This is a genomic window from Nostoc sp. (genome assembly GCF_036919895.1).
Classification (GTDB): domain Bacteria; phylum Cyanobacteriota; class Cyanobacteriia; order Cyanobacteriales; family Nostocaceae; genus Nostoc.
This window is the reverse complement of sequence record NZ_JBALBW010000041.1, coordinates 1-42570: the sequence shown is the minus strand read 5'-3', so window position 1 is coordinate 42570 and position 42570 is coordinate 1. Positions and strand designations below refer to the sequence as shown.

At 40.2% G+C, this 42570-nt stretch carries 44 protein-coding genes and 1 pseudogene; 25 read left to right on the top strand and 20 right to left on the bottom strand.

Features of this window, described 5'->3' with window-relative positions:
- Positions 1 to 77: 77 nt before the first annotated feature.
- Positions 78 to 779 carry a HindVP family restriction endonuclease gene (locus V7K55_RS07820; protein ID WP_334829866.1) on the bottom strand — a complete coding sequence of 234 codons (702 nt, stop codon included), beginning with the start codon at positions 777 to 779 and terminating at the stop codon, positions 78 to 80.
- 194 nt (positions 780 to 973) lie between these two features.
- Between V7K55_RS07820 and bchI the strand changes: the two genes are divergently transcribed.
- Complete coding sequence (gene bchI / locus V7K55_RS07815; RefSeq protein WP_334829864.1) at positions 974 to 2098, top strand: magnesium chelatase ATPase subunit I; 1125 nt, start codon at positions 974 to 976, stop codon at positions 2096 to 2098.
- A gap of 141 nt (positions 2099 to 2239) precedes the next feature.
- A complete protein-coding gene (locus tag V7K55_RS07810; RefSeq protein ID WP_334829862.1) occupies positions 2240 to 2536 on the top strand; it encodes a hypothetical protein in 297 nt (98 codons plus the stop codon).
- Here V7K55_RS07810 and V7K55_RS07805 read toward each other — a convergent pair.
- Positions 2533 to 2688, bottom strand: a pseudogene (locus V7K55_RS07805) (cysteine desulfurase); the annotation flags it as partial. The gene V7K55_RS07810 and the pseudogene V7K55_RS07805 sit on opposite strands and share 4 nt — an antisense overlap.
- A gap of 409 nt (positions 2689 to 3097) precedes the next feature.
- Between V7K55_RS07805 and V7K55_RS07800 the strand changes: the two are divergent.
- Together V7K55_RS07800 and V7K55_RS07795 are read left to right on the top strand one after the other, a co-directional pair.
- A complete protein-coding gene (locus tag V7K55_RS07800; protein ID WP_334829860.1) occupies positions 3098 to 3361 on the top strand; it encodes a helix-turn-helix domain-containing protein in 264 nt (87 codons plus the stop codon).
- Positions 3358 to 4272: a hypothetical protein gene (locus tag V7K55_RS07795; RefSeq protein ID WP_334829858.1), complete on the top strand. Its 915-nt coding sequence runs from the start codon at positions 3358 to 3360 to the stop codon at positions 4270 to 4272. The genes V7K55_RS07800 and V7K55_RS07795 overlap by 4 nt, the downstream gene beginning before the upstream one ends.
- Here the strand turns inward: V7K55_RS07795 and V7K55_RS07790 are convergent.
- Complete coding sequence (locus V7K55_RS07790) at positions 4262 to 5326, bottom strand: DNA methyltransferase (RefSeq protein WP_334829856.1); 1065 nt, start codon at positions 5324 to 5326, stop codon at positions 4262 to 4264. The two genes, V7K55_RS07795 and V7K55_RS07790, sit on opposite strands and share 11 nt — an antisense overlap.
- A gap of 156 nt (positions 5327 to 5482) precedes the next feature.
- On the opposite strand from V7K55_RS07790, the gene V7K55_RS07785 reads away from it, so the two are divergent.
- Positions 5483 to 7213, top strand: a complete 1731-nt coding sequence (locus V7K55_RS07785) for a DUF262 domain-containing protein (RefSeq protein ID WP_334829855.1) — start codon at positions 5483 to 5485, stop codon at positions 7211 to 7213.
- 208 nt (positions 7214 to 7421) lie between these two features.
- Here V7K55_RS07785 and V7K55_RS07780 read toward each other — a convergent pair whose 3' ends face one another.
- Entirely contained in the window at positions 7422 to 8591 is a 1170-nt protein-coding gene (locus V7K55_RS07780; RefSeq protein ID WP_334829853.1) for a cysteine desulfurase family protein, read from the bottom strand.
- A 217-nt stretch (positions 8592 to 8808) separates the two neighbouring features.
- On the opposite strand from V7K55_RS07780, the gene V7K55_RS07775 reads away from it, so the two are divergent.
- Positions 8809 to 10440 (top strand): DUF655 domain-containing protein, encoded by a 1632-nt coding sequence (locus V7K55_RS07775; protein WP_334829851.1) that lies wholly within the window; start codon positions 8809 to 8811, stop codon positions 10438 to 10440.
- Positions 10441 to 10506: 66 nt separating this feature from the next.
- Here the strand turns inward: V7K55_RS07775 and V7K55_RS07770 are convergent, their stop codons facing one another.
- A complete protein-coding gene (locus V7K55_RS07770; protein WP_334829849.1) occupies positions 10507 to 11592 on the bottom strand; it encodes a glycosyltransferase family 4 protein in 1086 nt (361 codons plus the stop codon).
- 811 nt (positions 11593 to 12403) lie between these two features.
- On the opposite strand from V7K55_RS07770, the gene V7K55_RS07765 reads away from it, so the two are divergent.
- The 4 genes from V7K55_RS07765 (at position 12404) to V7K55_RS07750 (ending at position 17248) form a co-directional block, all read left to right on the top strand.
- On the top strand, positions 12404 to 13207 hold the full coding sequence (locus tag V7K55_RS07765) for an ABC transporter permease (protein WP_334829848.1): 804 nt from the start codon (positions 12404 to 12406) through the stop codon (positions 13205 to 13207).
- A gap of 417 nt (positions 13208 to 13624) precedes the next feature.
- Positions 13625 to 15463 carry a bifunctional serine/threonine-protein kinase/formylglycine-generating enzyme family protein gene (locus V7K55_RS07760; RefSeq protein WP_334829847.1) on the top strand — a complete coding sequence of 613 codons (1839 nt, stop codon included), beginning with the start codon at positions 13625 to 13627 and terminating at the stop codon, positions 15461 to 15463.
- A 27-nt stretch (positions 15464 to 15490) separates the two neighbouring features.
- Positions 15491 to 15952 carry a hypothetical protein gene (locus tag V7K55_RS07755; protein ID WP_334829846.1) on the top strand — a complete coding sequence of 154 codons (462 nt, stop codon included), beginning with the start codon at positions 15491 to 15493 and terminating at the stop codon, positions 15950 to 15952.
- Between the two features lie 621 nt (positions 15953 to 16573).
- Positions 16574 to 17248: a hypothetical protein gene (locus V7K55_RS07750; RefSeq protein WP_334829844.1), complete on the top strand. Its 675-nt coding sequence runs from the start codon at positions 16574 to 16576 to the stop codon at positions 17246 to 17248.
- On the opposite strand, the gene V7K55_RS07745 is transcribed toward V7K55_RS07750, so the two are convergent.
- Entirely contained in the window at positions 17235 to 18776 is a 1542-nt protein-coding gene (locus V7K55_RS07745; protein ID WP_334829842.1) for a phytoene desaturase family protein, read from the bottom strand. The genes V7K55_RS07750 and V7K55_RS07745 overlap by 14 nt on opposite strands.
- Before the next feature lie 107 nt (positions 18777 to 18883).
- Here V7K55_RS07745 and V7K55_RS07740 point away from each other — a divergent pair, with 107 nt between their 5' ends.
- The 5 genes from V7K55_RS07740 (at position 18884) to V7K55_RS07720 (ending at position 24451) form a co-directional block, all read left to right on the top strand.
- Positions 18884 to 19036, top strand: a complete 153-nt coding sequence (locus V7K55_RS07740) for a hypothetical protein (protein WP_334829840.1) — start codon at positions 18884 to 18886, stop codon at positions 19034 to 19036.
- A 57-nt stretch (positions 19037 to 19093) separates the two neighbouring features.
- The gene (locus V7K55_RS07735) at positions 19094 to 19942 is read left to right on the top strand and encodes a prohibitin family protein (protein WP_334829838.1); all 849 of its coding nucleotides are present in this window, start codon (positions 19094 to 19096) and stop codon (positions 19940 to 19942) included.
- 170 nt (positions 19943 to 20112) lie between these two features.
- Positions 20113 to 20529 carry a DUF1824 family protein gene (locus V7K55_RS07730; RefSeq protein ID WP_334829836.1) on the top strand — a complete coding sequence of 139 codons (417 nt, stop codon included), beginning with the start codon at positions 20113 to 20115 and terminating at the stop codon, positions 20527 to 20529.
- Between the two features lie 71 nt (positions 20530 to 20600).
- Complete coding sequence (locus V7K55_RS07725) at positions 20601 to 22529, top strand: ABC-F family ATP-binding cassette domain-containing protein (protein WP_334829834.1); 1929 nt, start codon at positions 20601 to 20603, stop codon at positions 22527 to 22529.
- A 275-nt stretch (positions 22530 to 22804) separates the two neighbouring features.
- Positions 22805 to 24451 (top strand): caspase, EACC1-associated type, encoded by a 1647-nt coding sequence (locus V7K55_RS07720; protein ID WP_334829832.1) that lies wholly within the window; start codon positions 22805 to 22807, stop codon positions 24449 to 24451.
- 291 nt (positions 24452 to 24742) lie between these two features.
- Here the strand turns inward: V7K55_RS07720 and V7K55_RS07715 are convergent, their stop codons facing one another.
- The 3 genes from V7K55_RS07715 to V7K55_RS07705 form a co-directional block, all read right to left on the bottom strand.
- Positions 24743 to 25111, bottom strand: coding sequence for a DUF5615 family PIN-like protein (locus V7K55_RS07715; RefSeq protein WP_334829830.1), 369 nt, complete (start codon positions 25109 to 25111; stop codon positions 24743 to 24745).
- Complete coding sequence (locus tag V7K55_RS07710) at positions 25108 to 25401, bottom strand: DUF433 domain-containing protein (protein WP_334829828.1); 294 nt, start codon at positions 25399 to 25401, stop codon at positions 25108 to 25110. Before V7K55_RS07710 ends, V7K55_RS07715 begins: the two co-directional genes overlap by 4 nt.
- A 126-nt stretch (positions 25402 to 25527) precedes the next feature.
- Complete coding sequence (locus tag V7K55_RS07705; protein ID WP_334829826.1) at positions 25528 to 25773, bottom strand: hypothetical protein; 246 nt, start codon at positions 25771 to 25773, stop codon at positions 25528 to 25530.
- A gap of 90 nt (positions 25774 to 25863) precedes the next feature.
- Between V7K55_RS07705 and V7K55_RS07700 the strand changes: the two genes are divergently transcribed.
- The 5 genes from V7K55_RS07700 to V7K55_RS07680 all read left to right on the top strand — a co-directional run bounded on the left by V7K55_RS07700 (position 25864) and on the right by V7K55_RS07680 (position 29092).
- A complete protein-coding gene (locus V7K55_RS07700; protein ID WP_334829824.1) occupies positions 25864 to 26181 on the top strand; it encodes a hypothetical protein in 318 nt (105 codons plus the stop codon).
- A gap of 108 nt (positions 26182 to 26289) precedes the next feature.
- Positions 26290 to 26685, top strand: coding sequence for a hypothetical protein (locus V7K55_RS07695; RefSeq protein ID WP_334829822.1), 396 nt, complete (start codon positions 26290 to 26292; stop codon positions 26683 to 26685).
- 105 nt (positions 26686 to 26790) lie between these two features.
- Entirely contained in the window at positions 26791 to 27549 is a 759-nt protein-coding gene (locus tag V7K55_RS07690; RefSeq protein WP_334829820.1) for an ATP-binding cassette domain-containing protein, read from the top strand.
- A complete protein-coding gene (locus tag V7K55_RS07685; RefSeq protein ID WP_334829818.1) occupies positions 27546 to 28178 on the top strand; it encodes an ABC transporter permease in 633 nt (210 codons plus the stop codon). Before V7K55_RS07690 ends, V7K55_RS07685 begins: the two co-directional genes overlap by 4 nt.
- A complete protein-coding gene (locus V7K55_RS07680; RefSeq protein ID WP_334829816.1) occupies positions 28178 to 29092 on the top strand; it encodes a glycine betaine ABC transporter substrate-binding protein in 915 nt (304 codons plus the stop codon). Before V7K55_RS07685 ends, V7K55_RS07680 begins: the two co-directional genes overlap by 1 nt.
- Before the next feature lie 76 nt (positions 29093 to 29168).
- Here V7K55_RS07680 and V7K55_RS07675 read toward each other — a convergent pair whose 3' ends face one another.
- The 3 genes from V7K55_RS07675 to V7K55_RS07665 form a co-directional block, all read right to left on the bottom strand.
- The gene (locus tag V7K55_RS07675; RefSeq protein WP_334829814.1) at positions 29169 to 29666 is read right to left on the bottom strand and encodes a GNAT family N-acetyltransferase; all 498 of its coding nucleotides are present in this window, start codon (positions 29664 to 29666) and stop codon (positions 29169 to 29171) included.
- Positions 29667 to 29933: 267 nt separating this feature from the next.
- Complete coding sequence (locus tag V7K55_RS07670; RefSeq protein ID WP_334829811.1) at positions 29934 to 30629, bottom strand: pentapeptide repeat-containing protein; 696 nt, start codon at positions 30627 to 30629, stop codon at positions 29934 to 29936.
- A 610-nt stretch (positions 30630 to 31239) separates the two neighbouring features.
- Positions 31240 to 32523 (bottom strand): FGGY-family carbohydrate kinase, encoded by a 1284-nt coding sequence (locus V7K55_RS07665; RefSeq protein ID WP_334829809.1) that lies wholly within the window; start codon positions 32521 to 32523, stop codon positions 31240 to 31242.
- A gap of 200 nt (positions 32524 to 32723) precedes the next feature.
- Here V7K55_RS07665 and psaM point away from each other — a divergent pair, with 200 nt between their 5' ends.
- Positions 32724 to 32813 carry a photosystem I reaction center subunit XII gene (gene psaM, locus V7K55_RS07660; protein WP_040630342.1) on the top strand — a complete coding sequence of 30 codons (90 nt, stop codon included), beginning with the start codon at positions 32724 to 32726 and terminating at the stop codon, positions 32811 to 32813.
- Between the two features lie 252 nt (positions 32814 to 33065).
- Positions 33066 to 33476 (top strand): hypothetical protein, encoded by a 411-nt coding sequence (locus V7K55_RS07655; RefSeq protein ID WP_334829807.1) that lies wholly within the window; start codon positions 33066 to 33068, stop codon positions 33474 to 33476.
- A gap of 198 nt (positions 33477 to 33674) precedes the next feature.
- On the opposite strand, the gene V7K55_RS07650 is transcribed toward V7K55_RS07655, so the two are convergent.
- Entirely contained in the window at positions 33675 to 34400 is a 726-nt protein-coding gene (locus tag V7K55_RS07650; protein WP_334829805.1) for a tetratricopeptide repeat protein, read from the bottom strand.
- 410 nt (positions 34401 to 34810) lie between these two features.
- On the opposite strand from V7K55_RS07650, the gene V7K55_RS07645 reads away from it, so the two are divergent.
- Both V7K55_RS07645 and V7K55_RS07640 read left to right on the top strand, forming a co-directional pair.
- A complete protein-coding gene (locus V7K55_RS07645; protein ID WP_334829803.1) occupies positions 34811 to 35275 on the top strand; it encodes a hypothetical protein in 465 nt (154 codons plus the stop codon).
- A 6-nt stretch (positions 35276 to 35281) separates the two neighbouring features.
- Positions 35282 to 35839, top strand: coding sequence for a glutathione S-transferase family protein (locus V7K55_RS07640; RefSeq protein WP_334829801.1), 558 nt, complete (start codon positions 35282 to 35284; stop codon positions 35837 to 35839).
- A gap of 63 nt (positions 35840 to 35902) precedes the next feature.
- On the opposite strand, the gene V7K55_RS07635 is transcribed toward V7K55_RS07640, so the two are convergent.
- From V7K55_RS07635 to V7K55_RS07615, 5 genes are all read right to left on the bottom strand, one after another.
- The gene (locus V7K55_RS07635; RefSeq protein ID WP_265273611.1) at positions 35903 to 36394 is read right to left on the bottom strand and encodes a YajQ family cyclic di-GMP-binding protein; all 492 of its coding nucleotides are present in this window, start codon (positions 36392 to 36394) and stop codon (positions 35903 to 35905) included.
- Between the two features lie 82 nt (positions 36395 to 36476).
- Positions 36477 to 36875 (bottom strand): MAPEG family protein, encoded by a 399-nt coding sequence (locus V7K55_RS07630; RefSeq protein WP_334829798.1) that lies wholly within the window; start codon positions 36873 to 36875, stop codon positions 36477 to 36479.
- 86 nt (positions 36876 to 36961) lie between these two features.
- A complete protein-coding gene (locus V7K55_RS07625; protein WP_334829796.1) occupies positions 36962 to 37465 on the bottom strand; it encodes a DNA recombination-mediator protein A in 504 nt (167 codons plus the stop codon).
- Positions 37440 to 37682: a hypothetical protein gene (locus V7K55_RS07620; RefSeq protein ID WP_334829794.1), complete on the bottom strand. Its 243-nt coding sequence runs from the start codon at positions 37680 to 37682 to the stop codon at positions 37440 to 37442. The genes V7K55_RS07625 and V7K55_RS07620 overlap by 26 nt, the downstream gene beginning before the upstream one ends.
- A 30-nt stretch (positions 37683 to 37712) precedes the next feature.
- Entirely contained in the window at positions 37713 to 38807 is a 1095-nt protein-coding gene (locus V7K55_RS07615; protein WP_334829792.1) for a phosphotransacetylase family protein, read from the bottom strand.
- Positions 38808 to 39526: 719 nt separating this feature from the next.
- On the opposite strand from V7K55_RS07615, the gene V7K55_RS07610 reads away from it, so the two are divergent.
- Positions 39527 to 40507 carry an aldo/keto reductase gene (locus V7K55_RS07610; RefSeq protein WP_334829790.1) on the top strand — a complete coding sequence of 327 codons (981 nt, stop codon included), beginning with the start codon at positions 39527 to 39529 and terminating at the stop codon, positions 40505 to 40507.
- A gap of 275 nt (positions 40508 to 40782) precedes the next feature.
- Here the strand turns inward: V7K55_RS07610 and V7K55_RS07605 are convergent, their stop codons facing one another.
- Positions 40783 to 41559, bottom strand: a complete 777-nt coding sequence (locus V7K55_RS07605) for a PEP-CTERM sorting domain-containing protein (protein WP_334829788.1) — start codon at positions 41557 to 41559, stop codon at positions 40783 to 40785.
- 505 nt (positions 41560 to 42064) lie between these two features.
- Positions 42065 to 42442: a response regulator transcription factor gene (locus V7K55_RS07600; protein ID WP_334829786.1), complete on the bottom strand. Its 378-nt coding sequence runs from the start codon at positions 42440 to 42442 to the stop codon at positions 42065 to 42067.
- Positions 42443 to 42570: the final 128 nt, after the last annotated feature.

Sequence of the window (42570 nt, the reverse complement as noted above, 5' to 3'; positions counted from 1 at the left end):
TGTCACTAGGAGTCCTCTTATGCTCAAGCAAGCAACTCCAAAACTATTTTTCTCACTGCTGCTACTGTACTAGTTAGTCACGCAAAGTGCTGTAACTTTGATGTTTTACCTACAGTTTTCCATACTGGCTGCATTACTAATGGAGATTGCATTTCTATATGATCGTAAAGTAAATTATCTAGACTCTCTGTCAATCTTGAAATATAAGGAAGCATATTACGAATACTAATCCAATCACTAATTTCACTACAAACAGGATCGAGATATTTAAGTATTTGTTCTCTAGAATCTTTAAATTTATCAGCAATACTTAATGTTAGATAGACTATGGTATCTGGACGAGTAACAATTTCACAACCATATTTATGATCGGGTAAGCGACAAGTTGAATTATCTGGTAAGGCTGTTAATTTAATTTCTAGGTTACGCAAGCAAGCATCACCATTAGAAGTATTCAATGTAACTAAATCTACCCTTGGCAATCTTCCTATGACTAGTTTTCTATAAGGAAGATAGTCGCTTTCAAATGCGAAAAATAAGTTGGGAGATAGTGGTGTAATACCAAATATATCAGTAACATCAATTTTCCCATGTTTAATTTTTAGGCTTTTATCAAGAGTTAAATAGACTAGCTGTAGCCCTTGATTGTGCATATAACAAGCCAGAGAAGCAGGAAAAGAATTATTAAATTGATTTTTCCCCCAACTATTAGCTTGAGAGAAATCCCTATTAGATTTAGCTAATCCAAAAAGACCAGGTTGTAATGTATTTTGATTCATTAGTTTTTCGGTTACATACTCCTTTAGATAGTATCTTCTGCAACAACTTATCTGACAGCGATACTATTATCATTTTAGTGTATATACTTAACGTAATGTATTGAATAATGCTTTCAAAATTACTAACCTATTCCACACCCCAACTGTGTCACAATAGAAAACTGTAATAAGAAAAATATTGTTAAGGTAATTTAGTGAGTCCAACTGCTCAATCCACGGCAAGTACGCGTCGCATAGTATTTCCTTTTACGGCAATTGTGGGCCAGGAAGAAATGAAACTGGCGCTCCTATTGAACGTGATTGACCCCAAGATTGGTGGTGTAATGATCATGGGCGATCGCGGTACCGGTAAATCCACAACTATCCGGGCGCTGGCGGATCTGCTGCCAGAAATTTCTGTGGTTGCCAATGACCCCTTCAGTAGCGATCCTAGCGACCCCGACTTGATGAGCGATGAAGTCCGCCAACTCTTAGAACAAGGGGCAGAAATTCCTGTAGCTCACAAAAAAGTCCAAATGGTAGACCTACCTCTAGGAGCCACAGAAGACCGAGTTTGTGGCACAATCGACATCGAGAAAGCTTTATCTGAAGGTGTCAAAGCTTTTGAACCAGGACTGCTGGCAAAGGCTAACCGGGGTATTCTCTATGTGGATGAAGTCAACTTACTAGATGACCACCTCGTAGACGTGCTGCTCGATTCCGCCGCCAGTGGATGGAACACTGTAGAACGGGAAGGTATTTCAATCCGTCACCCAGCACGTTTTGTTCTTGTAGGTTCTGGAAACCCTGAAGAAGGCGAACTACGCCCCCAACTTCTCGATCGCTTTGGGATGCACGCAGAAATTCGCACAGTCAAAGAACCAGTCTTGCGGGTGCAAATCGTCGAACAACGGGCGGATTTTGACCAAAATCCTCCAGTGTTTCTCGAAAGCTGCAAAGCCCAGCAAGAAGCATTGCAAGAGCAAATTGTCAATGCTCAAAAGCTTTTGCCAGAAGTGAAAATTGACTACGATCTACGGGTAAAAATTTCTGAAGTCTGTTCTGAACTGGATGTAGATGGTTTGCGGGGTGACATTGTTAGTAACCGCGCCGCTAAAGCCTTAACAGCTTATGAAGGACGCACTGAAGTTACCGTTGATGATATCTGCCGTGTGATTACCCTATGTTTGCGTCACAGGCTGCGGAAAGACCCCTTAGAATCGATTGATTCTGGCTACAAAGTCGCCAAAGTTTTTAGCCGCGTCTTTGGCGTAGAACTACCAGAAAGTGATACTGCACAAAAAAACGGCACAGGTCAAAAGTTAGGGGCTAAGGGTTAAAAGTTAGGAGTTAGGAGTCAAGAGTTTTGAATGGAAAACAGCTTCATAAATCGCGACAATTTCTAACTCAGAACTCCTAACTCAGCACTCACCTCTGAACTATATAAATCCTAACTTCTCACTCTTAACTCAGCACTGAATATGAGATTTTGGTCTTTTTGGTTCAACAGCTTTATTCTATCTAGCCAATATAACCCACCCAGGTTTGTAGAATTATTGATGCTCTTATTAGCGATCGCTATGCTGGCAATAGCGACTATTTTACCTGATAGACCCTATTTAATTTTAGGCTTGAGCCTAGTAGTTGGGGCATCTATTTCTATCTTAGTGCGGGAAGCGATCGCGCCTTCACATCAGGCGCGAATTACCCAACTCACAGCATCACTATTACTTATCATTAGCCTCTATGGTTTTGCTGACTTAATGTACAGTCTTTAACACCTAACTAAAGATAAATCCGGTGTCAGCCTCTGCAAAACTTGCTTCAACACCATCACCGTCCAATATACATGCGCTTGCGTCGGATCGCGCCCCAATGTGATACGAATTCCGCCCAAGGCAGCTTTTTCGGAATAGCACGTTGGTAAAAGCCTCGTTTAAGGCTTTCAGCGACAATCGCATAGAGCGCCGATTCAGATAAAACCTAGATACTTTGATACACGATACGCAAGCAAAATCCCTGCAATACCACCTATGACGCTAAAGAAAATCGAGGTGAACGATAGCAAACTTCCACCCCACAAGACTGGGATGTAGCTGCCAATCGTAGAACCCATAAACATCCCAATTCCAATGATGAATTTATTCATTCAAAAAAAACCTCAAAAGTAATAAAAACAAGTCATGTTTTAACTCCTTTATGACTCAAAATATTACCTTTTGGGAAAAGATTTATTTAACAATACCGAAGGTAGGACAACCTTAAATATCCTATTTTGGGATAATCCGAAAACAGGTTTATTGTGTTCGACGTAAACATAGTGCTAAAGCCAAGGCACAATGAAATTCGTTTTCAGCCAGAACTATGAAATATTCCGTCGCTGTATGATTGCGGCTCGTAAAGAAGCAAAACTAACTCAACAGACGCTTGCCAAATCCTTGAAAAAGCCACAATCTTTTGTAGCCAAATATGAAAACGGTGAACGGCGATTAGATGTAGTTGAGTTTCTGTTAGTTACTCGCTTAATCGGCGTAGATCCTTGCGATATTCTCAGAAGAGTTGAACAAGGAATATCTGAAGCATCTTGTGAGGATGAGGTATGAATACACAGGATGTAATCGGGCTGGCATCTCAGTATCTAGATAACTTATCCGGTCATACTTTTGACGTTTTAGATATATCTAAGCCTGTAACTGTAGACGCAGCAGTAAACTTGGCTAAAGTTATCTCAAAGCTTTCACCCTTACTCGGAAATTTAATCGAATTTAACACCGTTGAGTTTTTGAATAAACAAAATGAATTTTCTGAGTTTGGAAAGTGGCAGAGGCAAGATCCGGGCTTTCCAGATACTATTTTTGTGGGAATTCAACCAACACCAGGATTAGAGATTAAAGCATGGTTTCCATTAGCAACGGAAATAACCGCACGCTTTAAAGACAGCCAGAATCACTTTCAGTACGATCAGACTTATGTTGCTATGCTGGCATGGTTGCCTGATAAAATTATCTATGGCAAGCCTTGTATTCTTGATGTATGTGTTGTCTCTGGTTTGTCGGTAGCTTTAGCTAGAGATACTCATTATCATAATCCGCCAGATTATCTTGTTTTGGAGCCAGAAGATACAACTCAAAGGACAGCTAATTTACATCAGACAAACACTAGCGGTTATAAATTTCAAGGATCTGTCGAAGAATTATTAAAAGCTAAAAAAATAGTTGAATTATGGGGCGTTGAAGGAAAAGTCTATAAACCAACTAGAGAATATCAGCATCTTCTGCGTGAACTATTGATCCGGTACAGATATAGACTGGATACTAATTTTGCAAAGATGGATAGAATTGTGCATCCAGGTATTGAAAAATTTAAACAGCGTGTCTATAACATTGAAGTTTCTGGTATTACAGTTGGTCAATGGAATAAGCTTCTATCAAGCCGTCGAGAAGACAGTATAAAAAAATATCTACAAGATTATCTAGAGATTAGAGAAGAGAGTATTGATGAACTTATTGATTAAATCTCTGCACTCCATAATAAAAATAATCTGGATCAATTTCGCAAGAGTAAGCTTTTCGTACCAGTTTATGCGCTGCTAGAGATGCACTGAATAGTCCTCCGAAAGGTTCCCATATAACATCATTTTGATCGCTTGACGCTTCAATTATAATGCTCATTAAATCAAGAGGCTTTTGATTAAGATGTAATGCTTTTCCAGAAGGAGCCTTAACTCTCTCATCGCCCCGTAGAGCTTGGCGATCCCAAACATTTGTAAAACCATGAGGACATCTGAATTTGGAGCGCATCTTACTCCATTCTTGCCCTGTTAAAGATTGCTTTCCATCCAAAGAAAAATAAGGTATTCCTTCTAAAATACCATGCTCATTTGCATAGTTCACCAACCTCTCAAACATCTCTGGAGGTGGGAAATACCATAAGTGTCCTTGATCGAAATACTTCCTAGTCGCAGCATCAGCCACACCACAAGCATCGTTTGCTAGTCTTAGTCGTAATCCCGAACGTTTCCACTCTTTTAGTAACCATGATTTTAACGTAAGTTCGTTGATTTTCACTTCTCTTACATATTGAACACAGACTTCTGTAACTACAGGGAATCTCCGAATTTTTTGTGTATTAACATTCCCTGCTATATGACCTTTTCCTTTGTTCCAAATATTACAATTTACATAGCGCCAACCGTGCTTTTCTAAAACTGGATGCACGACAGCCCAGCCAATTTCTGAATTCCAAAACCAGAGTGTTGTGGATGGTATAGCTGCTTTTGACCATGCTTCAATATGAGGTTCATACCAATTAGGTAAATCAATATGATCTGAAGTGTCTCCTTCAAAACCAAGAACACCGTAAGCTCCATCTGAAACAATGACTGTAGGCTTCTCCCAATTGTTGTAATGTTCGAGACTATCACCCAGATATAGAGCAACGCTTTCATCATTCCATGCAGAAAAATTGAAGTTGGTGTTGAGGCTGACTACTTTTCCACGACCAACTGTGCTGGTAGCCTTGCGTTTTAAGGTGTTGGGTGAATTCGGTTCTGGGTTAGATAGACTCATTTATTGGTTTATGTGGCTCTGAAACTTGAGTATGTGTTATTTTATCCTAAATGTCTGATTGACGGAGTTGCTTAACAAATGTGCATTTGTAAAATAGTTGCTAAAATTGTTTAGACATATTTACAACTTTTAAGCTGCACTACTGTACTATAAATCATGGAACTTCACGCATACACTAAGACAATTTCTGATCTGTTTTCCGTCAAGAAAAAATATATTGTCCCAAGATTTCAAAGAGAATATTCATGGACAAAAGAGGAAGTTTCTGAATTATGGGATGATATTATTTCAAATGTTTCTACTAATGATGGTCAGAATTTTACCCATGAGGAGTATTTTATTGGCTCACTTGTTCTTGTAGGAGATGATCAATCTCTATCACTTCAAATTGTTGATGGTCAACAACGCCTCACAACACTTACCATATTGTTATCTGCTCTTTGTCAAAGATTTAAAGATATTGGAAGAGACCTTTTAGCTAAAGGAATATATGATAATTATATTTCTGGTAAGAATGATGAAGGTGAAGAATATTTCAAATTGGAAAATGAATCACCTAAGCCATTTTTTCAAACAACAATTCAATACATCGATAAAGGAAAAGATATGCCATCTTCAGAAGAAGAAAAAACTCTTTTATCTGCATATAATGATATATATATGTATACATCTAGAGAAAGTTTAAAAGAGAAATTTAAGTTCAATGAATTGGATGATGAATTATACGAAAAAATTCTTAAAGTTGTTAGAGAACAAGTCGTTAATTATTTAAAGGTAATATATATTACTGTAGCAGAAGAAAATGAAGCCTATACAATATTTGAAATTTTAAATGCGCGAGGAAAGAATTTAAGCTTTGTTGATTTGATAAAAAATAAAGTCTTTAAGGAACTTGATAAAAAACATCCAGATGATTTTGCAAAAACAAAGTGGAAAGAGTTGAAAAAAATAATAGCCTCCAGAGATGGTGTAGGGAATTTAGAGACATTTATTAGGCACTGGTGGATAGCTCGATACGCTTATGTAAGTAAAGAAAAAGTTTATAAATCTTTTGAAAAAAACTGGAGTAGTAATGAAATACAAGCTAAAAATTTTTTAGATGATCTTGTAAATGATGCAAGATTATATGTTAAGCTAGCATCCCCCTTAGTTGAAGATTTCAAACAGATGGAAGAAAAAGATTTATATCGGTCTTTACTTGCTTTAAAAATATTCAATGTTAGCCAACAGAGACCTTTTGTTTTAAGTCTTTTTAAGGTTCGAGAAAAGAAGTTTATAAGCTTAAATGAAATGAAAGATATTGTTTCTTTTCTTGAAAAGTTTCACTTCTTTTTCAATGCAGTTTCCTCTATGAGACCATCGGGTATTGAGGGAAGTTATTCTAAAGCATCCAGAGAATTATTTGCTGCACAAGACAAAAATTCAGCGAAAAAAGTTATAGACAATTTAAAGGCTAATTTAGTAACCAGATTACCAGATCAGCATACTTTTATAGAAAAATTTTCTAAGCTAAGATATATCAAAGATTATACTAAAGACAAAAAACTTATTCAATATATTTTTAGTCATATTGAATCTATCAAGCAGACAACTAGCGAATTCAAACCTGATAGTATCACTCTAGAGCATATACTTTCTCAATCATCTGGCTCAGAAAATTATATAGGTAGTATGGGAAATTTATTACCGTTGGGTGAGGAATTAAATGGAAAATGTGCTAATAAGACACTAGTTAATAAAATGAAAATATATAAGGATTCAAATTTTGAACTTACACAAGAATTTGCGAAAAAAGATATTAAAGATTGGGGTGAAAAAGAAATTAAAGATAGAACAAATTCTTTAGCTCAATATTGCTATGATTCTGCCTGGAAAATAGATAAATAATCTTTTGTAGATATTCTCGTTAAAACTAAGCCATAACCCTGACTATAACCTGAGCTAAAGATATGTAACCCGACATCAAAAAAGCTACTCCTTAATAACCTATATATATGTCAGTAGGGGCTTACAGATGTACGTCCCTAAAGCTGATTAAGTTGTTGTAAAAATTGCGGCTAGCCTTACCACAGATATACGATTTGTCACATTTAATTTAACGCTTAACTAAAGATAAATCCGGTGTTAGCCTTTGCAAAACTTGCTTCAACACCATCACCGTCCAATCTACATCTGCTTGTGTCGTATCACGCCCCAGCGTAATGCGAATTCCGCCCAAGGCAGCTTTTTCGGAATAACCCATCGCTAACAATATCGGACTAGGGCTAAGTTTACCACTATGACAGGCAGCACCAGCACTGATGCCAATGCCAGCAAGGTTTAGCTGTCGTACCAAGGTTTTACCGCTCAATTTTTTACCATCGGCGTTTTCTAGGCACATACTGACATGGTGAGGTAAACGATCGCAAGTATCCCCTGTAGGAATTAAACCAGGAATCTCAGCTAATTGGGCAAAGGCGCGATCGCGTAATTCAATTAATCGTGGTGTTTCTGTAGCTAATTCTTGCGCTGCTAATTCTGCTGCTACACCAAATCCGGCAATTACGGGTACTGCTTGCGTACCAGAACGCAGTCCCATTTCTTGCCCACCACCACCCATTAAGGGCATCAATTCCACACCAGGACGCATGTACAACGCCCCTGCACCTTGCGGCCCATATATTTTATGACTGGAAAGGCTAAGTAAGTCTACTGGGAGTTGTTGCACATCTATGGGTAAGCGTCCCGCAGCTTGCACTGCATCGGTGTGGAACAAAGCCCCATGCGATCGCACAATTTTACCCAGTTCTGCGATCGGTTGCACAGTCCCAACTTCACTTTGACCGTAAATTATCGAAACTAAAACTGTGTTATGTCGCAACGCCGCCTTTAAATCTAGGGGATTGACTCTACCTTTCATATCTACAGACAAGCGCGTAACTTTCCAACCCCACATTTCTAGCAACCTTACTGTTTCAGAAATTGCAGAATGTTCGACGCTGGAAATAATTAGATGTTGAGGAACAGCATACAATCGAGCCACACCCATTATTGCCAAATTATCTGCCTCAGTGCCACCAGAGGTAAAAATAATAGATTCAGGGGTAGCGGCGTTAATTAAACCAGCTACTTGGATTCTGGCTTCTTCTACAACCGTTGCCGCTCGTTGTCCCCACTCATGTAAGCTGGAAGGATTGCCCCACTGTTGAGTGAGGATTGTTTGCATAACTGCGATCGCTTCTTTTCGAGTCGGAGTAGTGGCGCTGTAATCTAGATAAATTTGCATATAACCGATAATGGTGAAAACATACGTTGGTAATAGGCTGGCGATCTTTTCAGAAGATGCCGTTTTCGTGGATAAATCCTGAAAAAATCTCTGTAATTCTGCCTCTAGCAGTGGATTTTTCCCTTTGCTTGGAAAGTTATTTTTCTACTTAATTCAGAACATAAAATTTTGGGAATGATAAATCTATCCACTCCCAATCCACTTTTAACAGATTACAGTGCAACTTATCTCTAGACAAAGATATTTTTTATATATCTTTTTACTGATATTCTCCCTCGCTGGTTGTCAACGAGTCCAGTCTGATAATCAGCGTCCAGCACCTTTACCACAAGATCCGTTAGTTCAAGTTTACTTTAATCATTCTGAGTCTTCAGAATACAAGGAACCTTACCGTTTGCAAACTCGCCTTGGGGATGATTTAGAAAAACAAATTGTCAATGCTATTACTCAAGCTAAATCTACAGTAGATGTGGCAGTGCAAGAATTACGTTTACCCAAAGTTGCCCAAGCACTGGTTGATAGACAAAAAGCTGGGGTAAAAGTCAGGATAATTTTAGAAAATAAATATAGCCGACCTTGGAGTAATTTAACATCTGCTGAAATAGGTAAGTTAGATAAAAGGGAACAGGAACGCTATAACGAGTTTCGTAAATTTATCGATATCAATCAAGACAATCAACTTAGTCCAGCAGAAATTAATCAAAGAGATGCTTTAATAATTTTGCAGAATGCTAAAATTCCCTGGATAGACGATCGAGCAGATGGTTCAGCAGGTAGCAGTTTGATGCACCATAAATTTGTGATTGTAGATAATCGCATTGTAATTATCACTTCGGCCAATTTTACTTTAAGTGATACTTATGGTGATTTTACAAATCCCAATACTTTAGGCAATGCTAATAACTTATTGCAGATTGACAGCCCCGAATTAGCATCTTTATTTACAGAGGAGTTTAACATCTTATGGGGAGATGGGCCAGGAGGTAAGCCTGATAGTAGATTTGGTTTAGAAAAACCGATGCGATCGCCTAAACAAATCACTTTAGGTAACACCCAAATTACTGTGCAATTTTCACCTACTTCTCCAACTCAATCTTGGAGTAACAGTAGTAATGGTTTAATTGGTAAAACTTTAGATTCAGCAACCAAATCTGTTGATATGGCATTATTTGTCCTTTCCGATCAGCGTCTTGCCAATATTTTAGAAAAACGCCATCAACAAAGTGTGCAAATTCGCGCTTTAATTGAACCACAATTTGCCTATCGTCCCTACAGTGAAGCCTTAGATATGATGGGCGTTGCTCTTAGTAATAAATGTAAATATGAAGTTGATAACCATCCTTGGCAAAATCCAATTACCACCGTAGGCGTACCTCTGTTACCAAAAGGCGATTTATTACATCACAAATTTGGTGTGATTGATAGTCAAACAGTAATTACAGGTTCTCATAATTGGTCAGATGCTGCCAATAATGGTAACGATGAGACACTTGTAGTAATTCAAAATCCTATAGTTGCTGCCCATTACGTGCGAGAATTTGCTCGTCTTTATACCAAAGTAAAACCCGGTTTACCACCAGCAATTCAAGAAAAAATTAAATCAGAACAAACACGCTGTCCTCAGATAAAAAGTTCTTCATCAATTGAACTACAAGCAATTAAACAAATAAATATTAACACTGCAAGTTCGGCAGAATTAGAAACTCTCCCTGGCGTGGGTAAGAAGTTAGCACAACGGATAATTCTTAGCCGTCAACAGCAAAAATTTACATCTTTACAAGACTTAGAAAGAGTTCCAGGGGTTAAGGCGAAGACGTTGGAAAAATGGCGCGATCGCCTGATTTGGTAGCAGCCTTTGCTAAAAAACAAGATCCCCGACTTCTCAAAGAAGTCGAGGATCTGAGAGGCGCACAAATTAAATGCGATCGCTAGCTACACCAATCAAACTGCGTGAATGCCCATTCTGAGAAAATCGTTCTGCAATTATTTTTTGATAAACTGCCTCATAGCCATCAGTCATTTGCTTAACGCTGAAACTGTTTTCGACATATTGGCGGCAACTATAGCGGTCTAACTCTACTACCCGATCGATCGCACTAATGCACTCTTGAATATTATTGCAGAGGAAACCCGTCTTACCGTGGGAAATTATCTCCTGAGTAGATCCCAAGTTCATCGCAATCACTGGCGTACCCGAAGCCATTGATTCAACCATCACTAATCCAAAGGGTTCCCGCCAAGTGATGGGGAACAGGGTTGCTACTGCACCTCCCATCAGAGCATTTTTTTGAGTATGGTTGGCTTCACCCAAATACTGAATTTGCTCGCCGTCAATGTGCGGTTTGATTTCCTTCTCAAAGTATTCCACATCAACTACATCTACCTTACCTGCCATTTTCAAACGCCAACCAGCAAGTTTTGCAATTTCTATTGCTAAATGCGCTCCCTTTTCAGGAGACATCCGACCCAAAAACGCTAAATAGGGCGGATCTTCTGGTTGGGCGTGAAAATTATAACTGCTGACATCAATTCCGTTATAGACCGTTGATAGATAGTTCAACCCTAACCTTGGTTCTCGTTGTGAATCAGAAATACTGACGTAGGGTTGTTTTTTCCCAAAACTAAACATCTTTTCGTTGTCAGGGGTAAAAATACCGTGCAACGTGTGAACCGTAGGGGTTTTGACGAGATTTGCGTAAGCCATTGCCCCATGCCCGATATGAGAGTGAATAATATCAAACTCTTCTGCGCGTTCATACACCGAGGCTAGATTCAGCATTTCGTAAATGCCGTAATCTTTGATAGTGCGATCGAGTCTGAGGGCATGGGGATGAACTGACACTAGCTTTGCCAGACTGATAGAATCTCCCGATGCAAATAAAGTTACTTCATGTCCGCGTTGGACTAACTCATCAGTCAGTAACCCTACTACCAACTCGATGCCACCATAAGCTGGAGGTGGAACTCTCTCCCATAATGGAGCTAATTGAGCAATTCTCATCACAAACCTCCTAAAAAATAAAACTAGAATTAGAAGTTTTTTATTTCTGTTGTTGTAGTGCTATGTAATTGATTGGCTGTGGCATCAGAAAGTAACTTCAGATACTAAATTTATTAAGAATTCTGCTCAAATCTTATTCTGTTTTTTCTATATTCCTTGTCTATCCTAGTACGGAAATTACCCACTCCTAAAGAGGTAAATGCATTCTCATTTATTAAAACTTCATGCTTTAGTGCAATTTTAAATAGAATATTTTTGAAAGATATAATTTACAAAAAACGCCTAAATAGTATCTATATGGTGATATTAGACTAAAAATCTCTGTTAACACCTGTAATTTATCGAATTTGAAAATATTAATTAAAGGATGCAGTGTGTAGACTAATTCTGACGGCTTTCCGCACTATATTAAAGATAACTCGTTGCACAGAAAAGATTAACTTTTGTTAAGGAGTTAGTTTGAAATCAAAAATGGCAAAATTCTATTATAAGCTCTTAGCAATAACAATTCACTCTACCCTTAGCCACTTTAAAAGGTAATAAAGAGATTCCCGAAATTAAACTCTCCCGAATCATTCCACGAACTAGATTCCTTACCAGTTATGCAAAGGTATTGAAGAGAATAAGCCTTTCAAAGCAGGTAAAAATTTTGGTCAATAAATTACTTTATTCTCTGCGTTCTCTGCGCCTCTGTGGTTCAATAAATTACTTTTAAATCGCTTAAGACACAGAGAATAGAGTTAGATAGTTGACTTATTACATAAAATATGATATTTTGTATTGCTATCAATAAAAATCATATTATATAAACGTGAATATCTCTACATCTCTCAAAAAACCGCGTGTCTCATGGCAGGCGGTTTTCTCACTACTGATATTTGTGTTCATGTACCTGCCCATATTGGTACTTGGCTTTTATAGCTTCAATCAGTCGCCTTACAGTGCAACTTGGCAAGGATTCACTCTCGATTGGTATCGCAAGTTGTTCAGCGACGATCGCATCTTATCAGCCTTGCAAAACAGTATGATAGTTGCTGGGTGTGCTGTTGGGGTTTCAGCAGTGCTGGGAACCTTGATGGCGGTTGGGTTAGCGCGTTACCAATTTCCTGGAAAGAAATTGTATCGGGGTATTGCTTACCTACCATTGATTATTCCCGATATTGCGATCGCAGTGGCCACCCTAGTATGTCTAGCCGCCTTTGCCATACCTCTGAGTTTGTGGACAATCGTTGCAGCGCATATCGTCTTTTGTCTGGCTTACGTCGGGCTTGTGGTTGCTTCCCGACTTACCAATTTAGACCCCCACTTAGAAGAAGCAGCATTAGATTTAGGCGCTACACCAACCCAAGCTTTCATCCAAGTATTGTTACCTCAATTGATGCCTGGTATTCTAGCTGGTTGTCTTTTAGCATTTGTCCTCAGCTTAGACGACTTTCTTATTTCTAGCTTTACTGCTGGTAGCGGTTCTAACACCCTACCGATGGAGATTTTTAGCCGAATTAGAACAGGAGTCAAGCCTGATATTAACGCTTTGAGTGTCATGTTAATTTCAGTATCTGCGATCGTTGCTCTGGTAGCTGAATTAATTCGCGCTTCTGGAGAAAATAAAAACTGAAAATAAGACTTGTAATTAATCATCAAGATTAGGGATAACTTGGTTATCCATGAACTTTTTCTGATTGCAAAAAAAGCTATGTTAAAAGAGACGTTGCAACATAACATCTATACATTCGTTATCCTCATGTATTCATATTTACCAATATTTATAAACGTCCCAAAATAGAATAGCATTTCTTAATCATATAAGATACATCATAGCCCCCTCCTTGCTTGCGGGGAGGGGTTGGGGGTGGGGTTCTTATATCTAAATCAACCGAGAACTGCTATATATAAAATTTATTCATCTTCTTGTTTTCCTGTTAAAAGAAGTTTAAACACATGAATAAACTTCAGTGTTCGCTTCTGTACATAACTGTTTTCAATTAGATAATATTGGGGCTAACTTTGGAGAAGATGCTATTTCCCCCTCATTATGCAAATCTGCCAAAATCCCAATTGCTCAAACCCATTCAACTCTGATAGCAATAGATTTTGTGTGAGTTGCGGACAAAGCAACTTTGGCAAACTTCTAAGAAGCCGTTACCGTGTATTAAGACTCTTAGGTGAAGGTGGATTTAGTAGAACCTATGCTACAGAAGATGTAGACAGACTAAACGCGCCTTGCGTCATTAAGCAATTTTTCCCACAATTTCAGGGAACCGGACAACGCACCAAAGCCGCAGAATTTTTTAAAGAAGAGGCTTTTCGGTTGTATGAACTGGGAGAAAATCATACCCAAATTCCCAGATTACTAGCTTATTTTGAACAAGGTACTAGTTTGTATCTTGTTCAAGAATTTATTCAAGGAAAAACTCTCTTACAAGAAGTTCAGCAACAAATCTATAGTGAAAAACACATTTGGGAACTGTTAGCTGATTTATTACCAGTTCTAGAATTCATTCATGCCCATAACGTCATTCATCGGGATATAAAACCAGAAAATATTATCCGCCGTACCAGTGATGAAAAACCCGTATTAATTGACTTTGGTGGTGCTAAACAGGTAACACAAACCAGTTTAGGAAGACAAGCGACAGTAATTTATACCCTTGGTTATGCCCCAACTGAACAAATGGCTGGATTTGCTTGTCACGGCAGCGATTTGTATGCTTTGGGTGTAACTTGCGTGCGTCTTTTAACTCGATGTTTGCCTTTGCAGGACGCTTCTGGACAAGTTAATGACCCTATTTATGATGCCATGAATGCTAAATGGTTGTGGCGCGAACGGTTACAAGAAAAATGTATCACCATTAGCGACGACTTAGGGAGGATTTTAGATAAATTACTAAAACATCTAGCAAGTGAAAGATATCAAACAGCAGTAGAAGTTATCAATGATTTGAAGTTTACAACATCGAATATTGAACCTGTTGCCCTGAAAATTACTTCAATATCTCAATCCATAATACCACCGCTACCACAAAAAGTAATAGTACCATTACCTCCCTTAGAAACCTTTGAATTTGATGTAGTGACAGTAGACATAGGTGGAAGAGAAGTAAACCGCATGAGTGGTAATGCAAATTTCTTTGCGGAAGAATTGAGTAAATCTGTCACCTTAGAAATGGTATCAATTCCTGGCGGTACTTACATGATGGGTTCACCAGAGTGTGAAGGAGATGCTGACGAACGTCCTCGACATAAAGTTACCGTCGAACCATTTTTTATGGGGAAATTTCCTGTAACTCAAGCCCAGTGGAGAGTAGTAGCAGCTTTACCCAAAGTCAAACAAGCTTTAAATCCCCATCCATCAAAATTTAAAGGTTTAGATAGACCAGTAGAAAATGTATCTTGGTATGAGGCTGTAGAATTCTGTCTCAGACTATCAGAAAAAACCGGACGCGACTATCGTTTACCGAGTGAGGCGGAATGGGAATATGCTTGTCGGGCTGGAACTACAACATCCTTTCACTTTGGCGAAACTATTACCTCTGAGTTAGTTAGTTGCACTATCGAACCAAAAAGCAAATTCCGTAAAGAAACAACAAACGTCGGCAGTTTTGAAGTTGCCAACGTCTTTGGATTGTACGATATGCACGGGCTAGTTTGGGAATGGTGCGCTGATTCGTGGCACAACAATTACAGCGATGCGCCCTCAGATGGAACAGCCTGGGAAGTTGGCGGTGATATTAATCGCCGAGTGCTACGTGGTGGTTCTTGGAGTTTCAACGCCGAACTGTGTCGCAGCGCCAGCCGTAGCTGGAATGAGTCAGACGGTGGGCTGAGAGTTTGTGGCTTTAGAGTAGTATTTTCTGTAGAGGAGATTATTTAGCAATTTAATTCAGAGGCTGTAGAAATTATGAAAGACAAAATTGAGAAAGGTGACATAGTAGTTATAAATAAAAGTGGAAAATATGATAATCAAGTAGGTGAAGTTAGTGGGGTTGATTACAATATTTTCTTTGTAAAAATAGTAATAGTCAAGTTAGATAATCAAGAAGAAACATTTGAAGAGAAAGATTTACAATTACAAGCTAAAAAACCGAGTCTTGAAGAAGTTGTCGCATCAATAGATAAAATTTTAGAACAAGTTGAGCAGATTACTAATTTGCCAACAAAAGAGAAAGTAGAGTTACCCAACCGTCTGAAATATCTGAAATTAGATATTCCTAAATTAGATAAGCAGTTGATTCAAAAAAACTTCGACAGTATAGAGAGAATATTTACAGCAACAAGAGAAGTAGACTCATCAGCAAGCTTTTGGCAGGAAATAGATTCTAATTTGGAGAAAATAAGCTGGTGGATTAGAACAACTTTGTGAACAAACAAGTAAGCAAGCAAGAGGAAATTGAACTATGTGTTTTGCAAGCGCCAGTGCGTTGATTGCTCTCTACGTAGTGTAAAAACCATCTGACGGGGCGACGAAATTTGTGCATGAGATTTATGAGTTTTTGACGCTAAATTCCTATTCCCAGCCTTTAACTATTACACTATTTTAGCCTTGCCACGCCACTTAGTTTATAAAATCTTTAAGACACCGCTTTGCCTCTTAACCTAATCTTATCAATAATTTGAGGAAAAACTTATCTTTGACCACATTATCATTGCTAGATTTAAAGCTAAATAATTGATATTGGGCATGATTAAAAGTAACTATATTTTTATAAAATCTTATCCTTAATGCCTTATTCTTTAAATTTTGTGCTTCCTCATCAAGAGTTAAGTTTATTTATGCCCACCTATTTTACTTTGTATTCATAACTGTATGACTGAAATTTTGGTATTAACTTGACACTTTCCTCATGTAGATTTTAAAAAAGTGTTTTTTTCTCTTTTGAGAGTAAACTTTTAGCGATAATGCATAAGTTTGCAAATTAATAAAGAGGATTTTTATGAGGATTTTTTTAGATAAAATAAACTACAAAGATCATTAGGGATATATATGCGTTTTTCTCAGTTTGCAGGGCTTGTTAGTTGTACTACCGCAGCTTTTATATCAATTGCGCCCATGCAGGTAGAAGCTGCAACTTTTAAAGTGATATCAGGAGTTACTAGCATCGATCGCGATCACGAAGATATTCTTAAAGGTATCGGGCTAACCTTGACAGGTACTAATAATACAGTCGCACCAATCCCTAGCAATTATTTAGTTGGCCTTAACATCGATTCAGCCACCAACTTCACATTTAGCGACGAGGGCGGTTTTACTCCGCTTTCAGGGACAATTGAGCATACTGGTACTGTTACCTTCAATAATCAAACTACTGTTGGTGACTTTTCAATTGGTTTTGCTCCAGGACGTACTACCGAAGGTGCTAGCGGATTTGTTTTAAGAGACACATTTTCTTTAGATACAATTTTGTTTGATTTGAGTCTTCCAAAACCTGCGGTATTTGATGGTCAAAATTTAACCATCCCTGATGTTAAATTGCTGTTTTCCCCAGAGTTTGCCAAGATACTAAACAAACCTGACTTGACAGGTTTGTTTGCTGGAACTGCACGAATTGATGCTCAAGTTGCTGCCGTACCCGAACCTGATAGTGTACTAGCAGTTTTGGCAGTGGGTGCGGCTCTCTTGGCAACTAGATTTTATACTCAAAAAATTAAATGCACTTGATATCTTGAAGCATTGCTAAATGCTTACTAACTGGTGCAAGGGTATTGGCAGCAATCAGCCCACTGGCGGCGACTGCTGGTAAACCAATACCGGGAAATGTTGAGTCGCCACAGCACATCAATCCTGGTAGGGGTGTGCTGGGGCCAGGAAACATACCACTTCCAGCTTTAATTGCTGGGCCATAAGAACCTTGGTGACGGCGGAGATAACGCTCGTGAGTTAGAGGTGTACCAACAAGTGTGACTTCGCAACGAGAGCGAATATCTGGAATTACTCGTTCTAAAGCTTGCCACATTATTTCTGCACGCGATCGCTTTTGTTCGGCATATTCTTCACTCCTTCTATCCATTCCCTGCCAGATAGAGTATGGTTCATTACCAGGTGTATACACATGAATCACGTGTTTACCTGCTGGCGCTAAAGATGGATCGAGAACTGAAGGGATGGAGATAACCACCATATTCTGAGGTGCTGTTATGCCCAATTCCCAGCTATTAACCACGATGTAATGACACCGCAAATTTGACTGTAATCCTTGAGCATCAATGCCGAGATGTAGATGCATAAAGCTATCACATTCTGGTGTAGCTTGTCGTTTGCGGCGGTACTGTTTAGGTATTGCCTTTTCTGGTAGTAACTTCAGTGTGTCCCAAACCGAGGCATTAGAAATTACTGCTCGTTTGGCGCGAATTTCGGAGCGATCGCGCAGACGGACACCCACCGCCCGATTGCCTTCTACAAGCACTTCCTCCACATGAGCGCCCAACATCAGCTTTCCGCCGTGACGCTCCAATCCTTGTACAAGGCTGTCAACTAAAGCACCACTACCACCGATCGGATATTCAAGTACTGCGTCTGGCCGATACCAGTCCGCAAACATAAATGCTACCTCTGCGGCGCTAGTACCATCTGCGGGCAATCCAGAAAGGAGAAAGCACAGCAAGTTCAGCCAATTTCGGGTAAACGAGTCTTTAACAACCCCATCCATAATCCGGCTGAAGGGGCCTGTCAGCTTGATTATATTCGCCACATTTTTTGTCAGAGATGGGAGAAAAGGGCCCACAGTTCTAGCTGCACCAAAATCAAAGCGTAACGCGGCTGGTGGTATGGAAGTTGCAGCTTTAGCAAATGGTTCCATAACGCGCTGGAGTTCTTGCCATTCGGCTACAGCATCATCACCAGAGAATTTCATCAGCACTTCACAAAATTGCTCGGCACCAACCGCCGTGTCAAAATCACCTTCAGGCAGACAACAACCCCAAGTATCGTAAGTGACACATGGTAATTCCGAACCAATTGCATCTAATACTTGTCGCAAAGGGTTAGCAGAGGGGCTGTAAGATAGACCAGAGTAAAGAGACGGGCCAGAGTCAAACTTGAAACCATTGCGCTCAAAACCGTGAGCAGCGCCTCCAGCAATGGAGTGGCTTTCGCAGACTATCACATCAAAGCCATACCGTGCCAAAACAGCAGCACAACTCAAACCGCCAATACCGCTACCAATAATAACTATATCTGTGTTTTGCATATCCCTAATGTTTGCAACAATAAATTAAAACAGTTGTGGAAACTTGGATAATATCATTCGCTCCCCCATCCATAAACCGCTCTAATTGGTTAATATCATCACTAAGGATGAACGGAAAACCGCCAGTGATGCGTTCTTTAGATGAAAAATTTGATTCAGACAGACTTAAACTAGAAACTGAGTTTACTTCAAGTCAAAGTAAAACTAGGGACTGGGGACTAGGGACTGGGGACTGGAAGACAAGAGGAGAAGGGGAATAACTAGCCCAATGAGCAATGACCAATGACCAATGACTAATTCATATTGGAGAGAGGAATTTGAAAAATCAGCAATTAGGAAATTGGCAAACCACAGTTTTAGGAATTGTGTTAGCAACACTAGTGATTTTGGGACTAAATTCCTTTATCATTATTAACCCAGGAGAAGCAGGAGTGATTAGCATCTTGGGTAAAGCTAGAGATGGCGCTTTATTAGAAGGGATTCATGCAAAACCGCCTTTTATCTCAGTGATAGATGTGTATGATTTGACGGTGCAGAAATTTGAAGTGCCAGCAGAGAGTTCTACTAAAGATTTGCAAAATTTATCTGCGAGATTTGCGATTAACTTTCGCCTCGATCCCATGCAGGTAGTTCAAGTTAGAAGGAAACAAGGAACCTTAGCAAATATTGTATCGAAAATCATTGCACCACAGACACAAGAAGCATTTAAAATTGCAGCCGCTAGAAGAACAGTAGAAGAAGCAATTACTAAAAGAAGTGAGTTGAAAGAAGACTTTGATGAAGCGCTAGGCGATCGCTTAGACAAATATGGGATAATTGTGTTAGATACTAGCGTAGTTGATTTAGCATTCTCACCAGAATTTGCAAGAGCAGTGGAAGAAAAACAAATTGCTGAACAACGGGCGCAAAGAGCCGTTTATGTAGCACGGGAAGCAGAACAAGAAGCACAGGCAGATGTGAATCGTGCTAAAGGTAGGGCAGAAGCTCAAAGACTTTTAGCAGAGACACTCAAAGCCCAAGGAGGACAGTTAGTTTTGCAAAAAGAAGCAATTGAAGCTTGGAAAAGTGGCGGCGCTCAGATGCCCAAAGTCCTCGTTATGGGTGGTGACTCAAAAAGCGGTGTTCCTTTCCTATTCAACCTTGGGAATGTCCAAAATCAACCGTAAGGAGTTGGCATTAGATAACAAGCTCCATTATAAAATTTGCTCTGACTTCAGACAAATTTTATAACACTTGGACGATTCCCAATCTAAAATCTAAAATCCCAAATAGTATAATTTGGGCTAGTCCCAACTCAAACACAACAGAAAAACCAACAAGATCCTCATCAAAGTTTATGTCAATCCCCAATCCTGAAAATCTCACCGCAGAAGAAGCGAAAAAATTACTGAATAAATTTAACTGTTTAGACATTGCGCCTATTCTCAATGCATCCGAAAAAGCAGTAATTCGTGATGCCCTAATTTTGGTAAAAAACCTTGCTGATTATCAAATTTTAGGGATTTGTGCTGATACAGCAGAGGAAGGAATACTGGCTATGAAAACCTATTCTCTAGCTTTGGGTTATGAACCACCAAACAATTTACTGACACCCGAAGGGCCAGTTTATATCAAATTGAATGGTAAAAATGGCTTGTGCTATCTTGATTCTTATGCCGGACATCATCGTGGTGTATTAGTATCTTGTCAGTCTTACCACGAAGACGGAATCAACGAAATGTATGGACATCTACCCTTGGATTTATTTGCATAGAATTTGGCAAATGTAGGTAAGGTATGTGCTTTACCTACTAACTAACTATCAATGAAAAATTACTAGATTTTATGAGTATTGTTACACTCCAGTCGGTAAAAAAAGACTTTGGCATCAAAGAAGTTTTAAAAGATGCCAGTTTTAGCCTTGATGCTACCGATAAAGTTGGCTTAATTGGTACTAATGGTTCAGGGAAATCAACCCTGTTAAAAATGATTGCCGGGTTAGAATCCATTGATAGCGGTCAAATTATCATCAACTCTGGTTCTAAAATTATCTATTTACCCCAGCAGCCAGATTTAGATGAGAACCACACAGTTTTAGAGCAAGTTTTTGCTGACAGTGGCGAACATACAACTTTGGTGCGTGAGTATGAGGAACTATCAGATAAATTAGCTCACTATCCAAATGATAGCCAACTAATGTCTCGCCTTTCTGTGGTGATGCAAAAGATGGATACAAATAATGCTTGGGAACTAGAAACCAACGCTAAGATTATTCTCACCAAATTAGGAATTTCTGACTTTGATGCCAAGATAGGCACTTTATCGGGAGGCTATCGCAAGCGGATTGCTTTAGCATCAGCGTTATTAGCAGAACCCGATGCTTTGCTGATGGATGAGCCGACAAACCATCTTGATGCGCTTTCTGTTGAATGGTTACAAAGTTATTTAAATCGCTATCGTGGCGCACTTTTTCTGATTACTCACGATCGCTATTTTCTAGATCGTGTCACCAATCGGATCGTTGAAATCGACCGAGGCGACATTTACACCTATACAGGTAACTATTCATACTACCTTGAAAAGAAAGCTTTAGCTGAAGAATCTGCCGTAAGTAGTCAACGGAAACATCAAGGCTTGTTGCGGCGCGAGTTGGAATGGCTGAAAAAAGGGCCGAAAGCTAGGAGTACTAAGCAAAAAGCTAGAATTGACCGCGCTCACGCTCTGCGGGATACTGAATTTAAAGAAGTTCAGGGTAAAGTTGATATTTCTACAGTTGGTCGTCGCATTGGTAAGAAAGTTATTGAATTAAATAACATTTCTAAAGCATACAATGGACGCACTCTAATTAATAATTTCACCTACGAATTTAGTCCAGAAGACCGCATCGGCATAATTGGAGCTAACGGTGCGGGTAAATCCACTTTAATGGATATTATTACTGGACAAATTAAGCCAGATTCAGGTGTTGCAGATATTGGGACTACAGTTCACATTGGTTATTTTGACCAGCATTCTGAAGAATTGCTTACAGCTTTAAACGAAAGTCAGCGCGTGATTGACTACATCAAAGAAGAAGGTGAATTTATCAAAATTACCGATGGAACTCAAATTACTGCTTCCCAAATGTTGGAGCGGTTTTTGTTTCCTGGTAATCAACAGTATGCGCCAATTAGTAAACTTTCTGGTGGTGAAAAACGCCGTTTATTTCTGTTGCGAGTTTTGATGGGTGCGCCCAATGTCTTGATTTTAGATGAACCGACAAATGATTTAGATGTTCAGACTTTGGCAGTATTAGAGGATTATTTAGAAGATTTTGTTGGGTGTGTAATTGTAGTTTCTCACGATCGCTACTTTCTCGATCGCACCATCGACACAGTATTTTCCTTTGAGGAAGGCGGTAATCTCCGGCTATATCCAGGTAATTACTCGATTTATCTGGACTATAAGAAGGCTGAAGAGGCACAGCAACAAGCTGCTAACACTAAGGAAAAGCCCAAAAATGCCGAAGTCCAAAATGGTGCATCTGCACCCAAGGATGTAGAGAATAGCAAGCGGCGGAGATTATCCAATTGGGAAAAGAAGGAATTTGAGCAGTTGGAAGGTAAAATTGCCGAGTTAGAGGCACAGAAGGCAGAAACCGAGAAAACGCTAGGGAATGTGTCATCGGGGAATTATAGCGAAGTGCAAAAGCTGTACGATCGTGTAGAAAAGCTCAAGCACGCGATCGATGTGGCGACAGAACGGTGGTTAGAATTGGCGGAGATGGAGTCTTAACGAGCATTTCACGTTTGGAAATATACCGGGCGATTAGAAATCGCGACTACACAGACAAAACCCACCTCCGTGGGTTTCAAACGCTCAATTTTTTCTTAGTCCGCCTCCGCGGACTACCCTGCGGGAAGCCGCAAAGCATCTATGCTTGTGTAGCTGCGAATTCTATTTGCTTTAGATACAGAGAAAAAAGACGAAGAAGCCAAAAGACTAAAGATTATCTTTCTTTCCTCTTCCTCATTGAAATATAGTTATTTTTATTCGCACTTATCAGGTACATGGCAAAGCTAGCATTGCTGATTGGAATTAGTGACTATCAACCAGGGTTAAATGCTTTACCTAGCGCTGTGCAAGATATAAAAGCAATGCAGCGAGTCTTACAGCACTCAGAAATGGGTGATTTTGCCAATGCTGATATTACAGTACTGGAAAATCCCCCACGCCAAGTAATGGAAGAAGCAATTGAAACTTTGTTTTCTGGTCGTCAAAAAGATGACTTAGTATTGCTGTATTTCTCAGGACACGGTGTTAAAGATGAAGCTGGCAGATTATCTTTGACAAATAGCCAAACCCGTAAGAACCTTAAAGGCGAACTCATTCAAACTACCGCTACTACTGCCAGATTTATACATGGAATGATGGAAAATAGCCGTTCTCGGCGACAGGTAATTATTCTTGACTGTTGCTTTAGCGGTGCTTTTGCTGAAGGAATGAAGGCAAAAGATGATAACAGCGTAGATATCAAGAATCAACTGGGAGGGGAGGGACGGGCGGTACTAACTTCTTCCACGTCTACTCAGTATTCTTTTGAACAAGTAGGATCAGACCTATCGGTTTACACCCGCTACATTGTGGAAGGTATTGAGAAAGGCGCGGCTGACACTGATAACGATGGCATGATTTCTGTAGATGAACTGCATGAATATGCCCGTAAAAAAGTGCAGGAAGCAGCCCCAGCAATGAAGCCAGAAATTTATGCTGTTAGAGAAGGCTTTAAAATCAAGTTAGCGAAAGCTCCTGTAGGCGATCCTCAATTGGTGTACCGTAAGGAAGTAGAGCGATGGGCTAGAGAAGGTAAAATTTCGGATGTGAGTCGTCGCATTCTGAAACGTCGCCAGGGTGAGTTGGGTTTGTCAGTTGAGGTAGTAGCCCAAATTGAAACCGAAGTTTTGGAACCTTACCGCAAGTATCAAGCAAATCTCAGGGAATACGAAGAAGCATTAGCTGAGGCGCTTCAGGATGAAGGGACGCTGAGTCAGCATACACAGGAGGAATTCAAGCGGTTACAGCAAGTTTTGCAACTTAGAGATGAGGATATTGCAGTCATTGCGGCGCGTATTACCACACCCCCAACCTCTCCCCGCGAGCGAGGAGGGGAGCAACAAAATGAAGATAACCTCAGTTCAGAGAAAGGCGTAGACTATACCAAACTGCGCGACTTGCTAGCAGCAGGGAACTGGAAAGACGCTGATCTTGAAACCTATCAGGTGATGATTGAAGCGCTTGGGAATAAATGGATGAGGTATGAAGAATTACAATTATTAAACTTTCCCTGTACTGACCTCTGCACGATTGACCGCCTATGGGTAAAATATAGCAATGGACGCTTTGGCTTCAGCGTTCAAAAGGAAATTTACTTGAGCGTTGGCGGTAAGCTAGATCGTAAGTATAACAAAGAAGCCTGGGAAAAATTTGGCGATCGCGTAGGATGGAGAGTACCAGGTGGCTGGTTTGGGCCTAAATGGATAACATACTATCAACTTACTTTAGATACAGATGCCCATCGTTATGCCCATAGCGGGCACCTTCCAGCTAGAAGTGTGTGGAAGCGGTTCGTGGGTCTTTCTGGGTCTATTGATACAATTGATTATTGCTGGGAGTATTCGCTGGACATTTTCTCTTGCATCGAGACTTGTAAAGTCTAACATTTAAAGCTTTCAGAGATTTATAAAGATTTATTGCAGAGCTTCTGGGCACGCAATAATCAACATTTCAGAAATCCGAAGTAGCGCTAATTTTTTCTATAAACATCTTTCCGATGCTTACACTGCGATGTGCCAGTGAGTTGAAAATCTTCTGGCAAAATAACAACTTGGTGAGTGCCATCAGTGCTGAGTTTGGCGGTGTTCATGATTTTACTTTTCTTCTGTTGCCGTTGCTCATAGTTAAACTATAGCGCTTTCCAGCTTTTAGCTCTAACTGAACCGTATTGGATACTATTCATCAATCCAACTACTCAGGAATTCTACCTGATTCTGCATTTCTTCTGCTGACTTAGCTGCAATTAAGCTCAAAATACCGCGCATTAGTTCCCCCACTGAGTAACGTTGTTGCTGTACCAAAATCATTCCTGCATGAGATTGTTCTTTGGTCAAAAAATCAGTGTGCAAACGGTAAAAATCTCTGATATTAGAACTATATAAAACAAAACCTTGCTCAGTTGCCCACGTTAGCTGTTCTTCATCGGTATATCCCAGCCTATTCAAATTTAGATTTGTAGTCACATCTACACCACGATTTTGTAGAGCCAGAACTAGAGAACGTGTGGTAGAATCTTCATCCATATACAAGCGAATTCGGCTCATGAAAGTTTTTGAGTTTGATGCAGTTTCTCTAATCTGTCTCCCTCTGCCTCTTCTGCTGCAATATCAGCGTCAATTTGGTCGCGGTTAGCATGATAATAAGTTAAAGCTGCATAAACCTGCGCTAAGGTCAAATGACTAATTTGATCTGCAATCTCTTCTGCGCCATAACCTTGTTTGTACCAGATGGCTATGCGCCTGACTGTCACGCCTGTACCAGCAATAATCGGACAACCGCCGTGTATTCCAGAATGATGGTTAATAAGTGTACCAATATCAGTAATAGTTATCAAAACTTGTTCTCCTAAATGTCTCACACTAAATATTATTCTCTATAAAATTCATTACTTTGCACTTGCTTAACTACACAGGTAAAGCCTGGATGTTGCGCGACTTGGAAATAGCGATCGCATAACTCATTATCTCTGCTCTGAGCGGTTAGCAAGATATTCATCTATAGTCACTGACTCACCATCTCTATACTCAGTGCGAACTACTTCAATTTCTGCCAGTGTTTCTGCATCGTCTTCATACAACACTTCTTCGGCTTCAAAAATTTGTTGCTCAATTAGCTCTTGAAGTTGACGTTTTTCTGTTAAATCAAGGGAAGATATTGCTTCTGCTAAAGTTTCTAAGGAGAGTTGTAGTTTAACAATGGCTGGCATTTTTCTCCTATTGGGTGTGTTTTTTTTCGCATTGTGACACCATTATGCTGATTTTAACTCTAATTATCATGGTTACGCATCTGTGGAAAAATGCGATCGCCTACCCATCAAGTTTTATATCTAGTCGCTAACATCACGATATTCATCCTTAACATCGCCATATCGATAAGTTATATCCCGATATTCATCACCAACATCACAATTTTACTTATTGATATCGCAATATTCATCCTTAACATCGTCATATTTATAAGCTATATCGCGACATTCATCACCAATATCACGATTTTACTTATTGATATCGCAATATTTATCTTTAACATCGCGACATTGATCGCTAACATTGAAGCGATCGCCAGCAACAAAACTAAGTATAACATCCTAAATCAGGAAAAGTACTTAATTTAGTGAGCTAATTTCGTTTAAAAAAATACACTTGTTCGCTAATTTTACTGCACCAGAAAACAGCTTGATGAGGTCAAAATAGGTTTTAACCTCTCCTTAAGGAATATATTTATGCCTCGTCAAAAACGTACATCCCGTGTTATAGAAAAAGCTGAATTCAGATTCGCCGGATTTAAAGCAATCGATCCAGATATGAATTTTGATGATTATTGTAACTTGGAAAAACTGGCTCAATCAATTGAGCAGTTACACACTACTATTGATGCTTATAATGCTGCTCTAGCTGTAGTTGACTCTTCTAAAACTAAAATTGATGAAATGGAAAAAAACTTGAGTAAGCTTTCAGACAAAATGCTGAAGGGAGTTGCTTTTAAGTATGGCACAGACAGCAGCGAATATGAAATAGCCGGTGGTGTTCGTGATAGCGATCGCATCCGTAAAAGCAGATTGACTCGATTGAAAACTAGTGCGGGGCTAGCATCAGATCGAAATGCTAAAACGGCATAGTAAAGTAGTAAGGTGTGTTATGCCAAAGGCTAATGCACCGTTTTTATAATTTATTGGGGTGCGTTAGGCTAACGCCATAATGCCACTACATATACTAAGCCACTAATGCCGCAAAATAACCAAACTGCTGTCGAATTCCGCAATGTCACCTTTAGCCGCAATCATCGCCCATTGGTGTCAAACCTTAATTTCACCATCCATCAAGGAGAAGCACTGGTATTACTTGGGCGCAGTGGTAGCGGCAAAACCACGACAATGAAGTTAATTAATCGCCTATTTACACCTACACAAGGTGAAGTTTTATTTGATGGTATTCCCACAACTCAATGGGACGAAATTAAACTGCGGCGAAAAATTGGTTATGTTATTCAAGAAATTGGTTTATTTCCCCATTTCACTGTAGAACGCAATGTGGGTTTAGTTCCTTCTTTAGAAGGTTGGCAATCTAAACAAATAAAAACGCGGGTTTATGAGTTGTTAAAATTGGTAGGCTTAGAACCAGCACAATTCGCCGGACGTTACCCGCACGAACTTTCAGGTGGACAAAGACAAAGAGTCGGGGTAGCCAGGGCTTTAGCAGCAGATCCGCCAGTATTGTTGATGGATGAACCCTTTGGCGCACTCGATCCCATTACGCGGCTAGAACTGCAACAAGAGTTTCGACATTTGCAGCAAGAATTAGGCAAAACAGTTGTTTTCGTCACTCACGATATTCAAGAAGCCTTAGTTTTAGCATCAAGAATTGGTTTAATGTATGGCGGAGAATTGGTAGTATTGGGGACGACAGATGAATTTATGCGATCGCAACATCCAGAAAGCCTTGCCTTTCTGCAATGTCTGCGTTCCCTGCAAGATACTTTATGAAAAATTTCTTCCTGGTTAAGTATGCCCCAGAAATTCTTCAGCATACTCTCGAACATCTATTTTTAGTAGGCATTGCAATTGGAATTGCCATCCTTGTAGGCATTCCTTTAGGTATTTTAATTACACGCAAAACTTACCTTCGCCAACCAATTCTCGGCATAGCGAATATTTTCCAAACTATTCCTAGTTTGGCACTGTTTGGTTTACTCATTCCTGTTCCTATAATTGGCGGAATTGGTGCAGTTCCAGCAATTGTTGCTCTGACTGTATATTCCTTGCTGCCGATAATTCGTAACACTTACACAGGTATTACTAGTGTAGATCCAGCAATTAGAGAAGCTGGGAGAGGGATGGGAATGACAGATAGACAATTGTTATTACAAGTTGAGATTCCCTTAGCAATGGGAATAATTTTAGCAGGTGTGCGAGTAGCAACGGTAATTGCTATTGGGATTGCAACGATTGCAGCCGCAATTGGTGCTGGTGGTTTGGGAGTATTTATTTTTCGCGGCATATCAGTAGTGAACGACCAGTTAATTTTAGCTGGTGCAGTTCCAGCGGCGGTAATTGCATTACTAGCTGATTTTGTAATTGGTTCGTTGGAGAATAAATTAAAAATTAAAAGTTAATGAAAAGATTTTTTACATTGTGCTTTTTAACTTGTGTCTTATTATTAGCGATCGCTAGCTGCACACCAAATACAAATAGTAGCAGCGATGGCAATATTATTGTTGCTTCTAAGGATTTTACTGAACAAGATATTTTAGGTGAACTTTTAGCACAGCAAATCGAGGCAACAACTAATTTAAAGGTATCTCGCCGCCCTCGGTTGGGTGGTTCTTTTGTTTGTCATAGTGCGATTACTGCTGGCAAAATCGATGCTTACATTGAGTATTCAGGCACAGCTTTTACAGCTATTTTAAAGCAGAAGGCAGTTAACGATCCGAAAGAAGTATATGAGAAGTTAAAACAAGCTTATGCCCAGAAATTTAATCTAGAAGTAATGCCAAGCTTAGGTTTTGAAAACACTTTTGCAATGATTGTCCGGGGTGATGATGCTAAACGCTACAATATTCAAACTCTCTCGGAAGCTACTCAATATACACCGCAGTGGCGCGGTGGTTTTGGTTACGAGTTTTTAGAACGAGAAGATGGTTTTCCGGGATTAGCAAAAACTTATGATTTACGTTTTGCCAAACCTCCCCAAATTATGGATTTGGGTTTAATATATCGTGCTTTGATTCAAAAACAAGTGGATATGGTGGCGGGTAATTCTACTGATGGGCAGATTTCTCGCTTGGGTTTAGTTGTCTTAAAAGATGATAAACACTATTTTCCACCTTATGAAACAGTACCTATTGTTAGACAAGAAATATTAAAAAAATATCCCCAATTAAGAACTGCGATCGCTTCCCTTGCGGGGAAGATATCGGCAGACGAAATGCGGCAAATGAACTATTTAGTTGAAGGTGAATTACGCGATATTAAAGATGTTGTCCAAGAGTTTCGGAAATTGAAAGGATTAGGTTCATCTCAAGGATAAATATAAAGGGAGTATTTTACTTGTGTAAAAATATTTCTAGCCTTGGCAAATGGAATTTAGCTAAAATTTGGACTAGTTAGCTATTATATGCAAATACCACAAACCCAGTGCCTTCATAAGTGAACTCTGCCATCTTGCACATATCCATCTTTTGATGTGCGTGCAATGATGCTTCGTTGTTTGCTTTAATAAACAGTATTCCTTCTCGCTCTGGTAGAAAATCTTTCAACTTAGCGAACATTACCGCAGCAATACCTTGCCCACGCATGGTTTCATCAACACAGATGGGGCCATACAAGTAAGCATCTTTTGTACCAGCGTAGGCTTGTAACACTACCTTTATTATTGGTAAATTAGCAGTTGTCTTTAACCAACTGAGTAAAAATCCGACAACTTGACCATCTTTGCGGGCAACAACACTCGGCATTTGAGATATAGTCATTATTACTGCTTCTGGTTCAAGATGACCTAACAACATACCACCATGTTCTGAGTCATTGGCTTGGGCCAATTTGATAATTCCAGTAATATCGCGGAGGCTGGCACGGTCAATCACAACATCATTGAGGTGCATACAGTCTTAACCTAAATTAGGAAAAATAGAAGTTACCTAGTAGGGAGCGCTAGCTTAAAGCCAAATTCAAAGGGGATAACTAGCAAGGTGATTTTTAGCGATCGCTTCATCTAGAGTTTTTATCCTTTGAGTTTTGCGATCGCTCGTTGGAAGATAATAAGCAGGGTTATTTTCCAATTATCCGAACTTGAATATTATTCATTATGCCATCTCTGGCTCAACAGCGATCGAACTAATATTTAGTTGTGCAATAGCTTCCAGCCAAAGTCATTGGAGAGCAAAATCCAAGTCACTTTCAATTAACTTTGCATCTGTTAGGTTAACCCCACTTAAATTGCAAAAGTGAAATTTTGCCCCTCTAAGGTCTGCTAATGATAAATTAGCTCCTGTTAAATCTGCATCAGTGAGGTTAACTTCAGTTAAGTTAGCCCTACTTAGATTAGCACCCCTCAGTGAAGCTTTTTGTAGGTTTGCCTTAGTTAAGTTTGTCCTCATTAGGTACGCTTTACTCAAATCGGCTCCATTTAAATTAGCTTGGCTTAAGTCTGCCGCCGTTAAATCAGCTTTACTTAAATTGGCTTGACTTAGGTTTGCCCAACTCAACAAAGCATAACTTAGGTTAATTTCACTCAGCTTCATTGATGCAAGGACTGCACACTTCAAGTTAGCATTAATAAAATTTCTTTCTCCCATTGCATAACGGCGTAAAACTTGATCGGTTGTTAATCTGTCTAAAACAGCTTTTGAAGCGCCTTGGTAACACCATGTAGCTTCTAATAGTTTAGCAGCAGTGTTAACAGCTACCTCATCACATTTAGCAATTATCACACCATTGCAGCCATCCCATTGACCGTTAAGCATAAGGGCAATCTCACTAGCAGCAGCAATTGAATCAAATAGTAAAATAGATTCTTTGCGCTGTTTTAACCAACTATCCCAACCAATGGAGATAATATTTTTCATTTCTATAAGTTTTGGTACGTTAGGTATAAATTTGAGCGACTGTATGATGTTGAGTCAAACTCGGATTGAGACTTCCAGAAATAACAATGGTTTTCATAAAGCAAGTTTGACTGACTTTTGCTTTTTTTAGGCTATCGTAAATCAGAATGAATTTTGAGGCGATTATAGAGCAATACAGTTCTGTTAAGGCTAAAACTTTTTACCAAAGTCATTTTTTTTAACGTTCGCGGAGCGTGCTGGAGGCATCAACGCAAAGGACGCATTCGCGCAGCGTCTCGTCAGAGAAGGACGCAGAGAGAAAGAAAGAAAGGCTTAACTGAATCGTATTGTGTTGTCGGGGACTGGTGCAAATTCTGATTAGTTGCCGCAGGCTACCGCAGAGGACAAGGAGAAATAAGAGTTTAAGAGATAGTTGCCGTCAGTTCTGTAGTTAAAACTTATACCGATAATTAGTAAAGGGGATAGATGACATTCGCTTAGTGCGAAGCACCCATCCCCGAATAGCTGCCCAGATGATGAACCTGGAATCCTATAGTCCGGTATCTAATCATCCCAGTATCGTCCGATATATGTCAGTTGTCACTGGGATAGATACTGATTTACAGAATATCTACGAAAAGATCGTTACACAATTACTTTTATTCACCCCTTCCATCGCTAATAGTGCCGTCCCGTAAGCGGCTTCTGTATACACTGACGCTACTACAGGAACCTGCAAATGACGCGCCCTGATTGCAGTCCAAGCGTCATTTGCTGCACCACCGCCAGCAGTATAAACACGGCTCAACTTGTCTGCACCCTTATGCTGTAATAATTCATACCCTCGCGCTTCTATGCGGGCAATGCTTTCTAATAACCCATGCAGAAATTCTACTGGGCAATCTGGGCGTGGTTCCAATCGTGGGGGTAAATTGGGATCGTTAATCGGAAAGCGATCGCCTACCTTCAACAACGGATAATAATCTAATTCGCTGGCTTTTGATGCGTCAATTTCCCAGCTAAGGCTTGCTAACTCAGCGTTTGTGAAAAATTGCTTCAGCACTGCACCCCCAGTATTAGAAGCACCACCAGTTAGCCACAAATCCCCCAAACGATGGCTGTAAATTCCATATCTGGCATCTTCTACACGGGTACGACTTAATAACTTTAGTACCAATGTTGAACCAAGGGAAGTCACGGCTTCACCAGGTAATTTTGCGCCACTGGCAATAAAAGCCGCAATACTATCAGTTGTGCCAGCACACACCAAGCAATCACGCCGGAAACCGAACTTATCCGCAATTTCAGGACGCAATTTGGCAACGGGAGTACCAGGAGTTAAAACTTTGGGTAGCTGAATCGGTATTTGCAACTTTTCTAGCCATTCTGGGTATTTCAACTCTTCCACGTCATAACCCAGCTTTAAAGCATTATGGTAATCGCTAATCCCCAACTGTCCATGTAGGAGAAACCCCAGCCAATCTGCTTGATGCAGGAAATATCTAGCTTCACTAAAAGCGGGTAATTGTCTCATCCAGACAAGTTTGGCTAGGCTGGAGGTGGCACTTAACACGGTATGATTAGGTGGTGCTATCCGCCTCAAATCCTCTAGCACCAATGATCCCCGCGCATCATTATACAGCAGTGGTGCATCTGTTGGATTGCCAGCAGCATCCACCAGCAAGACTGTAGAAGAAGTCCCATTAATTGCGATCGCTTTAATTTTTCGCCGCAACTCTTCAGGTATTTGTTCCAGCAGTACAAACAAAGCCTCCTGCCAAATTTTCGGCGTAACGGCGGCTGGTGAGTCCTCAAAGGGATATCGCACCTCAGCCTGAATAGAAGAGGCTTCCTCGTCAATCACTACGCCACGTGCGCCAGATGTGCCGAAGTCGATACCCAAATACAAATTCATAATTTTTATAAATTTTTTTAATGGAGAATAAATAAAGACTACTGACTAATAACTGCTTTTGTTGCATCTTGTAACAAGATATTCCCCAATCCTGGCAAAACAAGGAAAAGTAGTAAACGAACTGTTCAAAATCTATTCAGGTTAGGAGGTTTTCAGCCATGCCTATCTTAGATACTCTGTATATCGCTCAGATATCTTCCATCTCGGATACTCAAGTCTACATCGCTCTAGTTGTGGCGCTGATCCCAGGAGTTCTAGCTTGGCGATTAGCCACAGAACTTTACAAATAACGCTTCGATGTGACACAGTTAAAAAGCTAATAATCCTGGCAGTACGGGGTGCAGTTTCCAGATGCTGATGGCTTTATGCCATAAGTACCTAGCAAACTAGTACTTACGTAAGCCAGGTTATTTTTTAAATGGTGCAACACTTGTAGCTATTTTAAAAAAATGAAGTAATATGACAGCTAAATCAAGCAGTAATTAGCGCCAGAGCGCTTTTACAGTGCTTCCCTTCACTCAGCGAGGTTATTTTTTAGCATCATGAACGCGATTCAACCCTCCAGACCACCGTTACAACCTATACAAAAACGCCGGGTTACTCCTCGACCAAAGCGGCATCTTCGTCAACGTTCTTACCAGGTGATGGCACTGGAAAGCACAGCCAAGATAGCGGTTAATCTTGTCGTTACAGCCGTTGCAGCATCTGCTCTAGCACAACTTTTGCCTTATCATTGGTTACAGCAAGAGAAGTTGCGAGAAATTAGTACTGAAGTCAAGCTGATGGAAGGACATGTCAATGGTTTACAGGCGGAATTTAGCCGTAACTTCGATCCGCAACAAGCTAAAAGTATTAGACAACAACAAGGATACCGATTTGATCCTAGCCAGCGTCGTGTTGTGTTGATGAATAAGGATACTCGAGAAGATGAACAAACAGAGTCATCACCCTAAGAACAATAGGGAGTTTAGGATTATTTAGGTTTCTTGTGTTTCTGGCTACGTATAAACCGGGTGTTATTTTATATTATTGCTAATAAATAATGGTTAGTAGCTAATTTTTGAATAGCTATGTAGTTATCATCTATTAGTAAAATGCAATTCAAAATTTAACCAATTATTTTGAATTCTGAATCTTCCAGAATCACTAATCTACCAAATAGGATGCTCAGGAGATAACAAATCGTTTAGCCAATTTTCGATTTGTAAACGCAACCGAGAAACAGTAAGGGACTTAGTTGTTTCAAGATCGGGCAATTGAGTGAGGGCGCGACGATAATCAGCGATCGCACAATTCCAGTCACCCCAAAGATGGTAAGTTCTGCCACGTTCAGCCCAGATATGACCTTCTAGTTGACCGAAAAGTAGTGCTACCTCAAAATCCTCAATTGCCTCTTCATATTGCCCTAAGTCACGCCAGGTAATGCCTCTGTTAATCCACGCTCGGACATGACAAGGATTCAAATCAATTGCTCGATCGTAGTCGGTAAGTGCTGCTACTAATTCTCCACAAGCCGCGTAATAATTTGCCCGATTATTATAGGCACTAACCAAATAGGGATTGAGCTTGAGGGCGGTGTTATAATCGTAAAGCGCTTTTGGTTTTTCACCACTTTGGAAATAAATCAGCCCCCGGTTGTTGTAATCAACGGCATTGTGCGGATGGCGGTAAATTAGTTGGGTCAAAAGTGCGATCGCCTCAGTATAATCTCCTTGTTGAGCCGTCTTCAAAGCAAAAGAGCGTAAGTAGTTATTCTCTAAAGTAGATGTGCTGCGATCGTTTTTGCTCTCCTCTGGGACTTTATTTGTGTGATTTAAAACATATTTATATTGCTTGCAATGCTTGTCATCGTCAGCTAAAAATGAGTGAATATTCATCTTTCCCTGCCTGAAATCCCTGCTTTGTGAAATAAAATTCTAGTTTTCTCTCGCTAGTGGTTTTACCACTGTTTTTATTCTTAAGGTATTTAGGGTTACATGAAAGCCATCTAAAGGGAGAACTTAACCTAGCCGCACAAGAAAAATCTACGCCCTAAATAAACAATTGCTCCTCAAACCTAATCATGGATACTCGATCCCAAAGGTGAATTCCAGAAATAGCAGATGTGAATCTCAAAGACTAGTCAGGTAGTGAGAGCGACAAATTGGTAGAATGCCAACAAGCCGTTCGTTAAAGAAGGGACTGGGGACTGGGGACTAGGTACTGGAAAAAATTAGTTTAACCCCAATCAGCAATCCCCAATCCCCCAGCATCTAGATTTAATTTTTAAGTTTTGAGAAATTTTCTGATGACAACCGCAATTTCCTATCCCAATGCGCCTGATTTAGCAACCGATGACTACATTGTTATCGGCTTGGCAACCTGCTTCGTCAAAGAAGATGGAGAAGTTTATCAAATCGAAGTCATAGAACCGATTCCTTCTGCGGCTTTGGAAGCGCTGTTAAAGGGCATTCCTACCTCCTATAAGCTTGCCCATGCAACAACTTTGGGATCTGTCTTGGATGGCGATTCACAATTCCTGCCAGATGGCTTCCCAGAGTCGGCTCAGTTTGGAGAAGAATTTATGCCGAGGGCATTTGCAGCCGCTCGTACCTATAAGCGTCGTGAATCTGCAAAATCCCTGATTCCATTAGGTACAAACTACACTGAATTTAAGTATTCCATTGAGCGCAAACGGGTGCTAAATGCCGCTAGAGTTGTAACGAAAGAAGATAACGTTAAACAGCATTCTCACACTCACAAAGTTCTTTAAGAAATTATGCTCAAACTTTACGGCGGCGCTCGGAGTCGAGCCTCAATTGTTCAATGGTATTTAGAGGAAATCCAAGTTCCTTACGAATTCGTCAACCTCGATATGCAGGCGGGTGAACACCTCAAGCCTGAATATTTAGCAATAAACCCAGTTGGTAAAGTTCCAGCAATTGTTGATGGGGATTTTCAGCTTTGGGAATCTGGAGCAATTTTGCTGTATCTTGCCGAGAAGTACAGTAAAAGTCCACTTTCATTAGAGGAACGTGCTGTATTTTCCCAGTGGGTGTTGTTTGGCAATTCTACCCTAGCTACAGGGATTTTTGTAGAAGCAAATCGGGAGCGAGAAATGCCCCGCTTGTTGAATGCGTTAAATGAAATTTTCAGTAAGCAGCCTTTTTTGCTGGGTAATGAGTTCACTGTTGCTGATGTGGGAGTGGGTTCTATTCTGAGTTATATTCCCATCTTGCTGAAGCTAGACCTCAGCCCTTACCCAGCAGTGTTGAACTATATCAAGCAGTTATCTGAGCGTCCGGCATTTCAAAAAAGTATTGGCGGAGGGGCTTAGAATAATTCGTAATTCATAATTCGTAATTCGTAATTAAGAATTCAATTACGAATTACGAATTTTTTAGCGATAATTTGTAAATTGCAAAGCTACCGGGTAGTCTTCTTGTTTTAGTCGCTGCATAACTTCTTGTAAGTCATCTTTAGATTTGGCAGAAACCCGCACAGCATCACCTTGGATTGAGGCTTGTACTTTTTTGAATTCGTCCCGAATCAATTTAGAAATTTGTTTGGCGATTTCTTGACTGATGCCTTTTTTGAGTTTGATTTCTTGACGCACGCGATTACCGCTAGCTGATTCAACTTTGCCAAAATCAAAGATTTTCTGGGAAAGGTTACGCTTGGCGGCTTTTTCTCGCAGGACGGTGTGTACAGAATCTAAGGTAAATTCGCTGTCAGTACTAACGTTAATGCTTTCTTCGACCAACTCGACAGTAGTTTCAGTGTCTTTGAGGTCGTAACGACCTTTGATGTCTCGGATAACTTGATCGACAGCGTTAACTAACTCTTGTCGGTCAAAGTCGCTCACAATGTCAAAGGAAAATGTAGAAGCCATAAAACATTTTAGAATTTGGATTTTAGATTTTTGGTTTTGGATTTTGGATTTTGGAAAATTTTTCCTAGTCCCCATTCCCCAATTAACTAGTAGCTTGGATGATGCTCAAGAAGATAAGAGTGATAGAGCTAACTATGCCAGTAGCAAACATGAGCGATCGCAAAAGGGGTATATTCAAAATATAAAAAACTGAGTATAGCAAACGAGCCACCACAAAGGCGATCGCAGCTAGTTGTCCTGTAGAAGAATTTACACCAGTTACATAAGCCATCAATGCTGCTGCGGCAAATACCATAAAGGCTTCAAAGGTGTTCTGATGTGCCCAAGTCGCTCGTTGGGCATAAGGCGGCAATTTATCAACCATTGCGCGAGGAGTAGCAAGCATTTCCTTGCCAATACCCACACGGGCATAAGCTACTACCAAAAATGGCAGGTAAATCAGAACGACAGCAGCAGCGATCGAATACAAAAAAATTATCATTACTTATTGTTGTTGGTTACTAGTCATTAGTCATCAGTCATTAGTCATTAGTCAAATACAAATGACAAAAGACAAATGACAAATGACTAATCAAAGTAGAAAAGCGTTACCACTTTTCTTTGTTCTTCTGCATCTTGACAAGTTTGCAACAATGTGCGGCTGTCATGAAATGCAAAACAGATCAGTTGCTGGCAACGGGAGACAATTTCCTTGTTGCACAGGTAACTAGCTTCAGCAAGAGACAGATTATCATTACTGGGATTTTCCACTAAATGCATTACCTGTTCTAGCTGCTGGCGCGATTCCGAAGGCTGGCGTTCCAGGCTTTGGGGTAGAATCACCGTTAACAAATTTGCATCAGCCCGCGTTGCTCCCTTAATGGCGGCTGAATTTGTACCTGTAGCACCAGATGTAATGATGCGATTACCCGATAAAACTAGGGCATAAGTCATCATTTCAATCAGATTCTGATGCGTAATCGGAACGTGACGAGAACCCAGCAAGGCGATTTTTTTGGAACCCGTTTGTTGGATTGTCGCCAGTTCTTGCGCTAATGTATCGAGTTTAATAAGGTCTGTTGATTGGCTCAAAGATAGACATAATCCGATTAAACGACCCAGATATTTTACCAAACAGCGTGTAGGTGCGAGGAAAACTTGAGTTAGAGATTGCTACAATTTTTCGACTGTTTGGTTGAATAACTCGATTATGGTGCGGAGGGAGACAGCACGCGATCGCCTCTAAGGTGACAGCGTGCCGATCTTTATCTTCGCCAGTAGTACAGGCTCCTACCTGATAATTGAGCATAAATGCTCTTAATTGTTTAGCTTGATGAATCTAAGACAATGCTGCTGCTGGAGTTAAACCCAGTTGAGATAACAGGCGTTCAATGTCAAAATGCTCAGACATTAACTGCCGAATGCAATGAACCTTAATCGGTTCGTGGAGGCGGACTTGTCCGAAAGTGCGGTTAATAATTTCTACAGTGGTGAGGGTATCTAAGTCAACAGATAAAATGGGGATTTCTAGTTCTTCAGCACGACTGAGAATGAACGGTGGCGGTGGTAGTTGCCCAGTGAGAATTAAACATTGGGTAGAAGTTTCCAAAGCCGCTTGCTGAATTTCGACGCGATCGCCTCCGGTTACAACTGCCATATTTCGGCGTTTGCGGAAATACTTGACAGCAGAGTTGACATTCATCGCTCCAATTGCCAGACTTTCTACCAACAAATCCATGCGATCGTTGCGACAGAGAACGTCAGCCTTTAACTGCTTCACCAGTTCACCAACACTGATACTACGAAGCAAATCGCTATTTGGCAGCATTGCTAGCACGGGAATCCCTTGCTGTTCCAAAAATGGACGTAAGAGAGTGTTAACTGCTTCTAGTTGGGTGACAGGGATATCATTGATTACAACTCCCATCAAGCGATCGCCTACACGCCCTTTAGCAGCCAATAGCGCCTCGACTGAAACCAACGATTTATAGCGGCTTACCAACAGCACGCCAGCATCCAGTACTTCAGCCATTTGCAGCAAAGACAAGTTAAACAAATTGCCTTCAGAAAAGTCACCAGGCCCCTCCAGTAAGACCAAATCTCCTTGGGACTTATGCAAATATTGCTGTACTAGAGACTGCTGATAATCGGTTTTGTCTTCTCCTCGTAAGCGCTTCTGCACATTGAGTTCATCCAAAGCCAGCATTGTAGGTGCGACACGGTTTTCCGGCAAATTGAGGCTAAGAGCGATGAATTGGACATCTTCCTCAATTACGGTTCCACTAGACGAATTTAGACACGTACCAAGCGGTTTACCGTAGGTAATATCCAGTCCTTTTTGCTGTAGCTGATGAGACAAACCCAGAACAGTTGCAGATTTACCGCTATAAGTCTCGGTTGAGCCAATCAGCAAATATTTAGGGGATTTTGGCACACATGCACTCCTAATTTCAAAATTCAGAAGAACCCAGCTAGGTGTTTCCTAATTCTAGTTCCTTCTGGCAAAAGCCTCTCGCTCTCACAAATTAAGGTTTCCCAGAATTCGCTTCTGAATAAACAGGCGAGGCTCTTATGGGTAGGTTTTTCAGATTAGACCAGTTTTTTGGGTTTTAGAACCAAAAAGATTGCCTCAAACCTTAAAACTACGTTAAATATCTTCTAGGTTTCTATAGGAATCCGGTTTAATTTCTGAAAATATACGTAGGATGTGATCGCGGAGAGTACGGCATCAAACCCTTGATAATAGTGCGTTACGAACTCCGTCATAACACACTCTACAATTTTCTTTGCTAAGTTAAGATTTAGTTTAAAAAAAGTATTGACATGAACACCAACTTAGAAGAATTTTAATATCTATGGAAGAATGGCTTGGACTCTGATTGGGCACTCTTAAAATTCAATACTTCACCTTCAGAAAAAGAACCAAGATATTTAATTGTAAATACGAAAACTAAACAGGGTTTGCTAGTTCATGATGATGCTATCTATCAGCATCTAAAAGAAACTATGTGTGAAAAAGGGGTTCGTATTATTTCAAGTTTATGATGATGTCTATTTTTCCAATAAATACTTCTAAGTGTAGATGACTGAGTGATAGGGAAAGGGATAATGCTGAAGGAGTAGATTTTCTCTGACTCACTAGGAGATTATGTGATGAAAACCAGAAAGCTAGGGAAACTTGGGTTAGAAGTTTCAGCCATCGGACTTGGTTGCATGGGAATGTCCGAGTTTTATAGTGGTCGTGATGAAATTGAAGCGATCGCTACAATTCATCGAGCCTTGGAACTTGGAGTTAATTTTCTTGATACTGCTGATATGTACGGGCCTTTTACTAACGAGCAATTAGTAGGCAAAGCAATTAAGGATCGCCGCGATAAAGTAGTATTAGCAACCAAATTTGGTAATGTTCGCACTGAAGATGGTGGTTGGAAAGGGATTAGTGGCAAACCGGAATATGTCCATGAAGCTTGTGATGCCTCACTCAAACGTCTAGGAGTGGAAGTAATTGACCTCTATTATCAACATCGGGTAGATACAACCGTGCCCATTGAGGATACTGTCGGAGCAATGGCAGAGTTAGTAAAGCTGGGAAAAGTCCGTTATTTGGGACTTTCAGAGGCTGCTCCGGCGACGATTCGGCGGGCTGTGGCAGTTCATCCGATTGCGGCATTGCAAACAGAATACTCGCTTTGGAGTCGAGAGCCAGAGGATGAAATTTTACCTACAGTGCGAGAATTAGGAATTGGGTTTGTTCCCTATAGCCCATTAGGAAGAGGTTTTTTATCAGGTGCGATCGCTAGCCCTGACGATCTAGCACCTGATGACTATCGCAGAAATGCGCCTCGCTTTCAAGGTGAGAATTTTTATAAAAACCTACAATTAGTTGAGCAAGTGAAGGCGATCGCCACCGAAAAAGGAGTAACTGCTAGTCAGCTTGCACTAGCATGGCTATTGGCTCAAGGAGAAGATATTGTCCCAATTCCGGGGACAAAACGCCGTACTTACTTAGAAGAGAATATTGCAGCTACCGAAATTACCCTGACTGAACAAGAGTTGAATCGACTAGAAGCAGTTGCACCAAAAGGTGTAGCATCTGGCGATCGCTACCCTGACATGAGTACTGTTAACCGTTGATTTATTAATGAAATGTAACCAAATTTGTGCCGATTGTTCCCAGTAGTGCGATACAGGTGAAAAGCTATGATTTAGGCACTACACAAAATAATTATGTTGTGAATCAAGATAATTATGTCATTTCAGGTTTTTATTAATCATTCTTGGATGGTAAATAGACCTGCGCTGTAGGGGCAATTTATGTAGACGCAAAGTGGCTTACCGTTGAGTATTGCCCCTACGACATATATGGTTTTTCACTATGGCAAAAGTTTTTGGAGAGTGATAGAAGAGGATTATTTAGCAGTTTGTTGCTTGCGTTTCATTTTCAATGCTAGTGCGATCGTTGCCAGCACACCAAGAACAGTATTAGGTTCTGGGACTGAAAGCTGATTATCCACAGTTCCTGTTTTGTGAATGTCTATCAATATACTTCCAGTATTGTCACTATAGAAAATATCGTTCACAGCTAGGAACAAAAAAGTCGCTGTGGTGGGAATTGTAAATGTTGTCTCACCAAAGATACCAAAAACACCATCAAATAATGTTTGTTGACCACAGATTCTGTTAGGGTTACTCAGGGTTGCATCACTGCACATATAAGCATTTTTGCCAGGGTCAAAGGTAGAGCTTGGGGAGGCGGTAGAATCAAACAAAGTGTTAGAAGTCCATGTGTTCTGAGTGTAGTCATATTGATTGGCATCTTGCTGATTGAGGGCTACAGCATCAACCACACGTTGTTTAGAAGATGTATCAAGAAGCTGATCTGAGGTACTGAATACCCCTATCATGTCGCTCCTTTGACCTGGACTCCAAACACTCGTGTTAAATTTACCAGAAATATTCAGGCTGATGGAGTCGCCACCTTTCAAACCCAAATCTGCTAGGGATATGGCTTTAGTGTTACCAGCAACAGTATTCACACCTTGGTAATAAGTTGTGTCAGCGTAGGTTCTCAAAAAGGTGTCTGTAGGATCGATTGTCAGGGATGCGGCTTGAGCTTTGTTAACGGTAGAGAATGCTCCTAGTCCTACTAGACTAGAAACCATTAAAACACCCAGAAATTTTTTCATATTCTTGCATTGATTGCGTGTAAATCTATGTTATGCAATAGCCGATAAAGCTTGTATAACTTTACACAGATGAGTGTTGAATATTAGATATGTTTAACTGGAAAAACCCCGAACAATTACAGTATTTTTATTTATAAGTTCTAAACTATTTGTTACTTCAAGTTGCAGCATATTTAGGCAGTATTTACACGTAAGGGCTATTCTGTGTAAATATTGGCAATTGAAAGTGCTTCTAACTCAGCCATAAGGTAGTGGCTGAGTTAGAAATTATATTGTTCGTGCCGCCCCTGTGTGTTTGAGCATCTGTCAACGATTCTTCGTCTGAAGAAGGCGGTTTTCAAATCATCTATACTTGGTATTTCTTGTTAATGTGTAAGCTTTATAGCGTTTCCTAATCATACAAAGTACATCATAGCCCCCTCATCGCTTGCGGGGAGGGGGTTGGGGGTGGGGTTCTTGTACCTCACTCAACTGAGAACCGCTATAATATTATTCATTATTTTATTCAAAAGCCCAATACCTGCCTTGATTTTTCAAGCACTTCTTTGGGGCGAAATGGTTTAGTCAGATATAAATCTGCACCAACCTCAATCCCTTTTTGTTTGTCAAATTCCTGCCCCTTAGCTGTCAATATAACAATGTAGATGTCAGTCATTTCTAAGTCATGTTTAACAATGTGGCAGACTTGCAAACCGTTCATTTTAGGCATCATCACATCGAGAAAAACTAGATTTGGTTTTTCAGTTTTAATAGTTTCAAGAGCCTCTTCACCATTTCTAGCAGTTAGAAGTTCAACACCCTCGTCTTCTAATGCTTCTAAGGCTTGTTCCATCAAAATCAAGATATTGGGTTCATCGTCAACAATCAAAATTTTCTGGGTCATAAGATTTAGGGAATTGGAAATTGGGCATTGGGAATTGGGAATTGGGAATTGGGAATTGGGAATTGGGAATTGGGAATTGGGAATTGGGAATTGGGAATTGGGAATTGGGAATTGGGAATTGGGAATTG

Excerpts from the sequence above, each read along its gene's own strand:
- V7K55_RS07810 (WP_334829862.1), top strand. The coding sequence starts at position 2,240 with ATGAGATTTTGGTCTTTTTGGTTCAACAGCTTTATTCTATCTAGCCAA.
- V7K55_RS07770 (WP_334829849.1), bottom strand. The coding sequence starts at position 11,592 with ATGAGAATTGCTCAATTAGCTCCATTATGGGAGAGAGTTCCACCTCCA.
- V7K55_RS07695 (WP_334829822.1), top strand. The coding sequence starts at position 26,290 with ATGCCTCGTCAAAAACGTACATCCCGTGTTATAGAAAAAGCTGAATTC.
- V7K55_RS07645 (WP_334829803.1), top strand. The coding sequence starts at position 34,811 with ATGACAACCGCAATTTCCTATCCCAATGCGCCTGATTTAGCAACCGAT.
- V7K55_RS07730 (WP_334829836.1), top strand. The coding sequence starts at position 20,113 with ATGTCAATCCCCAATCCTGAAAATCTCACCGCAGAAGAAGCGAAAAAA.
- V7K55_RS07705 (WP_334829826.1), bottom strand. The coding sequence starts at position 25,773 with ATGCCAGCCATTGTTAAACTACAACTCTCCTTAGAAACTTTAGCAGAA.
- V7K55_RS07680 (WP_334829816.1), top strand. The coding sequence starts at position 28,178 with ATGAAAAGATTTTTTACATTGTGCTTTTTAACTTGTGTCTTATTATTA.
- V7K55_RS07650 (WP_334829805.1), bottom strand. The coding sequence starts at position 34,400 with ATGAATATTCACTCATTTTTAGCTGACGATGACAAGCATTGCAAGCAA.
- V7K55_RS07700 (WP_334829824.1), top strand. The coding sequence starts at position 25,864 with ATGCGATCGCCTACCCATCAAGTTTTATATCTAGTCGCTAACATCACG.
- V7K55_RS07690 (WP_334829820.1), top strand. The coding sequence starts at position 26,791 with ATGCCGCAAAATAACCAAACTGCTGTCGAATTCCGCAATGTCACCTTT.
- V7K55_RS07665 (WP_334829809.1), bottom strand. The coding sequence starts at position 32,523 with ATGAATTTGTATTTGGGTATCGACTTCGGCACATCTGGCGCACGTGGC.
- V7K55_RS07605 (WP_334829788.1), bottom strand. The coding sequence starts at position 41,559 with ATGAAAAAATTTCTGGGTGTTTTAATGGTTTCTAGTCTAGTAGGACTA.
- V7K55_RS07610 (WP_334829790.1), top strand. The coding sequence starts at position 39,527 with ATGAAAACCAGAAAGCTAGGGAAACTTGGGTTAGAAGTTTCAGCCATC.
- V7K55_RS07675 (WP_334829814.1), bottom strand. The coding sequence starts at position 29,666 with ATGCACCTCAATGATGTTGTGATTGACCGTGCCAGCCTCCGCGATATT.
- V7K55_RS07715 (WP_334829830.1), bottom strand. The coding sequence starts at position 25,111 with ATGAGCCGAATTCGCTTGTATATGGATGAAGATTCTACCACACGTTCT.
- V7K55_RS07780 (WP_334829853.1), bottom strand. The coding sequence starts at position 8,591 with ATGCAAATTTATCTAGATTACAGCGCCACTACTCCGACTCGAAAAGAA.
- V7K55_RS07795 (WP_334829858.1), top strand. The coding sequence starts at position 3,358 with ATGAATACACAGGATGTAATCGGGCTGGCATCTCAGTATCTAGATAAC.
- V7K55_RS07750 (WP_334829844.1), top strand. The coding sequence starts at position 16,574 with ATGCGTTTTTCTCAGTTTGCAGGGCTTGTTAGTTGTACTACCGCAGCT.
- V7K55_RS07800 (WP_334829860.1), top strand. The coding sequence starts at position 3,098 with ATGAAATTCGTTTTCAGCCAGAACTATGAAATATTCCGTCGCTGTATG.
- V7K55_RS07635 (WP_265273611.1), bottom strand. The coding sequence starts at position 36,394 with ATGGCTTCTACATTTTCCTTTGACATTGTGAGCGACTTTGACCGACAA.
- V7K55_RS07760 (WP_334829847.1), top strand. The coding sequence starts at position 13,625 with ATGCAAATCTGCCAAAATCCCAATTGCTCAAACCCATTCAACTCTGAT.
- V7K55_RS07620 (WP_334829794.1), bottom strand. The coding sequence starts at position 37,682 with ATGCTCAATTATCAGGTAGGAGCCTGTACTACTGGCGAAGATAAAGAT.
- V7K55_RS07670 (WP_334829811.1), bottom strand. The coding sequence starts at position 30,629 with ATGAAAAATATTATCTCCATTGGTTGGGATAGTTGGTTAAAACAGCGC.
- V7K55_RS07745 (WP_334829842.1), bottom strand. The coding sequence starts at position 18,776 with ATGCAAAACACAGATATAGTTATTATTGGTAGCGGTATTGGCGGTTTG.
- V7K55_RS07740 (WP_334829840.1), top strand. The coding sequence starts at position 18,884 with ATGAACGGAAAACCGCCAGTGATGCGTTCTTTAGATGAAAAATTTGAT.
- V7K55_RS07630 (WP_334829798.1), bottom strand. The coding sequence starts at position 36,875 with ATGATAATTTTTTTGTATTCGATCGCTGCTGCTGTCGTTCTGATTTAC.
- V7K55_RS07600 (WP_334829786.1), bottom strand. The coding sequence starts at position 42,442 with ATGACCCAGAAAATTTTGATTGTTGACGATGAACCCAATATCTTGATT.
- V7K55_RS07725 (WP_334829834.1), top strand. The coding sequence starts at position 20,601 with ATGAGTATTGTTACACTCCAGTCGGTAAAAAAAGACTTTGGCATCAAA.
- V7K55_RS07655 (WP_334829807.1), top strand. The coding sequence starts at position 33,066 with ATGAACGCGATTCAACCCTCCAGACCACCGTTACAACCTATACAAAAA.
- V7K55_RS07640 (WP_334829801.1), top strand. The coding sequence starts at position 35,282 with ATGCTCAAACTTTACGGCGGCGCTCGGAGTCGAGCCTCAATTGTTCAA.
- V7K55_RS07685 (WP_334829818.1), top strand. The coding sequence starts at position 27,546 with ATGAAAAATTTCTTCCTGGTTAAGTATGCCCCAGAAATTCTTCAGCAT.
- V7K55_RS07785 (WP_334829855.1), top strand. The coding sequence starts at position 5,483 with ATGGAACTTCACGCATACACTAAGACAATTTCTGATCTGTTTTCCGTC.
- V7K55_RS07820 (WP_334829866.1), bottom strand. The coding sequence starts at position 779 with ATGAATCAAAATACATTACAACCTGGTCTTTTTGGATTAGCTAAATCT.
- V7K55_RS07720 (WP_334829832.1), top strand. The coding sequence starts at position 22,805 with ATGGCAAAGCTAGCATTGCTGATTGGAATTAGTGACTATCAACCAGGG.
- V7K55_RS07790 (WP_334829856.1), bottom strand. The coding sequence starts at position 5,326 with ATGAGTCTATCTAACCCAGAACCGAATTCACCCAACACCTTAAAACGC.
- V7K55_RS07755 (WP_334829846.1), top strand. The coding sequence starts at position 15,491 with ATGAAAGACAAAATTGAGAAAGGTGACATAGTAGTTATAAATAAAAGT.